Source organism: Roseitalea sp. MMSF_3546 (assembly GCF_030732865.1).
Taxonomy (GTDB): domain Bacteria; phylum Pseudomonadota; class Alphaproteobacteria; order Rhizobiales; family Rhizobiaceae; genus Roseitalea.
The window spans coordinates 280,754-336,719 of sequence record NZ_JASHKB010000002.1 but is presented as its reverse complement, the minus strand read 5'-3'; the positions used below and the strand labels follow the sequence as shown (position 1 = coordinate 336,719).

The 55,966-nt window shown below is 67.5% G+C and carries 52 protein-coding genes, 1 tRNA gene and 1 other RNA gene (2 of these 54 cut by a window edge); 21 read left to right on the top strand and 33 right to left on the bottom strand.

Going from position 1 to position 55,966, the window contains the following annotated elements; genetic code table 11:
- Nucleotides 1-461, top strand: partial view of a hypothetical protein gene (locus tag RBB34_RS03485; protein WP_306117796.1) — the 3' end only. 1,261 nt of this gene lie to the left of the window's left edge; only the last 461 of its 1,722 coding nucleotides appear in the window; its start codon lies off the left edge, out of view; its stop codon occupies nucleotides 459-461.
- Here RBB34_RS03485 and RBB34_RS03480 read toward each other — a convergent pair.
- The 8 genes from RBB34_RS03480 to RBB34_RS03445 form a co-directional block, all read right to left on the bottom strand.
- Nucleotides 448-1,638, bottom strand: a complete 1,191-nt coding sequence (locus RBB34_RS03480) for a hypothetical protein (protein WP_306117795.1) — start codon at nucleotides 1,636-1,638, stop codon at nucleotides 448-450. The two genes, RBB34_RS03485 and RBB34_RS03480, sit on opposite strands and share 14 nt — an antisense overlap.
- 5 nt (nucleotides 1,639-1,643) lie before the next feature.
- On the bottom strand, nucleotides 1,644-3,089 hold the full coding sequence (locus tag RBB34_RS03475) for an aspartate aminotransferase family protein (protein WP_306117817.1): 1,446 nt from the start codon (nucleotides 3,087-3,089) through the stop codon (nucleotides 1,644-1,646).
- Nucleotides 3,090-3,148: 59 nt separating this feature from the next.
- Nucleotides 3,149-4,162, bottom strand: a complete 1,014-nt coding sequence (locus RBB34_RS03470; RefSeq protein WP_306117794.1) for an NAD(P)-dependent oxidoreductase — start codon at nucleotides 4,160-4,162, stop codon at nucleotides 3,149-3,151.
- Complete coding sequence (locus RBB34_RS03465) at nucleotides 4,159-4,599, bottom strand: transporter (protein WP_306117793.1); 441 nt, start codon at nucleotides 4,597-4,599, stop codon at nucleotides 4,159-4,161. The genes RBB34_RS03470 and RBB34_RS03465 overlap by 4 nt, the downstream gene beginning before the upstream one ends.
- A gap of 31 nt (nucleotides 4,600-4,630) precedes the next feature.
- Entirely contained in the window at nucleotides 4,631-5,998 is a 1,368-nt protein-coding gene (locus tag RBB34_RS03460; RefSeq protein ID WP_306117792.1) for an FAD-binding oxidoreductase, read from the bottom strand.
- The gene (locus RBB34_RS03455) at nucleotides 5,976-7,436 is read right to left on the bottom strand and encodes a UbiA family prenyltransferase (protein WP_306117791.1); all 1,461 of its coding nucleotides are present in this window, start codon (nucleotides 7,434-7,436) and stop codon (nucleotides 5,976-5,978) included. Before RBB34_RS03455 ends, RBB34_RS03460 begins: the two co-directional genes overlap by 23 nt.
- A gap of 158 nt (nucleotides 7,437-7,594) precedes the next feature.
- Nucleotides 7,595-7,882 carry a hypothetical protein gene (locus RBB34_RS03450; RefSeq protein WP_306117790.1) on the bottom strand — a complete coding sequence of 96 codons (288 nt, stop codon included), beginning with the start codon at nucleotides 7,880-7,882 and terminating at the stop codon, nucleotides 7,595-7,597.
- Nucleotides 7,883-7,967: 85 nt separating this feature from the next.
- Nucleotides 7,968-10,382, bottom strand: coding sequence for a mechanosensitive ion channel domain-containing protein (locus tag RBB34_RS03445; protein WP_306117789.1), 2,415 nt, complete (start codon nucleotides 10,380-10,382; stop codon nucleotides 7,968-7,970).
- Nucleotides 10,383-10,542: 160 nt separating this feature from the next.
- Between RBB34_RS03445 and RBB34_RS03440 the strand changes: the two genes are divergently transcribed.
- The 4 genes from RBB34_RS03440 (at nucleotide 10,543) to RBB34_RS03425 (ending at nucleotide 15,721) form a co-directional block, all read left to right on the top strand.
- Nucleotides 10,543-11,802, top strand: coding sequence for a sarcosine oxidase subunit beta family protein (locus tag RBB34_RS03440; RefSeq protein WP_306117788.1), 1,260 nt, complete (start codon nucleotides 10,543-10,545; stop codon nucleotides 11,800-11,802).
- A gap of 127 nt (nucleotides 11,803-11,929) precedes the next feature.
- Entirely contained in the window at nucleotides 11,930-12,202 is a 273-nt protein-coding gene (locus RBB34_RS03435; protein ID WP_306117787.1) for a sarcosine oxidase subunit delta, read from the top strand.
- A complete protein-coding gene (locus tag RBB34_RS03430; RefSeq protein ID WP_306117786.1) occupies nucleotides 12,199-15,090 on the top strand; it encodes a 2Fe-2S iron-sulfur cluster-binding protein in 2,892 nt (963 codons plus the stop codon). Before RBB34_RS03435 ends, RBB34_RS03430 begins: the two co-directional genes overlap by 4 nt.
- Nucleotides 15,083-15,721: a sarcosine oxidase subunit gamma family protein gene (locus tag RBB34_RS03425; protein ID WP_306117785.1), complete on the top strand. Its 639-nt coding sequence runs from the start codon at nucleotides 15,083-15,085 to the stop codon at nucleotides 15,719-15,721. The genes RBB34_RS03430 and RBB34_RS03425 overlap by 8 nt, the downstream gene beginning before the upstream one ends.
- Here the strand turns inward: RBB34_RS03425 and guaD are convergent.
- The gene (guaD, locus tag RBB34_RS03420; RefSeq protein WP_306117784.1) at nucleotides 15,679-16,989 is read right to left on the bottom strand and encodes a guanine deaminase; all 1,311 of its coding nucleotides are present in this window, start codon (nucleotides 16,987-16,989) and stop codon (nucleotides 15,679-15,681) included. The two genes, RBB34_RS03425 and guaD, sit on opposite strands and share 43 nt — an antisense overlap.
- 397 nt (nucleotides 16,990-17,386) lie before the next feature.
- Between guaD and RBB34_RS03415 the strand changes: the two genes are divergently transcribed.
- Nucleotides 17,387-18,223, top strand: coding sequence for a polyphosphate kinase (locus RBB34_RS03415; RefSeq protein ID WP_306117783.1), 837 nt, complete (start codon nucleotides 17,387-17,389; stop codon nucleotides 18,221-18,223).
- A gap of 125 nt (nucleotides 18,224-18,348) precedes the next feature.
- Here the strand turns inward: RBB34_RS03415 and RBB34_RS03410 are convergent.
- From RBB34_RS03410 to RBB34_RS03395, 4 genes are all read right to left on the bottom strand, one after another.
- Nucleotides 18,349-18,424, bottom strand: a tRNA-Lys gene (locus tag RBB34_RS03410).
- A 117-nt stretch (nucleotides 18,425-18,541) separates the two neighbouring features.
- Entirely contained in the window at nucleotides 18,542-19,108 is a 567-nt protein-coding gene (locus RBB34_RS03405; protein ID WP_306117782.1) for a type 1 glutamine amidotransferase domain-containing protein, read from the bottom strand.
- A 58-nt stretch (nucleotides 19,109-19,166) separates the two neighbouring features.
- Complete coding sequence (locus RBB34_RS03400) at nucleotides 19,167-20,069, bottom strand: PhzF family phenazine biosynthesis protein (protein ID WP_306117781.1); 903 nt, start codon at nucleotides 20,067-20,069, stop codon at nucleotides 19,167-19,169.
- A gap of 121 nt (nucleotides 20,070-20,190) precedes the next feature.
- Nucleotides 20,191-20,985: an NUDIX hydrolase gene (locus RBB34_RS03395; protein WP_306117780.1), complete on the bottom strand. Its 795-nt coding sequence runs from the start codon at nucleotides 20,983-20,985 to the stop codon at nucleotides 20,191-20,193.
- 129 nt (nucleotides 20,986-21,114) lie between these two features.
- On the opposite strand from RBB34_RS03395, the gene RBB34_RS03390 reads away from it, so the two are divergent.
- The 3 genes from RBB34_RS03390 (at nucleotide 21,115) to RBB34_RS03380 (ending at nucleotide 23,104) form a co-directional block, all read left to right on the top strand.
- The gene (locus tag RBB34_RS03390; RefSeq protein WP_306117779.1) at nucleotides 21,115-22,332 is read left to right on the top strand and encodes a hypothetical protein; all 1,218 of its coding nucleotides are present in this window, start codon (nucleotides 21,115-21,117) and stop codon (nucleotides 22,330-22,332) included.
- 113 nt (nucleotides 22,333-22,445) lie between these two features.
- Complete coding sequence (locus tag RBB34_RS03385; RefSeq protein WP_306117778.1) at nucleotides 22,446-22,886, top strand: putative toxin-antitoxin system toxin component, PIN family; 441 nt, start codon at nucleotides 22,446-22,448, stop codon at nucleotides 22,884-22,886.
- Complete coding sequence (locus RBB34_RS03380; RefSeq protein ID WP_306117777.1) at nucleotides 22,874-23,104, top strand: ribbon-helix-helix protein, CopG family; 231 nt, start codon at nucleotides 22,874-22,876, stop codon at nucleotides 23,102-23,104. The genes RBB34_RS03385 and RBB34_RS03380 overlap by 13 nt, the downstream gene beginning before the upstream one ends.
- Here RBB34_RS03380 and RBB34_RS03375 read toward each other — a convergent pair.
- Nucleotides 23,083-25,008 carry a cation:proton antiporter gene (locus RBB34_RS03375; protein WP_306117776.1) on the bottom strand — a complete coding sequence of 642 codons (1,926 nt, stop codon included), beginning with the start codon at nucleotides 25,006-25,008 and terminating at the stop codon, nucleotides 23,083-23,085. The two genes, RBB34_RS03380 and RBB34_RS03375, sit on opposite strands and share 22 nt — an antisense overlap.
- Nucleotides 25,009-25,190: 182 nt before the next feature.
- Here RBB34_RS03375 and RBB34_RS03370 point away from each other — a divergent pair, with 182 nt between their 5' ends.
- A complete protein-coding gene (locus RBB34_RS03370; RefSeq protein ID WP_306117775.1) occupies nucleotides 25,191-26,876 on the top strand; it encodes an alpha/beta-hydrolase family protein in 1,686 nt (561 codons plus the stop codon).
- 64 nt (nucleotides 26,877-26,940) lie between these two features.
- On the opposite strand, the gene ilvC is transcribed toward RBB34_RS03370, so the two are convergent.
- From ilvC to RBB34_RS03355, 3 genes are all read right to left on the bottom strand, one after another.
- Complete coding sequence (ilvC, locus tag RBB34_RS03365) at nucleotides 26,941-27,960, bottom strand: ketol-acid reductoisomerase (protein ID WP_306117774.1); 1,020 nt, start codon at nucleotides 27,958-27,960, stop codon at nucleotides 26,941-26,943.
- Nucleotides 27,961-27,984: 24 nt separating this feature from the next.
- Nucleotides 27,985-28,656, bottom strand: coding sequence for a TetR/AcrR family transcriptional regulator C-terminal domain-containing protein (locus tag RBB34_RS03360; protein WP_306117773.1), 672 nt, complete (start codon nucleotides 28,654-28,656; stop codon nucleotides 27,985-27,987).
- 86 nt (nucleotides 28,657-28,742) lie between these two features.
- Complete coding sequence (locus tag RBB34_RS03355) at nucleotides 28,743-29,486, bottom strand: pyridoxine 5'-phosphate synthase (protein WP_306117772.1); 744 nt, start codon at nucleotides 29,484-29,486, stop codon at nucleotides 28,743-28,745.
- Nucleotides 29,487-29,602: 116 nt separating this feature from the next.
- On the opposite strand from RBB34_RS03355, the gene RBB34_RS03350 reads away from it, so the two are divergent.
- A complete protein-coding gene (locus RBB34_RS03350; RefSeq protein ID WP_306117771.1) occupies nucleotides 29,603-30,376 on the top strand; it encodes an STAS/SEC14 domain-containing protein in 774 nt (257 codons plus the stop codon).
- A gap of 42 nt (nucleotides 30,377-30,418) precedes the next feature.
- On the top strand, nucleotides 30,419-31,294 hold the full coding sequence (locus tag RBB34_RS03345; protein ID WP_306117770.1) for a hypothetical protein: 876 nt from the start codon (nucleotides 30,419-30,421) through the stop codon (nucleotides 31,292-31,294).
- 13 nt (nucleotides 31,295-31,307) lie between these two features.
- Here RBB34_RS03345 and RBB34_RS03340 read toward each other — a convergent pair whose 3' ends face one another.
- Genes RBB34_RS03340 through ilvN form a run of 3 tightly spaced genes read right to left on the bottom strand, consistent with a single transcriptional unit; the run spans nucleotide 31,308 to nucleotide 33,791 of the window.
- Nucleotides 31,308-32,435 carry an ATP-dependent RecD-like DNA helicase gene (locus RBB34_RS03340; protein WP_306117769.1) on the bottom strand — a complete coding sequence of 376 codons (1,128 nt, stop codon included), beginning with the start codon at nucleotides 32,433-32,435 and terminating at the stop codon, nucleotides 31,308-31,310.
- A 51-nt stretch (nucleotides 32,436-32,486) separates the two neighbouring features.
- Nucleotides 32,487-33,200 (bottom strand): tyrosine-protein phosphatase, encoded by a 714-nt coding sequence (locus RBB34_RS03335; RefSeq protein ID WP_306117768.1) that lies wholly within the window; start codon nucleotides 33,198-33,200, stop codon nucleotides 32,487-32,489.
- An 18-nt stretch (nucleotides 33,201-33,218) separates the two neighbouring features.
- On the bottom strand, nucleotides 33,219-33,791 hold the full coding sequence (ilvN, locus tag RBB34_RS03330) for an acetolactate synthase small subunit (RefSeq protein ID WP_306117767.1): 573 nt from the start codon (nucleotides 33,789-33,791) through the stop codon (nucleotides 33,219-33,221).
- Between the two features lie 181 nt (nucleotides 33,792-33,972).
- Between ilvN and RBB34_RS03325 the strand changes: the two genes are divergently transcribed.
- Together RBB34_RS03325 and RBB34_RS03320 are read left to right on the top strand one after the other, a co-directional pair.
- The gene (locus tag RBB34_RS03325; protein WP_306117766.1) at nucleotides 33,973-34,677 is read left to right on the top strand and encodes a hypothetical protein; all 705 of its coding nucleotides are present in this window, start codon (nucleotides 33,973-33,975) and stop codon (nucleotides 34,675-34,677) included.
- Nucleotides 34,678-34,866: 189 nt separating this feature from the next.
- Nucleotides 34,867-35,328 carry a hypothetical protein gene (locus RBB34_RS03320; RefSeq protein ID WP_306117765.1) on the top strand — a complete coding sequence of 154 codons (462 nt, stop codon included), beginning with the start codon at nucleotides 34,867-34,869 and terminating at the stop codon, nucleotides 35,326-35,328.
- Nucleotides 35,329-35,379: 51 nt separating this feature from the next.
- Here the strand turns inward: RBB34_RS03320 and RBB34_RS03315 are convergent, their stop codons facing one another.
- On the bottom strand, nucleotides 35,380-36,300 hold the full coding sequence (locus RBB34_RS03315) for a DMT family transporter (protein WP_306117764.1): 921 nt from the start codon (nucleotides 36,298-36,300) through the stop codon (nucleotides 35,380-35,382).
- Between the two features lie 21 nt (nucleotides 36,301-36,321).
- Nucleotides 36,322-38,121, bottom strand: a complete 1,800-nt coding sequence (locus RBB34_RS03310) for an acetolactate synthase 3 large subunit (RefSeq protein WP_306117763.1) — start codon at nucleotides 38,119-38,121, stop codon at nucleotides 36,322-36,324.
- Nucleotides 38,122-38,418: 297 nt separating this feature from the next.
- On the opposite strand from RBB34_RS03310, the gene RBB34_RS03305 reads away from it, so the two are divergent.
- Complete coding sequence (locus RBB34_RS03305) at nucleotides 38,419-40,359, top strand: DUF87 domain-containing protein (protein ID WP_306117762.1); 1,941 nt, start codon at nucleotides 38,419-38,421, stop codon at nucleotides 40,357-40,359.
- Here RBB34_RS03305 and RBB34_RS03300 read toward each other — a convergent pair.
- Together RBB34_RS03300 and miaA are read right to left on the bottom strand one after the other, a co-directional pair.
- Complete coding sequence (locus RBB34_RS03300; RefSeq protein WP_306117761.1) at nucleotides 40,283-41,080, bottom strand: GGDEF domain-containing protein; 798 nt, start codon at nucleotides 41,078-41,080, stop codon at nucleotides 40,283-40,285. The two genes, RBB34_RS03305 and RBB34_RS03300, sit on opposite strands and share 77 nt — an antisense overlap.
- A 213-nt stretch (nucleotides 41,081-41,293) precedes the next feature.
- Complete coding sequence (miaA, locus tag RBB34_RS03295; RefSeq protein ID WP_306117760.1) at nucleotides 41,294-42,208, bottom strand: tRNA (adenosine(37)-N6)-dimethylallyltransferase MiaA; 915 nt, start codon at nucleotides 42,206-42,208, stop codon at nucleotides 41,294-41,296.
- A 57-nt stretch (nucleotides 42,209-42,265) separates the two neighbouring features.
- Between miaA and serB the strand changes: the two genes are divergently transcribed.
- Nucleotides 42,266-43,150, top strand: coding sequence for a phosphoserine phosphatase SerB (gene serB, locus RBB34_RS03290; RefSeq protein WP_306117759.1), 885 nt, complete (start codon nucleotides 42,266-42,268; stop codon nucleotides 43,148-43,150).
- Between the two features lie 78 nt (nucleotides 43,151-43,228).
- Here the strand turns inward: serB and RBB34_RS03285 are convergent, their stop codons facing one another.
- The 7 genes from RBB34_RS03285 to RBB34_RS03255 all read right to left on the bottom strand — a co-directional run bounded on the left by RBB34_RS03285 (nucleotide 43,229) and on the right by RBB34_RS03255 (nucleotide 49,323).
- On the bottom strand, nucleotides 43,229-44,737 hold the full coding sequence (locus RBB34_RS03285; RefSeq protein ID WP_306117758.1) for a Do family serine endopeptidase: 1,509 nt from the start codon (nucleotides 44,735-44,737) through the stop codon (nucleotides 43,229-43,231).
- 156 nt (nucleotides 44,738-44,893) lie between these two features.
- Nucleotides 44,894-45,085 carry a DUF2065 domain-containing protein gene (locus RBB34_RS03280; RefSeq protein ID WP_306117757.1) on the bottom strand — a complete coding sequence of 64 codons (192 nt, stop codon included), beginning with the start codon at nucleotides 45,083-45,085 and terminating at the stop codon, nucleotides 44,894-44,896.
- A gap of 14 nt (nucleotides 45,086-45,099) precedes the next feature.
- The gene (locus tag RBB34_RS03275) at nucleotides 45,100-46,032 is read right to left on the bottom strand and encodes a protease modulator HflC (protein ID WP_306117756.1); all 933 of its coding nucleotides are present in this window, start codon (nucleotides 46,030-46,032) and stop codon (nucleotides 45,100-45,102) included.
- Nucleotides 46,032-47,186, bottom strand: coding sequence for an FtsH protease activity modulator HflK (gene hflK / locus RBB34_RS03270; protein WP_306117755.1), 1,155 nt, complete (start codon nucleotides 47,184-47,186; stop codon nucleotides 46,032-46,034). Before hflK ends, RBB34_RS03275 begins: the two co-directional genes overlap by 1 nt.
- A 329-nt stretch (nucleotides 47,187-47,515) precedes the next feature.
- Nucleotides 47,516-48,100, bottom strand: a complete 585-nt coding sequence (locus tag RBB34_RS03265; RefSeq protein WP_306117754.1) for a dihydrofolate reductase — start codon at nucleotides 48,098-48,100, stop codon at nucleotides 47,516-47,518.
- The gene (locus tag RBB34_RS03260; protein ID WP_306117753.1) at nucleotides 48,097-48,891 is read right to left on the bottom strand and encodes a thymidylate synthase; all 795 of its coding nucleotides are present in this window, start codon (nucleotides 48,889-48,891) and stop codon (nucleotides 48,097-48,099) included. Before RBB34_RS03260 ends, RBB34_RS03265 begins: the two co-directional genes overlap by 4 nt.
- Before the next feature lie 120 nt (nucleotides 48,892-49,011).
- Nucleotides 49,012-49,323, bottom strand: a complete 312-nt coding sequence (locus tag RBB34_RS03255; protein ID WP_306117752.1) for a DUF2853 family protein — start codon at nucleotides 49,321-49,323, stop codon at nucleotides 49,012-49,014.
- A 158-nt stretch (nucleotides 49,324-49,481) separates the two neighbouring features.
- On the opposite strand from RBB34_RS03255, the gene ssrA reads away from it, so the two are divergent.
- From ssrA to RBB34_RS03240, 3 genes are all read left to right on the top strand, one after another.
- Nucleotides 49,482-49,849: a transfer-messenger RNA gene (gene ssrA / locus RBB34_RS03250) on the top strand.
- Nucleotides 49,850-49,988: 139 nt separating this feature from the next.
- Nucleotides 49,989-50,525: an SspB family protein gene (locus tag RBB34_RS03245; protein WP_306117751.1), complete on the top strand. Its 537-nt coding sequence runs from the start codon at nucleotides 49,989-49,991 to the stop codon at nucleotides 50,523-50,525.
- A 10-nt stretch (nucleotides 50,526-50,535) separates the two neighbouring features.
- Nucleotides 50,536-50,802, top strand: coding sequence for a ribbon-helix-helix domain-containing protein (locus RBB34_RS03240; protein ID WP_306117750.1), 267 nt, complete (start codon nucleotides 50,536-50,538; stop codon nucleotides 50,800-50,802).
- A 2-nt stretch (nucleotides 50,803-50,804) separates the two neighbouring features.
- Here RBB34_RS03240 and RBB34_RS03235 read toward each other — a convergent pair whose 3' ends face one another.
- The gene (locus RBB34_RS03235) at nucleotides 50,805-54,572 is read right to left on the bottom strand and encodes an AsmA family protein (RefSeq protein WP_306117749.1); all 3,768 of its coding nucleotides are present in this window, start codon (nucleotides 54,570-54,572) and stop codon (nucleotides 50,805-50,807) included.
- 185 nt (nucleotides 54,573-54,757) lie between these two features.
- On the bottom strand, nucleotides 54,758-55,177 hold the full coding sequence (locus RBB34_RS03230) for a DUF2267 domain-containing protein (RefSeq protein WP_306117748.1): 420 nt from the start codon (nucleotides 55,175-55,177) through the stop codon (nucleotides 54,758-54,760).
- 141 nt (nucleotides 55,178-55,318) lie between these two features.
- Between RBB34_RS03230 and RBB34_RS03225 the strand changes: the two genes are divergently transcribed.
- Nucleotides 55,319-55,828 carry a thioesterase family protein gene (locus RBB34_RS03225; RefSeq protein WP_306117747.1) on the top strand — a complete coding sequence of 170 codons (510 nt, stop codon included), beginning with the start codon at nucleotides 55,319-55,321 and terminating at the stop codon, nucleotides 55,826-55,828.
- Nucleotides 55,825-55,966: the start of a chloride channel protein gene (locus tag RBB34_RS03220; protein ID WP_306117746.1), read on the top strand. It continues 1,496 nt past the right edge of the window; the window shows 142 of its 1,638 coding nt (coding positions 1-142); its start codon is at nucleotides 55,825-55,827; its stop codon lies beyond the right edge, outside the window. The genes RBB34_RS03225 and RBB34_RS03220 overlap by 4 nt, the downstream gene beginning before the upstream one ends.

The window sequence follows — 55,966 nt, the reverse complement described above, 5'->3', positions numbered from 1 at the left end:
ATCTCGAATATCCCCAGGTGTTCCGGGCGCTCGCCGACCGCCGCGAACTGCCGGCCTATGTCCTCTATTCGGAGCATGACTTCCAGTTCGGGCTTCTGCGGAACGCCGACGAATTGGTCGGCCGGCTCAAGGAGTTGGAGGCCGGCGGTCTCGACTACCAGACCGTCATGACGCTCGACTTCGCCAATCCCTTCCCCTGGCTGCTCGACAAGCAGGCCCCGCGCCACATCGCCATCGGCGCCGACCCGTACCGTGCCGTCCCCGAGCCCGATGCCCAGGTGCTGGGCGCGATCGGGGAAACCGACATCGTGCTCGAGCCGCAATGCCCCTATCGCGACAATTCTCGCGAACTGCGTGTCCTTTATGCCGAGGCGCTGACCGGGCACGTCAAGGTCGAGCTCACGCCCTGCTATCGGGCCTATGTGCAACCCCGGATCGCCGCCTGGCTCAGCGAGCGATAGCCGCCGGCACGAAACGCAGATCGCGCAGCGCCCCGATCAGCACCAGACCGAAGACGACCAGATACGCGAAGTGGAACCGCGTGTCGTAAAGCGGGAAAACCACCGTCTTGGCGCCGATCGCCAGCATCGTCGTCGCCAGGACCGCCGTCTGCCGGCGCGAAAAGGCAATGCCGCGCAGCGCCATCTGCCACCACGCGAACCCGCCCACGATCAGCACGGCCAGCCAGCTCTGCTCGACCAGCGAGCGCACCAGCACCCGCACCTGCGCATCCAGATAGACGGCGATCGAGAACTCCGGATCGAAGCCGACCAGCGTCGGCACGTATTCGACATTGGTGAACCAGTAATGCACCCACCAGCCCGGATGGTCGGCGCCCATCGTCATCGGCCCATAGGCGATCAGCCCGGCAAGGAAGGCGGCGGTGACGCCCCACGAGAACGACCGGGCGAACAGCGCGACGACCATCAGCACGCCCAGATAGGCCAGATGATCGGGCCGGGCGAGAAAGGCCAGCAACAGCAGCCCCGCCGTCAGCGCCTCGCGCCGGGCAAGGAAGGCCAGCATGCCACCGATAAGGAACATCGCCGACAGTGCGTCGGGCGTCGTCTGCCGGGCAACCTCGCCGAACTGGGCGGCCATGGCGAGCGCCAGCGCCAGCGGGGCAAGGTGCAGCGCCCGCTCGCGCGCCAGCCACAGCGTCATCGCAATGCCGATCGCAAAGGCCGGCACGACAGCGAGCAGCCGCAGCGCCGTATAGGGATCGACCAGGCCGGAAAGCCAGCGCGTGGCTTCCACATACAGGACCTTGACCCGGTAGAAGCCGAGCATGGAATGAAACGCAGCCGGGTCGGCTTGTTGGGCGATGCGATAGTCGCGATCCTGCGTCAGAACGAGGAAGTCGCCGGCCGGCACGTTCTGGCGTACCGTGTCGTAGGCATGGGCATGCAGCGCCTCGACGGAAACGCCCGGCGCCTCATGCGCGGCGGCCAGATAGGCCAGCATGTCCCAATTGTGCACCGGGAACACCCAGGCCACGACGGCCACCGTCGCGGTAAAGGCCAGCATGATCGCAAGGCCGAGCGGCGCCGAGAACGCGCCGGCCCGCCGCGTCAGCCATTCGGCGGTGGCGAGCAGCCGGACCGTGATGTCCTCGACGATCCGCCCGGCCCCGACCATGCGCGTCAGTTGACCTGGCTCTTGATGAAGTCGCGCACGATGGCGACGATCCCCCGTTCGAGCAGCGCGTCGAAGCCGGCGATGAACCGTTCGACATCGGCGCGCTGGCAGATCAGCGCCGGCTCGAGCCGGATGACGTTGCGGTTGTACTCGGTGAAGGCAACGAGGATGTCGTGGTCGCGCAGCAGGAGCGCGCCAACGAAGCCCGACAGCGAGCCCTTGAGCTTGTCGTCGAGCACGGCGACCGCCGGGCGCAGCACGGCGGGGAGCGTCTGCGAGAAGTCGTGAAACTCCACCCCCACCATGAAGCCCTGGCCGCGCACATCCTTGATGATCTTCGGATATTTGGCCTGAAGGCGCCTCAGTTCGGCGATCAGATAGGCGCCGGTCTCGGCGGCATTGTCGATCAGGCCTTCCTCGTAGAGCGTGTTGATCGTCTCGATGGCGGTCACCGAGGCTTCGCCGATCCCGCCGAAGGTGGCCTGGGCATGGATCATCGCGGTCTTGGGCGTGCCATAGGCCTTCATGTAGATGTCGCGGCGGGCGATCATGGCGGCCATCGCGCATTTGCCGCCGCCCAGCGACTTGGCGAGCGCGGTGACGTCCGGCACCACGCCATGGTGCTCGAAGGCGTAGAAGCGGCCGGTGCGGCCCAGCCCGCACTGCACCTCGTCGGCGACCCAGATCACGTCATGTTCGTCGCACAGCGCCCGCAGCTTGCGCCAGTATTCGGTCGGCGCCTCGATGATGCCGCCGCCGCCCTGGATGGTCTCGAGACAGATCACGCCGATTTCCTGATGCGCCTTGAAGGCCGCTTCCACCGCCTCGATGTCGCCGAAGGGCACTTTCACATTGTCGCCGAGCAGCTTGAACTCGCCGCGATAGAGCGGCCCGTCGGTAATCGACAGCACGCCCTTGGTCTTGCCGTGAAACGAGTTATGCGCATACACGACCATCGGTCGCTTCGGCCCGGCGGCGCGCTCGGCGACCTTCAGCGCCGCTTCCATGGCCTCCGAGCCGGACGAGCCCAGGAACACCATGTCGAGGTCGCCGGGCGAACAGGCGGCGATGTTGTGCGCCAGGGCCGAGGCGTATTGCGACATGAACGCCATGGCGATCTCGTGGCGCTTTTCGTCCTGAAAGGCCTTGCGGGCCTGAAGAATGCGCGGATGGTTGTGACCGAGCGCCAGCGAACCGAATCCGCCGAAGAAATCGAGGATACGCCGCCCGTCCTGGTCGACATATTCCATGCCCTCGGCGCTTTCGATCTTGATCTTGTGAAAGCCCAGCAGCTTCATGAAATGGAGCTGGCCGGGATTGAGATGCGCCTTGAAGAGCTCCGTCATCTGGTCGACGTCCATCGCCTTGGCCTCGGCGACGGTGAGCAGGTCGGGCTTTTCGACCGGACCGCGGGCGGGCTGCGCCATGGCGTCGGGCATGGGCGTGGCCATGTCGGGCGCCTCGACGACCGGCTTCTTCTTGGTCAGGAAATCAAGCATCGAACGGGTCCTTATTCTGCGGCCACGACGGTGGAATTGCCCACGACAAGGCCGCTTTGCCTTGCCTTGCGATATTCGGCATAGGCGGCCTGCAACATGTCCTCGTCGCGGTATTTCGGGGTCCAGCCGAAGTCGCGCTTGGCGGCGGTGGTGTCGCGCACGCAAAATTCGTCGGCGATCAGGTACTGCTCGGGATCCATCAGCGGCATGTTCAGCCGGTCGAGCGCCGAAAGCGTCCATTTGACCGCAAAGGCCGGCGTCGGCACCAGGATCGATTTGGAGCCGGCCGACCGGATCAGGTCGCCGAGCAGCTTCCGCACCGGCGGCGGGTCGTCCGAGCCCAGATTGTAGGCCCCGTTCGGCACGCCCTTCTCCCAGGCGAGCCGGGCCACTTCGGCGCAGTCATAGACCGAAATGAACTGGTAGGGATTGCTGCCCGCCCCGATCATCGGCACCGGCAGGTTCATGTCGATCAGCCTGAACAGCTTGCCCAGGATTCCCAGCCGCCCCGGCCCGATGATCAGGCGCGGGCGGATGATGGTGATGTCCATGCCGCGCGCGCGCCAGCCCTCGGCCATGCGCTCGGTCTCGGCCTTCGAGCCGCCATAATGGCCCAGCGGCGAAATCGGATGGCTTTCGTCCTGCGGGGTCTTCACGGTTTTGCCGTAGACCATGTCGGTCGTGTACTGGACCATCTTCGAGGCGCCCGAGGCGGCCGTGTGCGCCATGATGTTGGCCGCGCCGAACGTGTTGACCGGATAGAAGAACGGGTAGCGGTCGATGCGCTTCTGGATCGGCGAGAGCATCATCGCGCTCAGATTGTAGACCATGTCGTCGGGGCCGATCGGCACGGCGGCGACCGAGGCCGAATTGGTCACGTCGCAGGCGATGTGCGCGACCTTGCCGTAATGCGGCAGGTCGGACTTGGCGATGTCGGCGACGAGCACGTCTTCGCCGCGCTCGGCGAGATCCTTTGCAAGATAGCGGCCGACGAAGCCGTCGCCGCCGAAGATGACATGTTTCATGATTGCGCCTTGTCGGATACGGGTTGGATCAGCTTGGAACTGACGGACGGCGCGCGCTCGGAAAGCGGCGAGCCGGACTGGGCGATCAGCACCGTACCGATGCAGATGAAGGCGATGCCGGCGATCTTGTAGGCGCCCAGCTCCTCGCCGAAGAGCTGCCAGGCCATCACCGCGACCGCGACATAGGCGAGCGACAGGAACGGATAGGCAAAGCTCAGATCGACCCGCGACAGCACGAACATGTGCGAGGCCATCGAGATCACGAACGTTGCCAGCCCGAAGAACACCCAGGGCTGGAACACGATCAGGATCGCCTTGAGCGCCATGTTGGGCTGCGCCATCACCGCCGGCGACAGCGTCATCATGCCCTGCTTGAGCATGAGCTGCGCCGCCGCATTGGTCAGCACCGTGAACAGGATGAATACGATGTACTTCATCAAACCCCCATCGTCCGCCACCGCGACCTTGTTACCGAACTTCCGTTAGATTTGCCTTGAGCGGCTCGTTCGAATTTGAACGGTCGCCGCCATTGGTCAGCTTCAGCGCCGTGCGCCGCCAGAAATCCGAGCAGATCGCCGGATCGCGCAGCGCTTCGAGGGCGGCCCAGTGCGGGAACGAGGCCGCGAAGGTCTCAGCGCTCATGCGCGCATCCTTGTAGGGGTTCACCCGGCCGCCGGCGCGAACCGTGATCGCGTCGAGCGTTTCGAGCAGCTCGCGGGTCGCCCGGCCGCGATTGGGAAAATCGAGCGTGAGCGTATAGCCGGGCACGGGAAAGCTCATCAGCCCCGGCGAGGGCAACGCGCCGAAGCGCTTGAGCACGGTCAGGAACGAGACCTGCCCGGCCCGGCGCGAGGCGTCGAGCATGGCTCCGATCGCCTCGGGCGCGGCGCCCAGGGGTATGGCGCTCTGGTGCTGGTAGAGCCCGCCCGGCCCGTAGAGCCGGTTCCACCGGCCGACGGCGTCGAGCGGGTAGAAGTAGCTCTGATAGCCGGTGACACGCTCGGCGCCCGCCTTGCGCCTCTTGGCGGCGTGAAAGACGGTGTTGAAGGCGGCCAGCGTGAACCGGTTGAGCGCCGGGACCGGCAGGTCGAACGGAACGCTCAGCCGCGGCCTGTGCGTGCCGGTCTCGAAGACGCCGTCCCGGGCATGGTTGGCGGTCATCAGCACGCCGCGTTCGCCGGCGAGCTGATCGAGCCAGGCGACCGCGTATTCATTGTCCGCATCGGCCTGTTCGGCCATGGCGAAATACTCGCCAAGCGTGTCGAACGGCGTCAGCCGCTCGATCACGTTGAGCGAGCCCACGCGCATCATCTGAAGTCGCACATGGGTGATCAGGCCGGTCAGGCCGAGCCCGCCGATGGTCGCGGCGAACAGCGGCTCGCCGCCTTCCCGCGACAGGTGATGCACCCCGTCCGAGCGCACCAGCGTGAGCGCCTCGACATGGCAGCCGAAGGTGCCGCGCGCGTGGTGGTTCTTGCCGTGCACGTCATTGGCGACCGCCCCGCCGATCGTCACGAAGCGCGTGCCCGGCGTCACCGGCAGGAACCAGCCATGGGGCGCGCAGTGGTCGATGATCTGGTGCAGCATCACGCCGGGCTCGGCCTCCAGAACGCCGGTCTGCGCATCGAAGCCGGTGATCCGGTTCAGCGCCCGCGCATCGGCCAGCGCACCGGCATTGTTGTGGCAGCTGTCGCCATAGGAGCGGCCATTGCCGAAGGCGAGCAGCGCGCCCGGCGGGGCGCCGGCAAGGGCACCGAGCGCGGCGTCGAATCCGGTCGCCGCGCGCCGGGTCCGGCGCACCCGGCCGAAACTGTCAAACCGGCAGGGTGGCGCCATCGAACAGCCCCGCAAACAGCATCAGGCTCGCCCCGAAGGCGATCATGATCTGGCTGCGCCAGTCGGTGGCGATGAAGACCACCGGGTCGTCGTTGAACTCGCGCCGCTTGGCGAGGATCCACACCCGCATGATCAGGTACAGCACCAGCGGACAGATCGGCCAGATCAGCCAGGGATGGGCATAGAGCTGGTAGACGGCGTCGCTATCGAGATACAGCGCCAGCACGACGATCGCCGCAAAGCCCGAGGCCATGCCGGCCTGGGCGATGACGTCCTTGTCCTCTGGCCGGTAGCCGCGTCCCGAAAGCCGCTCCTTTTCGGAGATCTTGGCGTGGTCGAGCTCGACATAGCGTTTGACCAGCGCCAGCGACAGGAAGAAGAAGACCGAAAAGGCCAGAAGCCAGTAGGACGGCGCGGCGGCGACGGCGGCCATGCCGGCGACGATCCGGATCGTGTAAAGGCTCGCCAGCGTCAGCACGTCGAGCAGCAGCCAGCGCTTGACCTTGAGCGAATAGGCCGTGGTGATGACGAAATAGAGCGCGAGCACGACGCCGAACGCGATCGGCAGCACCGCTGCGATCAGCACCGAGACGGCGATCAGCCCGCAGGCGACCTTCACCCCCGTCGCCGGATCGATGCGCCCTGCCGCCAGCGGCCGGTTGCGCTTGGTCGGATGGCGCCGGTCCATTGCGAGGTCGAACAGGTCGTTGAAGATGTAGACCGCCGAGGCCAGGAACGAGAAGGCGAAGAACGCGCCGGCGACGACCAGGATCACCGACGGATCGACGATGCGGTGGTCGAGGATCGCCGGCACCGCGATCAGCGAGTTCTTGGCCCATTGGTGTACGCGCAACATGCGGGCGACATCGTTGAGCGAGATCTTGCCCGGATCGGCCAGAACGATGCCGTCATGCTCGGCGACAAAGTCGCGCGCCGCCCGGTCCGGGGCGACCGCATGGGCGGTGCGCGCCACCTCGAAGATGGCGACATCGTCGCGGCTGTTGCCCAGATAGTCGAAGCCCGCATCGCCGTAATCGGCGAGGAGCCGGTCGCGCTTGGCATGGGCCTTCAGGTTGATCTCGGCGTTCGAGCCGATCACCCGGTCGAACAGGTCCAGGTGCTCGGCGATCTGCTGCGCCTTTTGCGCGTCGCTGGCCGTTGCCAGCACGATGGTCCGCCCGCGCGCCTTCTCGGCCTGAAGGAAGGCGATCACCTCGGGCCGGTAGACGAGGCAGGCCGGATCGATCGTCACCCGCGAGAAGATTTCATGCTTGAATCGCGCCTTGCCCCGGGCAAGCCAGACCGGCAGCCACAGCGCGTACAGCGGGTTGGCGCGCAGCAGCGAGAACAGGCATTCCCAGAGCAGGTCCCCCGAGATCAGCGTGCCGTCGAGATCGACGGCCAGTGCAATCGACTTGTCGTCAACGCGTACGTCCATCGCCCCTGCCCTGCTTCATGCATCCTGAGATGCGCGCACGATAAGGCAAGCGCAGGCCAAATGCGGTGAATGCGCGCGGTTAACGGCGCGTTTCCGGCCGCCCTTCGGTCAGGAGCGTTAGCAAAGCGTCAATCGCGCCGTCGCGATTTGACGAAAATTCAGTTGATCACCGCATCGCCGCCCACGATCTGCAGCCTTTCGGTGCCGATCAGCGCGGCCCGGTCGCCATTGGGCAGGGTGATGAAGCAGCCCGAGGTGCAAAAGGACCGCGTCTCGCCCGCCCCGATCACCAGTTCGGACTGCACGCCGTTCTCGGTGACGATGAGCGTGCGCGGCTCGCCGTCATTGTTGACGATGCTGGCGCCATGGGCGGGGGCGGCAAGGGCGGCGAGCATGGCAAGGCTCGCCGCGAGTGCTGTGCGAAACTGGGTCATGGCATCGAACATCGGGCAAACGGCTCTCCTGCCGATGTGTGGGGATCGACGGCGCCGTCCGCAACCCCCTGTTCGAGCGGGATTGCCGCAGCGCGTGTCAGTCCTCGTCGGCATTCTTGTCGCGGCCGGCGCCATAAAACGAAAAAGGCTCCTGCCCGGCGACCGGCGCCTGCGGCACGTCGCGTTCGGGCATGGTGCGCAGATGGATGTCCTGTTGCGGGAACGGAATCTGGATGCCCTCGGCGGCGAACCGCTCGACGATGCGCATGCGCAATTCGGTGCGCACGCCCAATCCCAGCCCGATATCGGCCAGATAGGCGTAAAGGACGAAATCGAGCGAGGACGCGCCGAAATTGTCGAAGGAGACGAACGGTTCGGGAAACGACAGGATGTCGTCGTGCTCGGCGGCGATCTCCAGCAGCAGATCGTGCACGCGCCGTGCATCGGAGCCATAGGCGACCCCGATCGGGATCGCCACGCGGCCCAGCGTGTTGCGGTGCATCCAGTTGGAGACCGGCTGGTTGATCAGTTCGGAATTGGGCAGGATCAGCGTCTTGCGGTCGAACAGCTGGATCTCGGTTGCGCGCACATTGACATTGCTGACCACGCCCACGAAGCCGCCCGCCTCGATGATGTCGCCGGACTTGAACGGGCGCTCGGCCAGCAGGATCAGGCCGGAGACGAAATTGTTGACGATGTTCTGCAGGCCAAAGCCGATGCCCAGCGACAGCGCGCCGGCGACCAGCGCCAGCTGACTGAGATTGAACCCGGCCGCCGAAAGACCGATCAGCGCGGCGATCGCGATGCCCGTATAGCCCATCGCCTTGCGGATCGAGGTGCGCGCGCCCGGCTCGACGCGGCTGCGTTCGAGCACGCTCGCATCGAGCCAGCTCTGAAAGCGTCGGGTCAGCCAGTAGCCGGCGATGAACAGCGCGATGCCGACGGCGATCGAGGTGATCGAGATCGAGATCGAACCGACCGGAATATCGGTGAAGATGCGATAGATGACCGCGCGCACGTCCGACCAGCGATAGCCCCACATCAGCGCCAGCACCGGCAGGCCGATCGCCAGCACGATGACGCGCAGCCCGATGCCGGCGGCAAGGCCGAGCTGGTCGATGGTCGTCTCGGTGGCGCCGTGGCGCTCGGCCAGCCGGCGGCCCAGACCGGTTTCGGCCAGCGCGCTCGGCTTGGCGATCGCCGCCGCGGCCAGATGGCCCAGATAGAGCGTCGTCAGCACCGCGCCGGTGACGACGATCTGCTCGGCGGCGAAGCGGGCAAAGCCGATATAGCCGGCCAGCGCCATCACGATCAGAGCGCCGCCCACGGCAAGAAGCGGCCATTTGACATAGCCCGGCCAGGGCGCGGGGCGCGCGTCGCCCTCGGCCGCGAACGGGCGCAGGAAGGCGATCAGCACCAGCAGCAGGCCTGTTAGGACGCTGGCGAGCAGGCTCCGCGCGATGGTGATCGGCAGCGAAGCGCCAAGGAGCTCGTTCACGCGCTCGACGATCAGTTCGGTGACGGTCACCGCCGCCATCACCACGAAGAAGCCCTTCAGCAGCCGCGCGGCGCGGTCGGTGACGGGGATCAGGCGCCAATGCGGCACCGAGGGCGCGAACACCGCCTCCGCAAGACGCCAGATCAGGAACACGACGCCGATCCCCAGCGCCAGTTGCGTGGCGATCGCCAGTATGTCGGGCCGCAGCAGACTGAGCCGGTCGAGCATGACGAGCGCGGCGGCGAGATAGGCCCACAGCACCGCCGTCGGCAGGACCGTGTACCAGAAGGCGTTGGTCAGGCGCACGAAATCGCTGGGCGGCTCGTCCGATCGCCTGCGCGCGACCCAGATCCCGATCGTGCGCCGGAACACCATCACCGCGGCCAGCGACAGCGCCATCACCCCCAGCGCGCCGATGAGCACGCGCGACTGCTTGGTGCGCCACGTGAACGCCGCCCACGACTGGATGCGCCGCTGCAGGGCCTGGGTGCGGTCGGCGATGTCGGCGACCAGTTGCGAGCCGAAGGCGGTGGTGATGTCGTAACGTCGCGCCAGGGTCTGGGTGAACAGCGCCCGGCGGCGCTCGACGATCCGGTCAGACAATCGCCGCGCCGCGATCGACTGTTCCTCAAGCGCGCCGATGAGCTGATTGATTCGCGCCCTTTGCGCGGACAGATCCGCCCGCTGCTCGGTCGCGGCGGTCGGCTCGGCGGCCTCCGAATCGGCCGGCGGCGGCCCGATCTGATTGAGCCGCGCCTTGACCTCGCCGAGTTCGGCGGTCAGTTCGACGCCGGCGGCCAGCAACTCGTCCTGGAGCGAAGCGAGCATGTCGCCCAGTTCGGCCAGTCGCGCATCGCTGTCGCCGGCTTCGGCCAGTTCGGCGGCCACCGCATCGACGCTGCGCTGCAGGCTCTCGACACGCTGGGCGCCGTCGCCCTCGCCGGTCTGCGCCAATGCGCCCAGCGTCGTCGAAGCGATGAGGAAAAGGGCCAGAACGAAGCGGTGTAACGGCATCGGCGAGCCATATCACATTTGGTGAACCGGAAAAGCCGGGCAGAGCTTGCGGCGCGGGCGCGCCGCGTCGTAGCAATGATGGGAAAGCAGGCGATGCATCGCCCAAGACTTCGTCGCCGGTCAACCGGTTCCGGCCCGAAACGCCCAGGGGACATAGGCCATGGCAGAGTATTCTGCCCTGCAAGTCATTCGAAACGCGCTCGGCGGCAATGAGCACTGGAAGCCGCTATGGCGCAAGCCCGACCCCAAGCCCGCCTACAATGTCATCATCGTCGGCGGCGGCGGCCACGGCCTGGCGACGGCCTATTATCTCGCCAGCGAGCACGGCATCGCCAATGTCGCGGTGCTTGAGAAGGGCTGGCTCGGCTCGGGCAATATCGGGCGCAACACGACCATCGTGCGCTCGAACTACCTTCTGCCCGAGAACGCGGCCTTCTACGAGCATTCCATGAAGATGTGGGAGACGCTCAGCCACGAGCTCAACTACAATGTCATGTTCTCCCAGCGCGGCATCATCAACCTGTTCCACACGCCGGCCCAGGAGGACGAGGCGGCCCGGCGCGGCAACGCCATGCTGCTCAACGGCGTCGATGCGCGCTTCGTGCGGCCCGAAGAGCTCGGCAAGCGCATGCCGGCGCTCGACCTGGCCGGCTCGTCGCGGCTGCCGGTCCTGGGCGGGCTCGAACAGCCGCGCGCCGGCACGGCCCGGCACGATGCCGTCGCCTGGGGCTATGCCCGCGCCGCCGACCGGCGCGGCGTCGACATCATCGAGAACTGCGAGGTCACCGGCTTCATCCGCGACGGCACCCGCGTGACCGGCGTCAACACCACGCGCGGCGACATCTATGCGCGCAAGATCGGCGTCGCCGTCGCCGGTTCGACCAGCCGCGTGCTCGCCATGGCCGGCATCGACGCGCTGCCCATCGAAAGCCACGTGCTGCAGGCCTTCGTCACCGAAAGCGTCAAGCCGTGCCTGGACTGCGTGGTCACCTATGGCGGCGGTCACCTATACATCTCGCAGTCCGACAAGGGCGGGCTGGTCTTCGGCGGCGATATCGACGGCTACAATTCCTATGCCCAGCGCGGCAATCTGCCCATCGTCGAGGACGTGATGAGCGAGGTGGTCGAGCTGTTTCCGGCCTTTGCCAAGCTGCGGCTGCTGCGCTCCTGGGGCGGTGTGATGGACATGTCGATGGACGGCTCGCCGATCATCACCGCCGGTCCGCTGCCGGGCATGTATCTCAATGCCGGCTGGTGCTATGGAGGCTTCAAGGCGACGCCCGCCTCCGGTTTCTGCTTCGCCCACACCATCGCCACCGACGAGCCGCACCCGCTCAACGCCGCCTTTTCGCTGGACAGGTTCTACCGAGGCTACGTGCTCGACGAGAAGGGCCAGGGAGCGACGCCTTGGAAGCATTGATCGAGCCCGTCATCTCGCACCCTCGCCCTTCGTCGCTCGCATCGCGTCCCCTCATCCTGAGGTGCGAGCGCAGCGAGCCTCGAAGGGCGAGCGATGGGATGCTCGCACCTCGGGGAGAGGGTGAAAGATGATCATCCCCTGCCCTTTCTGCGGCCCGCGCGATCTGGCCGAATTCACCTATCACGGCGATGCCGCCAGGGCCGCCGCCCGACCCGCGCACGGCTCCACCGACCAGGAAGCCTGGGACCGCCATGTCTATGACCGGCGCAATCCGGCCGGCAGCCATGCCGAGATCTGGCAGCATGCGGGCGGCTGCCGCAGCCATCTGCGCGTGGTCCGCGACACCCGCACGCACGAGATCACCGAGACAACGCTGTACGCCCCGGAGGTGAGCCAGTGAGCGGCTATCGGCGCCCCAGCGGCGGCAAGGTGATCGAGCGCGGCAAGTCGATCACCTTCACATTCGACGGCAAGCAGTATTTCGGTCTTGCCGGCGACACGCTCGCCTCCGCGCTGATCGCCGGCGGCGTGTCGGTGGTCGGCCGGTCGTTCAAGTATCACCGTCCGAGGGGCATCGTCGCCGCCGGTGTCGACGAGCCCAATGCGCTGGTCACCGTGCTCGGCGACGGCGCCCGCGAACCCAATATCCGCGCCACCGAGATCGAGATCCATGACGGGCTTGTCTGCGAGAGCCAGAACCGGTTTCCCTCGCTCGATTTCGACATGCGAGCGCTCAACCAGCTCGGTGGCGATGCGCTGGCGGCGGGGTTTTACTACAAGACCTTCATGGGCCCGGCCCGCTGGCCGTTCGGCGGCACGCGCACCTGGATGGCCTTCGAGCGTCAGATTCGCCGCGCCGCCGGCCTCGGCAGGGCCGGCACCGAGTCTGACACCAGCCGCTACGATCGCGTCAACGCCCATTGCGATACGCTGGTCGTCGGCGGCGGCAAGCCCGGCATCGTCCAGGCGCTCGAGGCCGCCCGCAAGCGCCGTCGCGTGATCGTCTGCGAGATCGATCCCACCCTTGGCGGCTATGCGAGCTGGTCGGGCGATCCCGACATCAGCGCCATGATCACCCAGCTTCAGGCGATGGACAATGTGCAGATCCTGACCCGCACCACCGCCTGGGGCATCTATGACGGCAACGCCGTCGCCGCACTCGAACGCGTATCGGACCATCGCCGCGACCGCGCGCCGGGCGAAGCCCGCCAGCGCATGTGGATCATCCGCGCCGGCCATGTGGCGCTGGCCACCGGCGCCTTCGAGCGCCCGCTGGTGTTTCCCGGCAACGACCGGCCGGGCGTCATGCTCGCTTCGGCCGCCCAGCGCTATGCGGCCATGTATGGCGTGCTGCCGGGCAAGCGCATCGCCATCGTGACCAACAATGACAGCGCCTATACCAGCGCCATCGCGCTCAAGGCGCGCGATGCCAATGTCATCACGATCATCGATCTGCGCTCGGAGGTTTCCGGCGGCGCCCGGTCGATCGCCTCTGTCGCCGGCGCCAGGCTGCGCACCGGCCAGGCGGTGGTCGCGACCGCCGGTACGGGCGGGCTCGATTCCATCCAGGTCGCCCCGTTCGACCATCGAACCCGGCGGCCCACCGGCCGCTCCGAGGGCATCTCCTGCGATTGCCTGCTGATGTCCGGCGGCTGGTCGCCGGCCATCCACCTGGCGAGCCATGCCGGCGGCGCGCCGCGCTGGGACGACACGCTCAAGGCCTTTCTGGCGCCCGAAGACGGTCGCGATCTGAGCCTGCACGGCGCCGCCGCCGGCGATTTCGTGTTCGGTGCCGGGCTGTCGCCGGCTCCGGCCCCGGTCTACGAGGTGCGCGCGCCGGGCAAGGCCTTCGTCGACTTTCAGCACGATGTCACCGCCGACGATGTGCGCCTGGCCCATCGCGAGGGGTTCCATTCGGTCGAGCACGTCAAGCGCTACACCACGCTCGGCATGGCGACCGATCAGGGCAAGACGTCCAGCTTGCCCGGCCAGGCGATCCTGGCCGATGCGCTGGGCCGGCCGCTCGAGCAGGTCGGCACCACGCGCTTTCGTCCCCCCTTCACGCCGGTCTCGCTGGGTTCGATCGCCGCCGAACGTTTCGGCGATCTGCATCCCGAGCGCATCACGCCCATCCATGACTGGCACGTCAAGAACGGTGCCCGCATGGTGGCGGCCGGCCACTGGCAGCGGCCCGAATGCTACAATCGCTGGAAGGAAAGCGTCGAGCAGGCCTATATCCGCGAAGCCAAGACGGTGCGGCGCGGCGTCGGCATCGTCGATGTGTCAACGCTCGGCAAGATCGACATTCAGGGCCCGGACGCCGCCGCATTCCTCGATCGCGTCTACACCAACGGCTTTGCCCGGCTGCCCGTCGGCAAGTCGCGCTACGGACTGATGCTGCGCGAGGACGGCTTCGTCTTCGACGACGGCACGACGTGGCGGCTGGCCCCGGACCGCTATCTGATGACCACCACGACGGCCAATGCCGGCCCGGTGATGCAGCATCTGGAATACTATCTCAACGTCATCTGGCCCGATATCCGCGTCCACCTGACCTCCGTCACCGACCAGTGGGCGGCGATGGCGGTCGCGGGCCCGCATTCGCGCGACGTTCTCGCCGCGATCGTCATCGACACCGATGTCGACAACCTCACCTTGCCGCCCATGGGCATCGTCCACGGCCGCATCGCCGAGGTGCCGGTGATGATCTGCCGGCTCTCCTTTTCCGGCGAGCGCGCCTATGAGGTCTATTGCGGCGCCCATCATGGCGCCCATGTGTGGAACGCGCTGATCGCGGCGGGCGAGCCCTGGGGCATTCTGCCCTACGGCCTCGAGGCGCTGGGCGCGCTGCGCATCGAAAAGGGCCATGTCACCGGCGCCGAGATCGACGGGCGCACCACCGCGCGCGATCTCAACCTGGACTGGATGCTGTCGACGAAGAAACCGTTCATCGGCTCGGCGATGATGGACCGGCTGGGCCTGGTGCCGATCACGCGGCAGGCGCTTGTCGGCGTGGTCTCGATCAATGGCGAGAAGTTCCATGGCGGCAGCCACATCGTCGAAAGCGCCAATCCGAAAAAGCCCGGCCCCAGCCTCGGCCATGTCACCGCGATGTGCTATTCGCCGGTCCATGACCGCTATATCGGCCTGGCGCTGGTCAGTTCGGGACGCGCGCGCCTTGGCGCCCGGCTCTATGCGACCGACCCGGTGCGCAGCGCCAGCCATGTGCCCGTCGAGATCGTCCGCCACGTCATGGTCGACCCGTCCGGAGACCGCATGCATGGCTGAGCCCTTCATATCGACCCCGGTCATGGCCGCGACCGCCCAGTCGCCCATCGCCGACGCGCTGCTGCCGGGCGAATACGGCAATCTGGCCATCGGCGCGCAGGTCGCGCTGAGCGAGCGCTTCGGCCTTGCCATCTGCGACGTGTGCGCCTGGCCGGGCCTTGAGACCAAGACGGCGAACGCCATCAAGCGCGCCACCGGCCTTGCCGTGACCAAGCGCCGCGATGCGGTCGGCGAGGCCGCGCAGGGCTTTCAGCACGCCCCGGGCCGCTGGACCGTGATCGCCGAGGACCCGAGCCTCGCCGAAAGGCTGACGCGCGCGGTGAGCGCCAACGCCACCGTGGTCGACCTCGCCCATGGCCGCACCTGCCTGCGCATCGCCGGCGAGGCGGGCACGTCGGTGCTTGCCAAGCTGTTCGCCATCGATTTCGCCGAAAAGGCGTTTCCGGTCGCCAAGGGCCTTGCGACCAGCCATCACGCGGTTCTCGCGCAGATCCAGCGCGTCGACGCGCAGACGTTCGACCTGCTGGTTTTCCGCTCCTATGCGCGCACCTTCTTCCACGCGCTGACGCGGGCGAGCGAGGAGTTCGGCTACCGGATCGTTCCGCCCCGGGCCGGCGAGCCGGAAACGTAGCACGCCGCCACGGCGCGGTCGTCGCCCAGCGTCTGCAACACGAACAGTTCCTCGGCGAGCGTTTCGACGGTCTGCATGCGCAGCGCCATCGCCGGCGTGGCGGCGGCATCGAGCACGATGACATCGGCTTCGCTGCCCGCGGCCAGCGTGCCGATCCTGCCCGCCATGCCGATCGCCTGCGCATTGCCGAGCGTTGCCTGATGAAACGAACGCAGCGGGTGATAGCGCTGGTGCTGCATGTTGAGCACCTTGTAGCCCTCGTCCAGCGTCCGCAGCATCGACCAGGACGTGCCGCCGCCGATATCGGTGGCGACGGCGTGGCGCATGCCGGCCGCCTTCGCCGCGGCAAGATCGAAATGCCCGCTGCCAAGGAACAGGTTCGAGGTGGGGCAGAACACGGCGACCGACCGCGTCTCGGCCAGCCGGGCCCGTTCGCGCCCGCCAAGATGGATGCAGTGGCCCAACAGGCTGCGCGGGGACAGAAGCCCGAACCGGTCATAGACATCGGTGTAGTCGCGCGCCCAGGGGAACAGGCCCGCCACGGTCTCGATCTCGGCGGTGTTCTCGCTCAGATGGGTCTGCATCAGGCAGTCGGGATGCGCGGCGAGCAGCGCGCCGGCCGCCTCCAGTTGCGCCTCGGTCGAGGTCAGCGCAAAGCGCGGCGTGATCGCGACACCGAGCCGCCCGCGCCCGTGCCAGCGCGCGATCAGCGCGTTCGTGTCGTCATAGCCGCTCTGGGCGGTATCGGTGAGCGCCTCGGGCGCGTTGCGGTCCATCATCACCTTGCCGGCGACGATCCGCATGGACCGGCGCTCGGCCTCGGCGAAAAGCGCCTCCGCCGCAGCCCTGTGCACCGAGCCGAAGGCGACCGCGCTCGTCGTGCCATGGGCGAGGAGCATGTCGCAGAACGCCGTCGCCATCGCCGCCGCATGGGCCGGATCGGCGTATTTCTGCTCCTCGACGAATGTGTAACCGTTCAGCCATTCAAGCAGCGAGCCGGCATAGGAGGCGACCACCTGCCCCTGCGGGAAATGGATGTGCGGATCGATGAAGCCCGGCATGATCAGATGCGGCCGGTGGTCGGCATGATCGGTTCCGCGCCAGGCGAGGGGCAGGTCGGACCAGTCTCCGGCCCAGGCGATGAGCCCGTCCGCGAAGACAAGCCCGCCATCTTCGACATAGCGATAGGCGGCCGCATCGTCGGCGCCCTCGGGCTCGCGGGCGAACCACAACAGCCGCCCGCGCAGAACCGTCACCGCCTCAGCCATGGAGGACCAAACTCATGCGAAACAGGGACTTGCCGCCTATCGTTGAATCAACCTGCAAGCCGCCCATGGCGGCCGCGATCCCTGGACTATGGGCCAAGTCGGCGGCGATGAAAAGCGCCGGACGCGGGCACCGGTGGCCGCATATGCGCAAGCGTTTCGGTGACGGCGGGAAGCAAGGCCCGGAGCCGCACCGTGGCCGCGACCGCCTGCTCCGCCGCCTGCCGCATGGCGTGAGGGCGGCCGCCGGCACACCGTGACGTCATGCGTTTGCCGGAGAGAAACGAGGGGGGCTGTCCTGCTGGCGGGCGAGCCAATCACCTTTGCCGGTTGCCGCCGACGCCGATGAGGGAGTAGTCATGCATGCAACCAGCCGGATGGCCTGTCGCGAGGGTTGACGTTGAACACGACCAGATCGGGCGCGCGCCCGCGTCTTGACGATGCGGATCTGTCGTTGGCTCTTGGGAGCCGGAAGTATGACAAGAGGCTTGCCGCCCTTCAGCACAAACTTGCCCAGATCCAGCAGGCCTACCTCTTCCAAGGGCGATCGGCGGTCATCGTCTTCGAAGGATGGGATGCCGCCGGCAAGGGCGGCGCGATACGCCGGATATCGGCGGCGCTCGATCCGCGCAGCTTCAAGGTCTGGCCGATAGGAGCGCCGCGGGACTACTACATGCAAAGGCATTTCCTGCTGCGCTTCATGGAACGGTTGCCGCCCCGAGGGGCCATCACCGCGTTCGATCGATCATGGTATGGACGGGTACTGGTCGAGCGCGTGGAGGGTTATGCACCCGAACCGCGCTGGCGCGCGGCGTATCGGGAGATCAACGAGTTCGAACGCATGATTTCCGATGATGGCGTACGCCTCGTCAAGCTCTTCTTCCACATCACGCCGGAAGAGCAGCTGTCCCGGTTCGAGGAGCGCTTGCGCAACCCGATGAAACGATGGAAGCTTTCCTTCGAGGACTTCAGGAACCGCAGGCGGTGGGATGACTACGCATTGGCGATCAATGAGATGTTCGAGCGAACGTCGACCAAAGGGGCGCCCTGGACGCTGATCCCGGCCAATGACAAGAAGTACGCGCGCATTGCGGCCATGAAGACGATCGCCAAACGCCTGTCGCGCGGGGTCGATCTGTCCCCGCCGTCACTGGACGACAGCGTCATCGTTGAAGCGAGCGAGCACCTCAAGATGCGCCAATCGCTGGTCGAGAGCCTGGCCGGCCGGACCGAGTGACCGTGCGGGCCGGGGAGCCGCACAGCGCGACCTTGGGCCGGCGGGGACATGGCCGAAACCGATGGCCGGGCCGCGACAAGCCTGGACGGCGGCGGGGTCCGACACGGCCAAGTGCCTGGAATCCTTGGTGGGTGAGCAGGGACTCGAACCCTGGACCCGCTGATTAAGAGTCAGCTGCTCTACCATCTGAGCTACACACCCGGCCCATGCTTATCTAGGCCGGGCATCGGGCCGTGTAAAGGCGGACGATGAGGCCCTTGCAGCGATCGCGACGGCCCTGCGGCGACCGTCCTTAACCGGCGACCCGGTGCGCGATTGTCAGGCCGCGCGTGTGCGTTCGGCGTGCCATTCCTCCTCGATCGCCCGCACGATCGTTGCGACAAAGGCGTCGAGGTCGCCCGGATTGCGCGAGGTTATGATCGCGTCGTCGACGACGACGGGTTCATCCCGCCAGTCGGCGCCGGCATTGACCATGTCGGTCCGGATCGAATGGTAAGATGTCAGCCCGCGCCCGCGCACGGCGCCGGCTTCGGCCAGCAGCCAGGGCGCATGACAGATCGCCGCGACCGGCTTGCCCGAGCCGATGAAGGCGCCGACCAGGCGCATCACCGCCGCGTCCACGCGCAGCAGGTCGGGATTGATCTGCCCGCCGGGCAGGACCAGCGCGTCATAGGCGTCGGTGTCGATCTGCTCGGTCGTCTTGTCGACAGCGACGGTTTCGCCCCAGTCGTCCTTGTCCCAACTGCGGATCGCTCCGCTCTGCGGCGAGGCGACATCCACGGTCGCGCCTTTCTCGCGCAGCGTCCGAAGCGGCACGAACAGCTCGGATTTCTCGAAGCCGTGTGTGGCGACGATGACGATCTTTGCATCGGTGATGGAAGCCATGCCGGGTCCTCCGGGTTGCCTTTGCGGGCAACGGCGGCGGGCGGCATGGGTTCCACGCTCACATCAGCAAGCGCCCCTCGGCGACCTTGACCGCATGGCCGCCAATGCGCGCCGCATCCATCGTCCCGTTGCGGCCGGTCGCCTCGAGCCTGATCCTGGACGGCCGCCCCATGTCGATGCCCTGCTCGATCCACCAGGCGTTCGGCCCCTCGGCCAGCCCGTCAAAGCGCTCGATGGCGCCGGCAAAGGCGGCGGCGGCCGAACCCGTCGCCGGGTCTTCGGCAATGCCGTGATGGGGTCCGAACATGCGCACGCTGAACGCACTGTCGTGGCCCACGCTCTGCCGGCAGTAGAGGTAGGGGCACAGCACGTCGAGCGGGTCGAACCCGTCAAAATGCGCCAGCCACGCCGCTTCGTCGAAGCGCGCCCTGGCGATCGCCTCGCGATTGGCCACCGGCACGCACAGATACGGCACGCCGGCATCCCATTGGCTGATCACGTGGTTCTCGAAACCGATCTCGCTTGGCGCAAGGCCGAGCGCTGCCGCCACGGCGCCGGTGTCGAGCACCGGCGTTTGCGCTTCCGGCAGGCGCGGCAGGTCGAATTCGGCATAGGGCACGGCACCGCCATGCAGCGCCACGCGCACCGGACCGATCGCCTCCTCGATCACCATCAGCCGGTCCATCGGCCCGCCATCGCGTTCGCTCAGCGCGATCGCCCCGCCCACCGTCGGGTGGCCGGCAAACGGCAATTCACCGGCCGGCATGAAGATGCGCGCGGCACAGCTGTGCGCGGGATTTGCCGGCGGCATCAGGAAGATCGTCTCGGACAGGTTGAATTCGCGCGCGATCCGTCCCATCGCCGCATCGTCCAGCCCTTCGGCGTCGAAGACGACCGCCAGCGGATTGCCGGCAAAAGCCGTCTGGGTGAAAACGTCGTAGATCGCATAGGCATGGGACATGGCCGACGCTTATGCGCCAGCCGCCCCCGACGGCACAAGCCCCCAATGCAGACGCATCGCACCCGCGGCGGGCACATGGGGCCGGCACGCCGTGCCACGGTATTGCCGGCGCAAGACCGTTTCAAGCGCGCCCTGGCGGTCCCGCGCCCATCGCGCGCGCGCCCGCATTGTCCGAGAAGTGCCACAGCGCCAGCGCGCGCGCATGCGGCTTGAGCGCGTCCGCCTCCGACCTCGTGCGGATGGCGACGGTGCCGGCGATCTCGTCGTCGCCGGTCTTGGCCTGGTGCGCGCGCACCCGCCTCTCGCATTCGTCGAATGTGAGCGAAAGCCGGCAGCGCCGGGCGAGAAACCACACCGTATCGGTCCGCACCGCCCGATAGTCCGCGTCGAACGCCTCGATCGGCGGGGCAAGGCCGGTCTCCTCCTCGAGTTCGCGCCGGATATTGCCCGTCACGTCGACCCGCCCGTCGGCGGCGACGTCGTTCAGGTCCAGCGAGCCCGAGGGGAAATAGAGCTGACCGGCATTGGCCGTGTGTCCGGCCATGCGCACCGCGAGCAGCGCGCCGTCGGCGGTCACCGGCAGCGAGGTCCCGGTGATGTGGACGACACCCGAGCCGGCCTGGTTGGCGCGCCAGTAAAGGAACGTGGCGAAATCGGTGCGATGGCCCCGCGCCCGCAGCACGCCATCCTCGCACGCAACCTCGGCAAAGAGGAATTGCGGCCCGTTCCAAAGACGCGGCTTTTCGGCGCTGGCGCGCGCCCAATGCGCCGTGATCGCATCGCGATGGGCCGCCTGGAAGGCGAGCCGACCGTCGTCGATCCTCAGATCGGTCGAATCAAGGCGCAGCACCATGGCCCGCCCATACCATTGCTGGGCCGCTGCTCCGACCGCAATTCTCGCCCCTGACGCAGCCATGCCCGCGCCCGGCAATGCCGGTGGCCGGCGCGGCGGCGCCCGTTCGGCAACGCGTTTGACATGGATCAATTACATAAGCAATCATGAATATAAACGATATTTCATATACCAACGGAGGTCACCGATCCCATGTCACACCCAACCTCGCAACCGGCCCCGGCCTGGCAGCCGCTCTACTTCCTGGCGGCGCTCGGCGCGGGCGGTCTTGCCGTTTCGTTCTTCATGTATCTGATGTGGATGACGCCCCATGCCGGCCAGCCCATCCCCTCCTTCACCACGCTCGCCGCCGCCTTCGCCGAAGGCACGCTCGCCATGAACGCGCTGATCGCCATCGCCGTGGCCGGCATCGCCGTCTTCACGGTGCTGCATGTGCGGCTCGTGATCTGGAACGTTATCCGCCTGCGCGACTGGCACCCGACCGAGGCGGCGATCACCATGCGCCGCACCAACACCGGCTCGGCGATCATGGCCGTGCCGCTGACCTACGCGATGGTCATCAATGTCGGCTTCATCGTCGGCGCGGTCTTCGTGCCGGGCCTGTGGGAACGCGCCGAATGGCTGTTTCCCTTCGCGCTCGCCGGCTTCGCCGCGATCGGCGTCTACGCGCTGCGCCTGTTTTCGGGCTTCATGACGCAGATGATCGTCGAGGGCGGCTTCGACTGCGCCAAGAACAATTCGCTGTCGCAGATGCTGTCGGTCTTCGCCTTCGCCATGGTCGGCGTCGGCTTTTCGGCCGCAGCCGCGATGAGCCACAATCCCGTCGTCTCGGTGATCGGCTTTTCGGGCGCTGCCTTCTTCGTCTCGGCGGCCGTCCTGTTCGGCCTGATGTTCCTGTTCATGGGCTTCCGCTCGATGCTGGAGAACAAAGCCAACCCCGAGACCGTGCCGACCCTGTGGATCATCATCCCCTTCATCACCGTCATCGGCATCGCCCTCTACCGGATGAACATGGCGCTCGATCACAATTTCGGCGTCGCATGGCTGGCCGGCGAGAAGTTCGCCTTCCTGATCACCCTGTTCGCGGTGCAGCTCCTGTTCGGCGTGCTGGGCTATGCCGTGATGAAGCGCACGCGCTACTTCGAGACCTATGTCTCCGGACCCGAGAAATCGCCCGGCTCGTTCGCGCTGATCTGCCCCGGCGTCGCCCTGTTCGTTTTCGCCAACTTCGTCATCAACCCCGGCCTGGTCGGCCTGGGCGTGATGGAGCCGTTCTCAGTGGCCTGGTACCTGGCCTATGTGCCGCTGGTCGCGATCCAGCTTCTGACCATCCGCACCTTCTTCCGGCTGTCGGGCAAGCTGATCACCTCGGACCGGCCGGCCCCCACCGCGATGGTCCCGGCCGAATAGGGCCCCGAACATCGTCAATGATCAAGCGGGCGCTCCGGCGCCCGCATTCTATCGGGCCGATCTCAAGCTGCCAAATGTTGACCGGTGCAGTTGACAGCATATATGCTGTCAAAATGCGTGTGGTGGTCGACACCAACATCTTCGTTTCCGCCATCATGAATGCGGCAGGATCGCCACGGCAATTGCTGCGATTGTGCCTTGAAGGCCAGATGGTTCCGCTGATGGGCAATGCTCTTTACAACGAATACGAGGCGGTGCTCGCGCGACCTGCGCTGTTCGAAAACAGCCCCGTTTCGATGAAGGAGATCGAAACGCTGTTCGATGCATTTATGTCCGTCTGTGTCTGGACGCCGGTTTACTTCTTGCTCAGACCGAACCTGCCCGACGAAGCTGATAACCACCTGCTGGAATTGGCAGTGGCGGGAAATGCGCGGGCAATCGCGACAGCCAACAAGCGCGATCTCTTGGGTGGACAACTGCACTTCCCCGACATCGCCGTGGGCACCGCAAGCGAGGTATTGGAGCTCAAGGAGATGGACGAATGGCAACGCTGACAATCCGCCTTCCTGCAAGCCAGCATGAACGCCTGAAGAACCTCGCTGCCCGCCGCGGCGTGAGCCTGAACAAGATGTTCGAGGAATTCGCCGCGCGGGCGATCGCCGAGAGCGATGCGGAAACGCGTTTCCTTCTGCGGGCCGACCGGGCGGATGTGGGCGAAGGCCTCAAGGTTCTTGACCGGCTGGACGGGCACTACGGCTCATTGGAACCCTGACCGGGTGACGGTTCGCGATCCGCCGAACCCGCATCTCCCGCGCCGCGTACCGGTTCGGGCATGATCGCGGCGACCGCCGCCTTGCGGTCGGCCGCGCCGGCCACCGCCTCGCGCTGGCGTTCGAGCCGCTTGCGGTCGCGCTCGCGCACCGTGGCGATCACCGCCTTGCGCTCCGCCTCGTCGACACCGAGCAGCGCCAGCGCCCGGCCGCCCATCTCGACGCCCGCCGCCGCCGTCTCGCGCACCGCATCGTCGGCTCCCGCCTGGGCGAGCTGGATGGCGTGGATGCGGTCATAGGCGCGCGCGACCACCCGTGCCTGCGGGAACTCGCGCCGCACCATGGCGACGATCGCGTCGGTCGTCTGCGGCCGGTCGGTGCACACCGCGATCAGCCTGGCATCGGCGGCGCCGGCCGCCTGCAGCACGTCGCGGCTGGCGCCGTCGCCGAAATAGACGCGCCGGCCGAAGCGCCCCGCCTCGCGCACGCGGTCGGCATCGGCGTCCAGCAGCGTCACCGGTACGCCGTGCACCAGAAGCGGCTGCGCCACCATCTGGCCGAACCGGCCAAATCCGATGATCAGCGCCGTCCCGCCCGCGTCGGCGAAGTCCTCCTCCATGGTTTCGGGCGCCGGCTGCGACAGGAACCGCCGCAACAGGCGCTCGTTCTGCGACGACAGCGCCATCGACACGGTGACGATGGCGACCAGCACCGCCGCCGTCCGCGGGTCGATGATGCCGGACGCGGCCGCCGCCGCGAACAGCACGAAGCCGAACTCGCCATGCTGGGCGAGCGCGAAACCCAGCCGCAGCGCCTTGTCGCGGGCGGTGCCGAAGGCCCGGTTGACCAGATAGACCGCCGCCCCCTTGACGGTGACCAGCACGGGCACGGCAATCAGGATCATCAGCCAGTTGTCGGCAACCGCGCCAAGGTCGAGCGAGATGCCCACCGCAAGGAAGAACAGGCCCAGGAACAGGCCGCGAAACGGCTCGATATCGGCCTGCACCTGGTGCCGGTAGGAGGATTCGGCGAGCATGACGCCGGCGATGAAGGCGCCCATCGCATAGGACAGGCCGGCAAGCGCCATCACCAGAGAGGCGAAGATGACGACGCCGAGCGCCGCCGCCGCCATCACCTCGGGCGCCCGCGAACGGGCGAGGATGGCGAACATCGGATCGAGCGCGTAGCGCGCGACCGCGATCAGAAGCGCGATCGCCACGATGCCCGTCGCGACGGCCGCCGCATTGGCGGCCAGCGAGGCTTCGGCCCCGCCGCCCGGCGCCAGCAGCGCCACCATCAGCAGCAGCGGCACGATCGACAGGTCCTCGACCAGCAGCATGACGATGGTCGTCTGCCCGAACGGCGAGGACCGTTCGCCCGCCTCGTCCAGCGCCTTGGCGACGAGCGCGGTCGAGGACATGGCAAGCCCTGTGCCGACGACCAGCGCGGCCTGCCATTGAAGCCCGAAGGCCAGCGCGGTCGCGGTCAGCGCCGAACTGGTCGCCACAAGCTGCACGAGCCCGCGCCCGAAGATCGTCCCGCGCATCTCCCACAGCCGGGCGGGGCGAAATTCGAGCCCGATCACGAACAGGAACAGCACGATCCCGAACTGCGCGAAATTGAGCAGCGCCTCGGGGCTTTCGGTCAGCGGTGTCGCCAGCGCGATGCCGGCCACCAGGCCCGCCACCAGATAGCCGATCACCGGGCCAAGACCGAGCCAGCGCGACAGCGGCACGAAAATGCAGGCCAGCACGATCAGCGCCAGCGCCTCGGTGAAGCGCCATTCGGCCGCCGACAGCCCGAAGGGCGGGTCCGCCTGCGCGGCCACCGGCGCAACCATGGCGGCAAGCGCCACCGGCGCGGCACCGCCCACGCGCGCGATGGGCCGCCCGCCTCTCATGACCATCCAACCATCCCCGCTTTCCCCAGACCCCGGCGCGCGGCCACGCAAGTGTTCGTTCAGGTGTTCGTTTGCCGTTATCGAAGATAGCTTCGGGCCGCACGGTTGCCAGAGCAAAACACGCCGGCCGCCATCTTCGCCGCCGATGCCTTGATCGCGAGCGCCTGCCGGGCGATGGAACGGACACGATGACGCCCGACGCCGACACAGACCGACACGCCGCCCGCCCCGGCCCGGCATCCCGAGGCCTGTCGCTGTCCTGGTTCTCGCTGCTGATCGGCGTGATCTTCTTTGCCGCTTCGCTCACCCCGTCGCTGATCCCGCGCGACTTCGTCCTGCAGGGCGTTCTGGGAGGCGTCGTCGCCGCGCTCGGCTACGGGCTGGGGCAGTTCCTGATGTTCGTGTGGCGCTACATGGAACTGCCGGTGGCACAGGGCCTGACCGCGCGCGTTCTGCATGCCGGCTTCGGCGTCATGTCCGTTGGCATCGCGATCTATTTCCTGCAGCGCGCGGCGGAGTGGCAGAACTCGATTCGCGAGCGCGTCGGCATGCTGCCGGTGGACGAGGCGCATCCGCTCTACACCGCCCTGATCGCTATCGCCGTGTTCATTCCGCTTCTGGTTGCGGGCTGGGGCGTCCAGCTTCTGATGGACACCGCGCGGCGGCAATTGCAGCGCTTCATTCCGCGACGCGTTGCCAATGTCGCCGGTATTGCGCTTGTCGCCTATGGAAGCTGGGCGCTGGTCGACGGCTTCGTCATCCAGCGCTTTCTGGCCTTTGCCGACGACGTCTATGGCGAGGCGTCCGCCATGTTCGTACCCGGTGTCGCACGCCCCGACGCACCGACCCGCAGCGGCAGCGCCGCCTCGCTGGTCGCGTGGACCGATATGGGTCGCTGGGGGCGGGCCTTCGTGGCAAGCGGCCCGAGTGCCGCCGAGATCGCCGAGTTCACCGGCCGCCCGGCCGAAGCACCGATCCGCATCTATGTCGGCCGCAATTCGGCGCCCACGCCCGCCGAGCGCACCGAGCTCGCCTTCGCCGAGATGCTGCGCACGGGCGCCTTCGACCGCCAGGTGCTAGTGATCGCCATGCCCGTCGGCTCGGGCTGGCTGGATGCGGGCTCCCATGACCCGCTCGAATTCATGCATGGCGGCGATATCGCCACGGTCGCGGTGCAGTACTCCTATCTGGTGAGCTGGATCTCGCTGGTCTTCGAGACCGATGCGGGCCTTGAACAGGCCGCGACCCTGTTCGACCGCGTCTATGACCACTGGAAGGACCTGCCCGAGGACGCGCGGCCCGAACTCTACCTGCACGGCATCAGCCAGGGCGCGCTGGTCTCCATGGCCTCAGTCGATGTGCTGCAGATGCTCGGCGCTCCCATCGACGGGGCGCTATGGGCGGGCCCGCCCTTTGCCAGCGACCTCTGGCGCCAGGCAACGCTCAGCCGCAACCATGCCAGCCCGTTCCACCTGCCGGTCGTCGGCGACAGTTCGGTGGTCCGCTTTGCCAATCAGCGCGGCATCGCGGCGGCCGACGACACGCAATGGGGGCCGGTGCGCGTCCTGTTCCTGCAATACGGCAGCGACCCGATTGTCTTCTTCAATCCCCTTGCGGCGCTGCGCGAGCCCGAATGGATGACCGAGCCGCCTGCCTTCGACGTCTCGCCGCAGCTTCGGTGGGTCCCCTTCGTCACGCTGTTCCAGCTCGCCCTCGACATGGCGATCTCGCAGAACATCCGCCGCGGATATGGCCACCGCTACATCGCCGAGGACTACATACCCGCCTGGCTGGCCGTCACCCGCCCCTTGAACTGGACCGAGGCGGACACGCGGCGGCTGATGGAGCGGTTTGCGGGGTTCGATCCTGGATAAGGCAGTCGGTCGTCGGTCGATGTCCTTTCGACCGTCGTCCCACGACCCACGAACGACCCGCCCGTCAGTTCTTCTCCTTGTCGACCAGCCGGCCCTCGCCGATCCACGGCATCATGCCGCGCAGCTTCTCGCCGACCTGCTCGATCTGGTGGGCGTCATTGACCCGGCGGATGCCCTTGAAACGGGCCGCGCCGGACTTGTACTCCTGCATCCATTCGGAGGTGAACTTGCCGGTCTGGATGTCGTTGAGGACGCGCTTCATCTCCGCGCGCGTCTCATCGGTGATGATGCGCGGGCCGGAGACGTATTCGCCCCATTCGGCCGTGTTGGAGATCGAATAGTTCATGTTGGCGATGCCGCCCTCATAGATCAGGTCGACGATCAGCTTGACCTCGTGCAGGCACTCGAAATAGGCCATCTCCGGCGCATAGCCGGCCTCGACCAGCGTCTCGAACCCGGCGCGGATCAGTTCGACCAGCCCGCCGCACAGCACCACCTGCTCGCCGAACAGATCGGTCTCGCATTCCTCGCGGAAATTGGTCTCGATGACGCCCGACCGGCCGCCGCCGACCGCGCATGCATAGGACAGCGCCATGTCGTGCGCGTTGCCCGACGCATCGCGATGGATCGCGATCAGGCAGGGCACGCCCCCGCCCTTGACATATTCGCCGCGCACGGTGTGGCCCGGCCCCTTGGGCGCGATCATCAGCACGTCGACGCTGTCCTTGGGCTCGATCAGCCCGAAATGCACGTTCAGCCCATGCGCGAAGGCGATCGCCGCCCCGTCGCGAATGTGCGGGGCGATCTGCTCGCGATAGATGTCGGCCTGCAGTTCATCCGGCGTCGCCATCATCATCAGGTCCGCCCAGGCGGCGCCGTCGGGCACGTTCATGACGGTGAAGCCGTCCGCTTCGGCCTTGAGCGCGGTGGTCGAGCCCTCGCGCAACGCGATCCGCACGTTCTGGGCGCCCGAATCCTTGAGGTTGAGCGCATGGGCGCGGCCCTGGCTGCCATAGCCGATGATCAGGACCTTCTTGCCCTTGATCAGGTTCAGGTCCGCGTCGCGGTCGTAGTAAACGCGCATGTAAAGCTCCGTTCGCGTGTCAGGTCAAAGGGTCTGCTCGGTGCCGTAAAGGCGGAAGAACTGGTCGACGGCCACGCCGACATGGCCGGCAATGGCTGCATCGCCGGTGGTCGCGGGCACGCTCTCGCCGAGCATCAGACGCACATGCATGTCGCGCACCACGAGCCCGTACAACGTGTCGAAGGCCGCCTGGGTGTCGTCAAAGCGCAGATGTCCGGCGCGCCGGCCCGCCTCGAGCAACGCCTTGGCGCGCGCGGCCACCGCATGGCGCCCGCGCGCCACCAGAAGATCGCCCAGCCGCGAGCCCTCGCGGCTCGCCTGCCCGATCGCCAGCCGGTTGAGCGCCAGCGATGTCGGCCCGGACAGCACGGTCAGCAGATCGACGCCAAAGGCGACCAGATCGGCCCGGAAGCTCTCGGCCGGCCGCTGCGCGCCGCTGCCGGCGGGCGCAACGCGCACCTTGGAGGCCTGATAGGAGATCATCGCCGCCAGGACGCCCTCGCGATCGCCGAACCATTTGTAAAGGCTCTCCTTGGAGCAGTTGGCCGCCCGCGCCAGCCCGGCCGTGGTGATCGCCTTTTCGCCGCCCTCGACCAGAAGGCCGAGCGCCGCTTCCAGCACCTCCTGCTGGCGCGGCGTGTACTGCTCCTCGGCCATGGGGCCATCGCCGCCAAGGCATTCTGATTCGTCTGACATGCGGATGTGTCGGCTCATGGATCTTCCCCTGTCACCTCTTAGTACCGTACGGTACGGTACTGTGTCAAGCGGCGCTTGCGCCCGCTTCAGCCAAGAACCGTCAGGAAACGCCTGACGGCGCCCGCCATGCCGAATTCGAGCGCATCGGCCGTCAGCCCGTGCCCGATCGACACCTCGGCGAGATCGGGCACACGCCCGACCAGCCCCGGAAGGTTGTCGACGGTCAGGTCGTGACCGGCATTGACGCCGAGCCCGGCGGCCCGTGCCGCATCGGCGGTCTCGCCCAGGAGCGCGAGCTGCCGCGCCGCCCCGGTCGCATCGTCATAGCATGCGCCATAGGGGCCGGTATAGAGCTCGATCCGGTCGGCGCCGGTGGCCCTTGCGGCGGCGACGCCCGCCTGCCCCGCATCGGGATCGCAGAACAGCGACACGCGCATGCCGCCGCGCTTGAGCCGCGCCACCGTCCGGGTCAGGAAATCGGCATGGGCGGCAAAGTCCCAGCCATGGTCCGATGTCGCCTGCGCCGGATCGTCGGGAACCAGGGTCACCTGTTCGGGTTGGTGTTGCTCGACCAGCGCGAGAAACTCCTCGGACGGATAGCCCTCCACATTGAACTCGGCATCGGAAAACCCATCGTCGAGCAGCGCGCGCAAGGCCGGCAGGTCCGCAAAGCGCACATGGCGCTGGTCGGGGCGCGGATGCACGGTCAGCCCGTGTGCGCCGGCCTCCAGCGCGATCCGGCCCAGACGGGTCACCGACGGCCAGGGCAGATCGCGCCGGTTGCGCAACAGCGCGACGGCATTGAGGTTGACGGAAAGTCGTGTGGCCATGGTCAGCCGATCCCCGCAAAGGCTTTTTCCGGTTGATATAGCGCAATGCCGCCCCGCGCCAGCCATAGGATTTTTCGCTCAATTGATTGCCGTGAAATGCGTTCCTGGAGACATTCATGATCGTTGTTGAGGAGCTGTCGCCCGGCGTGATTTCGCTGGATGTGACCGGACGGCTCGAAAAGACCGATATCGAGCACGCCATCACCGAACTCGAAGCGGCGCGCGAGGCTCATGAAAAGATCAGCCTCGTGGTCGATCTGACCGGCTTTGCCGGCATGACGGCCGAGGCGCTGATCGCCGATCTGCGCTACGGCTTCTCCCAGATCAACGAACTGGACCATTACCAGCGCATCGCCGTTCTTACCGGCCATGAATGGATCGAGACGCTGATCTGGCTCGAGGGCAAGGTGTTCCGCTCGCTCGACATTCGCTGCTTCAAGCCAGACGAGCGCCAGCGCGCCCGCGCCTTCGCCAATGGCATGCAGGTGCCGCCCGCCGCGCGCAAGCCGGCGATCGTGCGCGTGCCGACCGACCGCGCCGACATGCTGGCCTTCAGGATCACCGACAAGGTGCGCACCGCCGACGCCAAGGCGGTCATGGGCTTCCTGTCCGATGCCTACCAGCGTCACGAGCGCATCGACCTTATGGTCATCGTCGACGAATTCGAGGGCTTCGAGCCGAAAATGCTGTTCGAGGGCGCAACCTGGAGCACCAAGGGATCGAGCCTGTCGCATGTGCGCCGCTATGCGATCGTGGGCGGCCCCGCGGCGCTGCGGTCGACGGCGAGCTTCATGGGCGCGTTCATGCCCGTCGAGATCAAGGCCTTCGAGCGCGATGAGGAGGACGCGGCCTGGAAGTGGCTCAATGCCGGCCCGCTGCTCGCCGCTTGAACGCGCCGCACGCCCGTCATAGGGCTGATGCGCCAACGCTCCATGACCCGACTGACCGTCACCGATTCGCTGTGTCTGCCCGGCGACCCTGCCCGTCCCAATGAGGATCGCGTGGGCCACACCGGCACGTGCGCCTTTGTCATCGACGGCGCCACCGGCCTTGGCGGGTCGGTCGCCGGCAGCGCCGAGGGCACCGACGCGGCCTGGCTCGCCGCCTTCGCCGCCGCGCACCTGAAGGCCGGCCTCGCCGCCGATCCGGACGCCGATATCGGCGCGCTTGTCGCCCGCACAAACGCTGCCGCGCGCGCCCATCTGACAGACCGCACCGATCTTGGCGCGCTCGAACGCTGGGCCTGGCCCGTCGCCGGTTTCCTGCTGGCGCGGATGGAGGGCCCTTCGCTCGCCGCCCACGGCCTGGGCGATTGCGTGCTGTTCCTCGCCGGCGCCGATGGCCCGGCCCGGCGCCACTGCCCGCTCGGCGACAACCACGCCCGCGAGGCCGAAGACGCCCGCGCGGCGATCGCCCGGCGCGGCGGCCTCCGGGGCGGCCATGCCGCCGAGGGCGACGCGATCGAGCAGCAGCGTCAGCGCGCGCTGCGCGCCCGCTACAACACGCCCGGCGGCCCGCTCTACACGCTCGGACTGGTGCCCGAGGCCGGCGCCCATGTCGTCCGCGCCGCATGGCCGGTCGCCGCGCCGGCGCGCGGCATCGTGTGCACCGACGGCTTTGCCGCCCTCGTCGACCGCTATCGCCGCTATACGCCAGGCAGCCTGATCGACGCGGCCAGCGACGTCGGCCTTGCCGCCCTCGGCAAGGAACTGCGCGCCATCGAGCGCGTCGAGGATCCCGAAGGGCACATCTATCCGCGCATGAAGGTGTCCGACGACGCCGGCGCCGTCCTGTTCACCCTCACTTGACGCCTGTTCACCCTCACTTGACGATCGTGAGCCGCTCGGCCGCCCGCGTGATCGCCGTATAGAGCCAGCGCTCGCGCATGTCGCGAAAGGCGAAGCTCTCGTCGAAGACCATCACATCGTCCCATTGCGAGCCCTGCGCCTTGTGCACGGTCAGCGCGTAGCCGAAGTCGAAATCGTCGAACCGGCGCTTGAGCTGCCAGGCGATATCGGCATCGGGGTCCTCGAAGGCCGCCTTGAGCAGCCGGATCTTGGCGACACCGCGATCGGTGTCGCCGTCATCGGGCGCCACCAGCAGGTTTATGCCGGGCTTGGACGTCTGCTTGGACGCGGTCATCACCTTCCACAGCGAGCCGTTCAGCAGCCCCTTGGCAGGATCGTTGCGCAGGCAGACCAGCTTGTCGCCGGCCTGCGGATAGGGTCCCTCGAAACCTGCCAGCTCGCGCAGGCGCTGATTGTAGCGCCGCCGCGTGCGGTTGATGCCCACGAGCACCTGGTCGGCCCGGGTGACCATCTCGGTTTCGAGCTCCGACTTGCCGATGATGCGCGCCGTGCCGTAGTCGCCATGCATCAGCTCCCGCCCCTCGCGCACGTCCATCGCCATGCGCACGATCGGGTTTTCCGCAGCCTGGCGGTGGATCTCGGTCAGAAGGAAGTCGGGTTCGGCGTCGGTGAAGAAGCCGCCGCCGGAGATCGGCGGCAATTGCCCCGGATCGCCCAGCACCAGCACCGGCGTGCCGAAGCTGAGAAGATCGCGCGCCAGTTCCTCGCCGACCATCGAGCATTCGTCGACAATGACCAGGCTGGCACGCGCAATGTCCGAACGCCGGTTGAGCGCGAAGGTCGGCGCGAAGCCCTTCTTGCCGGTGATCTCGTCCTCGACCTCCTCCTCGCCGCGCGGCCTGTAGATCAGCGAGTGGATCGTCTTGGCGTTCGCGGCACCCTTGGCGCGCATCACCTGCGCCGCCTTGCCGGTGAAGGCGGCGAACTGCACCTCGCCATCGACCCCTTCGGCGAAATGCCGCGCCAGCGTGGTCTTGCCCGTGCCGGCATAGCCGAACAGGCGGAACAGCGGGCTGTCGCCGCGCTTGAGCCAGTCGGCCACGGCCACCAGGGCTTCGTCCTGCTGCGCAGAAAGCTGCATGGGCAGGGTCTACGGGATTCGAGCGCTGCGCGCCATAGATTGCGGCCGCCGCTATTCGCGGTTGAGCACCCGCTCGACGACGAAATTGCCCAGCCGGCTGGCATCGAACTCTTCCATGATCCGGCCCTTGTCGTATTCGGTGTGCAACCAGTCGCGAAAGCCGATGCCCCGCGCCGCATGCGCGCGCCCAAAGGCGGCGATGAAGGCGTCGAGCACGCCCGTCTTGGCCCGCCGGATGTGCAGATAGCGCAGCGAGAGCTGCCGCGCGGCCTCATCGGGTGGCCGCCCCTCCCACAGAAGATAGAGAGCGGCGCCCAGCCCGGCCCGGTCGGCACCCGACTTGCAGTGCATCACGAGCGGCCGCTCGGCCGTCTCGAACACCTCGAACAGCGCCTCCACCTCCTCGGGCGTCGGCGGCATGCGCGAATAAAGGCGCGCATCGACGAGCCGCATGCCCAGTTCGGCGCAGATCTCCTTTTCGAGTACGTACGAGCCCCACAAGGACGGTCCGCGCAGATTGACCACGGTGCGGATGCCGCGCCTTTGAAGGTCCCTGAACTGGACCGGCGAAGGCTGGTTCGACCGCCACACGCCCGGCGCGAACTCGTGCAGATTGCGCCAGCCGAGCCGCAGCACGCCATGATCGAACATCATCATGTCGAAATGCGCACTGAAGCGATTGGCCGGCAGCGAAAGGTCGCGCATCCAGCCCTCGCGCCAGCGGTCCTGGCGCTGGCGAAAGGCGTCCTTGAAGGCTTCGATCACGGCATCACGCGCGGCGCCCTACATCGCCTCGGGTCCGCGCCGCATGGCGGCCACGCCCGTCCGGCACACCTCGACGATGCCGAGCGGCGCCATGATGGCGATGAACTGCTCGACCTTGTTGGTCCGCCCGGTCAACTCGAAGACGAAATGGTCGACATTGGCGTCGATCACATTGGCCTTGAAGGCGTCGGCCAGCCGCAGCGCCTCGAGCCGGTTCTCGCCCGTGCCGCGCACCTTGACCATGGCCAGTTCGCGCTCGAGCGGTTTCTCGTAGCCCTCGTGATGGGCGATCACGGTCAGGTCCGTCACCCGGTGCACGGGCACCATGCGTTCGAGCTGGTTGCGGATCTGTTCGAGCACCTGCGCCGTGCCGCTGGTGACGATGGTGATGCGCGAAAGGTGCTTTTCGTGCTCGGTCTCCGAGACGGTCAGGCTCTCGATATTGTAGCCGCGCCCCGAAAACAGCCCGATCACCCGCGCCAGCACGCCCGGCTCGTTGTCGACCAGCACCGACAGGGTGTGCCGTTCGGGAGCCTGGGTGTCGCGGGTGATGAAATAGGCCGAGGCCGGCGCTGTCTGCGAATTTGCCATTGCTGCGGTCCGATGCGTCAAAGCCGTTCATTGGCAGGGATTGGCCGGGCGTTCAAGTCGGCCCGGTCAACTGGCGCTGAACCTTTGCCCGTTTCGCGAATTACCCGCCAAGAGGGGCAGGAACGCGCCCCTTGGAAAGCCGGAGCCAGGCTCCGCCAGCAGGAATTCATCGGAGGAGACGATGCGCAAGGCACTCAGGACGACCGCCAGCGTCATGGCGCTGACCCTCGTGGCCCGAACCGCCACCGCCCAGCAGACCGACACCGGTCAGATGGTGCGCGACGCATGTCGCGACATCATGGACCGCGGCGGCGCGCAGGTCGAAACCGGCCAGATGCAGAACGGATCGAACACCGCGACCATCATCAATGTCTGCCGGGACATCCTGGCCGAGGCGGGCGATGGCAACGGGCAGCAGACCTCGCTGCGCGAGGATGCCGGCGTCCAGCCGGGCGAGACGATCCCCCAGGACGTGCCGGACTACAATGCCGAGACGGACGCGACTGTGTCGGCCGACGCGATGATGGACGAGTTCGAACCGCTCGACGCAATGGACGATCCCACCGAGCAGGTCCGCGAGGCGACCGAGCAGGGTGAGATCGACCAGGCCGACACGCAGCAGGCCGCCGCGGCCGAAGGCACCAATCGCGACATCGACATGCAGGCTTCCGAAGGCACGGTGGCAAGCCGCTACCAGCCCCTCGATGGCGGCGCCGAGGATCCCGACGCGGTGATGACGGCGCCGGGCGCCGGTGACACCGAAGTCGCCGAAGGCACCATCGCCGAACGTTACGAGCCCATCTACGACGAGCAGGAGGAGCGCGAGAGGGCCGACCGGGCCGATGGCGAAACCGACATGAGCGAAGGCGCCATTGCCGAGACCTAAGACGATTTCGACGAGACGATCGATCCCGCCGACGCCGCCAAGGCCGAGGGCGACCGACAGCTCGAGGACCCCGGGAACGGCCAGCAGACCGCCGCCAAGGACCCGGCAAGGGCCGAACCGGATGACGAGCCCATTCCAGCCGAGCGAAGCCAGACCGGACTGGCGCCCGACGATGCCGGCGAGGACGCCATGGCCGCCGATAACGGTGAGCAGACGGCCGATGCGCAGCAGGGCGAGGACGCGCAGGCCGATCAGCGCCAGCAGGCGCGCCGGGCCTTCGCGCTCGCCCAGGCCGTCATGCCCTATGTGCGCTTTACCGGGTGGCGGCGCACGCAGGAAGCCGACAGCGCCTTTGTCTTTGCCGGCCGCAACCGGTTCACCAACTGGCCGACCGCCGTCTACATGACCGCCGACGGTTCGATCACCGAGATCAGGGAGCGCATTCCGCTGCGCGCCGTCCCGCGCGACCTGCGCCGCGATATCGGCGAGGAGATCAGCGGCCTGCGGGTGTCGTCGGTCGAGCGCAGCCTGCGCGAGGACTTCGATGTCTACTACGAGTTCGACGCCGTCCTGCGCTCGGGCCGGCCGGTCGAGGTCGAAATCCGTGCCGATGGTGAGGACTTCACGCTCAGTTCGGCCGTCAACAACTGACGGCGTTCAGCCGTGATCGCAAGCGCCCGGCGGCATGGCTGCCGGGCGTTTTCATTGCTGCGGTGCGACCGGCACCCGGCCCGCGCGCCCCGCGCCGATGCGCGCGACGACAAGGCCCGCCACGATGCAGCCAAGCGCCAAGACGGCGCCGAACCCCGGCCGCTCGCCCGCGAGCCCCACGCCGATGATAAAGCCCGCCACCGGCACCAGCAGGTTGATCTGCCCGAAGAACGATGCACCCTGGCGCTCGATGAGCGCGAACATCAGGAAGGCCCCGCCGGCCGTGGGCATGACGCCCAGCGCGGCCAGCGCGGCAAGCGAATCGCGCGATGGCGAAGCGGAGAACGGCGCCTCGACGATGAAGGCAAGCACCGCCGAAAACAGCACCGACCAGCATGTGAGCATGACGAAGAAGGCGATCGGCGGCCGATGCACCAACCGCTTGACCAAAAGCGCGTTGACGCCATAGCTGGTCGCCGCGCCCAGAAGCGCCAGTTGCCGCCAGACATCGCGGCCCAGCCCGTCGCGCAGCGCCGGCCAGAACAGGATTGCAAGACCCACAAGGCCAAGCAGCACACCGAAAACCTTCGGTCCGCTGAGCTTCTCGTCGGGCGTCGCGAAATGCGCCAGCACGATGACCACAAGCGGCATAAGACCCATCAGGATCGCCGCCAGCCCGCTGTCGACCACGGCAACGCCCCAGTTGATCGCGGTGAACGGGACCACCGTACCGGTCAACGCGCAGGCGGCGATCAGGACATGCTCGCCCATGCTGGGACGGAACCATCGCGTGCCGATGACGAAAGCGACCGCAACAAAGCACCCGAACGCGATCGCCTGGCGCAGCGCGGTCAGCGTAAGCGGGTCGAAATCGGCGACCGCGATCTTCGATAACAGGAACGCACTGCCCCAGATCAGCGACAGCGTGCCCAGAAGTGCATAGTCGGCCGGCCCCGGCGCCGGCCGGTTCATGGCTCGTGCCGAAAGGCGGGATCAGACAAGGGCCTTGCCTTCCGCGCCGATCGCATTGGCGACGGCCTCGTCTGTGGCCTCGTCCGGCAGCAGCATCTCGTTATGCGCCTTGCCCGACGGGATCATCGGAAAGCAGTTCGTCAGCGCCGAGACCACGCAATCGAAGATGACCGGCTTGTCGATCTCCACCATCTCGGCGATCGCCTCGTCGAGATCGCCCGGCTTCTGGCAGCGTATGCCGTGCGCCCCGTAGGCCTCGGCCAGCTTGACGAAATCGGGCATGGCCTCGGTGTAGGAGTGCGAGCGCCGGTTGCCGTGCAGCAATTGCTGCCACTGGCGCACCATGCCCATGTACTGGTTGTTGAGGATGAAGATCTTGATCGGCGTCATGTACTGGATCGCCGTCGACATCTCCTGGATGTTCATCTGGATCGAGGCATCGCCCGCAATGTCGATGACGAGCGCGTCCGGGTGGGCGATCTGCACACCCAGCGCCGCCGGCAGGCCGTATCCCATCGTGCCCAGCCCGCCCGACGTCATCCAGCGATTGGGCTTTTCGAAACCGAAGTACTGCGCCGCCCACATCTGGTGCTGGCCGACCTCGGTGGTGATGAAGGTATCCCGGCCCGATGCGCGCGTCGCCTCGTAGAGTCGCTGGATGGCGTATTGCGGCATGATCACCGCATCCGAATTGGTATAGGCCAGGCAGTTGCGCGCCTTCCACTTGCCGATCTGCTCCCACCAGGGCGCATGCGCCTTGCGGTCCGGCCCGTGCCCGCCATCGCGCCAGGCTTCGAGCAGGGCCTCGAGCACATGGGCGACATCGCCGACGATGCCGACATCGGTATGCACGACCTTGTTGATCGAGGACGGGTCGATGTCGATATGGATCCTGCGCGAGCCCGGCGAGAACTTGTCGACGCGGCCGGTGATGCGATCGTCGAAGCGCGCCCCGATATTGATCATCAGGTCGCAGTCGTGCATGGCCATGTTGGCTTCATAGGTGCCGTGCATGCCCAGCATGCCGATCCAGTTCTCGCCCGAGGCCGGATAGGCGCCAAGGCCCATCAGCGTCGAGGTGATCGGAAATCCGGTTGCCGCGACCAGCTCGCGCAGCAGCGCGCTCGCCCTGTCGCCCGAATTGATGACGCCGCCGCCCGAATAGATGACCGGCCTTTTTGCCTGCGCCATCAGCGAGACGGCCTGCGCGATCGCGTTCGGATCGGCGTCGAGCCTTGGCTGGTAGCTGATCCGTTCATGGGCGATGTCCGGGCCGCGATACGTGCCGGTGGCGAACTGCACGTCCTTGGGGATGTCGACGACCACCGGACCCGGCCGGCCGGTCTGGGCGACACGGAACGCCTCGTGCAGGATGCGTGCGAGATCGTCGACGTTCTTGACCAGCCAGTTGTACTTGGTGCACGGCCGGGTGATGCCGACCGTGTCGCACTCCTGAAAGGCGTCCGAGCCGATCAGCGTCGTCGGCACCTGGCCGGTGATGCAAACCAGCGGCACCGAATCCATCAGCGCATCCTGCAGCGCGGTCACGGTATTGGTCGCGCCCGGCCCCGATGTCGCCAGAACCACGCCCACCCTGCCGGTCGAGCGCGCATAGCCCTCGGCCGCATGCCCGGCGCCCTGCTCGTGCCGCACCAGAACGTGCTCGACGTCCTCCTGCTGGAAGATCTCGTCATAGATGGGCAGGACGGCGCCGCCGGGATAGCCGAAGATGTGCTTGACGCCATTGTCCCTGAGCGCCTCGATCACCATCTCCGCGCCCGTCATCTGCCTGTCCGCTTGTGTCTGGGGTCTGGCGTCCATGTCACTGTTCCCGTCTCGGCTGGGCGTCCCTTGGGGACGTTGTCATACAATCGATCGTGATTAAGGCAACAAAAAAGGCCCCCTGGGGAGCCTTGGTCGAACGCGCATGGGTGGTCTCGCCCGGTGGCTACGCCACCTTGCCCATGCGCGGTCCTACGATAAGCGACATCGAGATCATGAGCCGTATTTAGCATGTCGCCGCGCCCGGTCAACCGTCCTGCGCCGGTAACCGTATCGCGTAGCCATTCCTTAACCGCGTGCGGGTAGCCTCACCCGGCTAAAAAGGGATCGGCTCTCATGTACCGCGACACCAGCCCCGGTCCGGCCCAGACGAGCGGAACGGAGGGAACCGATCCGCGGACGCTGCGTCGCAACCGGACCCAGGGCCACGTCATCGAGTGCGACGGCACCCGCGCGGTGATCAGCGCCGTCATGCCGCCGGACGATTCGCTGAGCGCCGACTACTGGGCGGTCGGCACGCTGATCACCATCCGTTCGCAGTCGCTGCGCACGGTGGGCATGCTCTACAGGATCGACACGCCCGACGGCGACTGGTCCAACGACGGGCCCAACCGCCTGCACGTGCATGTCGAACTTGTCGGCGAGATCCGCGATGATGCGGCCGGCAAGCCTGTCTTTCTTGGCGGGCTGTCGGCCTATCCGCATCTTGGCGCGATCGCCCACCGCATCCGCAGCGACGATCTCAAGGCCATCTTCGCCAATACCGACAAGACCGCCGTCAGCCTTGGCGAACTGTCGCAGAACCGCGACGTGCCGGCCATGCTGTCGATCGACCAGCTCATCTCACGCCACTTCGCCGTGGTCGGCACGACCGGCGTCGGCAAGTCGACGGCGGTGTGCCTTCTGGTGCGCAAGATCGTCAGGACGCGCCCGGATCTGGGCATATTGCTTCTCGATCCGCACAACGAGTTCGCCTCCGCCTTCCCCGACATTTCCGAGACGATCAGCGACACCTCCCTGGACCTGCCATTCTGGATCTTCCGGCTCGAGGAATTCGTGGAGGTGCTCTTCCGCGGCCGCCGGCCCGATCCCGAAGAGGTCGATATCCTGCGCGACATGATCCCGCTGGCCAAGCAGCGCTTCCGCGGTGACGCCTCGACCACCCTGCGCAAGCCCCGGCGCGGGCAGTCGCTGACCGCCGACACGCCGATCCCCTATCGCATCGCCGATCTTCTGGCGCTGATCGACGAGCGCGCCGGCCAACTCGACCAGCGCGACGCGCGCGCCCATCTCAAGGCCCTTTCGGCCCGCATCAACTCGATCGTGCACGACCCGCGCTACCACTTCATGTTCGCCAACCGCGCGATCGTGGACAACTTCGCCGACGTGCTTGCCCACATCTATCGCGTGCCCGCCAATGGTCGCCCGGTGACCATCTTCCAGCTCAACGGGCTGCCTTCGGAAGTCGTCAACGCGGTCGTCAGCGTGCTGTGCCGGCTGGCCTTCGACCTGTCGGTCTGGTCGAACGCGCGGGTGAAGACGCTGGTCCTGTGCGAGGAGGCGCACCGCTACATTCCCGCCGATCCCGATGCCGGCTTCGGGCCGACGCGGGCCGCCATTGCCCGCATCGCCAAGGAGGGGCGCAAATACGGCGTCAGCCTGGGCATCGTCACCCAGCGTCCCAGCGAGGTCGATGCGACCATCCTGTCGCAATGCTCGACCATGCTCTCCATGCGGCTGAGCAACGATGCAGACCAGGAAATCATGCGCAAGGCGATCTCGGGCGCCTCGCGCTCCTATATCGGCTTTCTGCCCTCGCTCGCCAACCGCGAGGCCATCAGCTTCGGCCAGGCGGTCACGACGCCGATGCGCATGATGTTCGAAGCGGTGCGCGAGGCCGAACTGCCCGGCAATCACCTGTCGACCGACACCGGCGGCGCCGACGAGCCGGTCGACCTTAATGCCATTCTCAAGGTGATGCGCGATCCGGGCGCCAACGAGGCGGCCGACACGGCCTATGAATTGGAGGAAGCCTGCGCACCAATCGACGACCAGCGGCCCTCCCTGCCCGCGGACGGCCCTGCTCCCGCTCGGCCGGCGGCCGAGGCGGGTGGGCGCGAGGCCCTTTTCACCTATGAGGGTCCCTTGCGTCGACAGTCCGATCAGCCCGAGGCCCGCAACGTGCGCTCGGGCCGGCGCTTCACCGACCCGCCTGCGCCCGACCGGACCGGGCCGTCCGGTTCGAGCCGGGAGTTGATAAGCCGGTTCCGAAAATAGGCTGGGCCGGCGCGGCGGGCCTGGCCGTTTCGCTGGCCTGGCCGGTGGATGCGACCCGGTTGCGGCCGCCGCTCTTTGCCGCATACAGGTTCTCGTCGGCGCGCTTGATCAGCGCCTGGGCGTTCTCACCGCCGTCCCAGACGGCGATGCCGAAGCTGGCCGTGATCGGCACCCGGGTCTCCTTGAGCACGACCGGCAGATCGGCGATCGCCGCCCGGATCCGCTCGGCGATGCGTTGCAGGGCCGGCGCATCGGTGTTGGGCAGGATGACGGCGAACTCCTCACCGCCGATCCGCGCAAGCACGTCGTGATAGCGCGTGTGCTGCAGGAGGCAAAGCGAGACCGCGCGCAACACCATATCGCCGCCATCGTGCCCGTAGGTATCGTTGACCTGCTTGAAATGGTCGATATCGAGGATCAGCATCGCCAGCGGCCGGTCGATGGATCCGAACTCGCGCATGAACTCGCCCAGCGCGTCGTCGAAGTAGCGCCGGTTCTGCAGACCGGTCAGCGGGTCGGTCAGCGCGGCCTCCATGTACGACCGGCTCTCGCGCGCCAGCCGACCCCGCTCATGGGCGTCGCGCCTGATGACCGGGTAGAGCCAGGCCAGGCCGAACAACACCGCCGCGATCAACACGATCGTGACAAAGCGTGACAGGATGACCGGCAGCCCCGCCGGATCGGTCCAGGCGCCGGGCCCGCCGGGCCAGGGTCCGCTCACGATGTCCGCGACGAACCATGAAGCGACCGCGGCCACACCAAGGGCCGTAACATAGGCCAGAATCCCCAATTCCGCACGACTGAGACGCATCATGCCCTTCACTGCAACCACTGCATCACGGACTACAACCACCGCGTAAAGGAAGCGTGCACCGGCCGTTGAAATCGCACCGGGCCGGTCAACGATCGGGTAGCCATCCGCAGCGGTTTTCCTTCAGCCCGGACAGGGCGGCGAAGACGCCGTTGGCGGCTCGCCCGCCATCACCACCTGCCAGTCCGAGCCGCCCTGATTGCGCCACCAGCTCATCTGGCGCTTGGCATATTGACGCGTGGACGCCGTCAGCCGGGCGAGCGCTTCGGTCCTGTCGATGTGCCCGTCGGCCAGCGAGCCCAGTTCGCGCACCCCGATCGCCTTCATGGCCGGCAGGTTCGGGTCGAGCCGCATGGCGCGCAGCCGCTGCACCTCCTCGATCCCGCCCGATTCGATCATCGCCGCCGCGCGGGCGGCGATCCGCCGATGCAGTTCCGAGCGCTCCGGCAGCAGCAGATGACGCGTCGCGATCGCCGCGCGGTCGATCACAGCTGTCCCGGCCCGGCTTTGCCACTGCGCGATCGATCGACCGGTCGCCTCCAGCACCTCGAGCGCGCGCACGATCCGCTGCCCGTCGCCGGGCTCGAGCGTGGCCGCGACACCGGGGGCGCGGCTGGCCAGCAAGGCATGCAGCGCCGGCGCGCCGCGCTCGGCCAGGGTCGCCCGCCACCTCGCGCGCAGATCGGCCGGAACGTGGGGGATCGGCGACAGGCCCTCGGTCAGCGCCCGGAAATAGAGCCCCGTGCCGCCGACGAACACCAGCGGCAGGTCGGCCGGCAGATCGGCCAGCAGCGCGGCGACATCGCGCGCCCAGCGCCCGGTCGAATAGGCCACGGCAGGCGAGACATGCCCGTAAAGATGATGGGGCACGCGCGTCAGCGCCCTGCCATCGGGCCGCGCCGTGACGATGCGCAAAACGTCATAGACCTGCATGGCATCGGCATTGACGATATGGGCGCCCGAGCGCTCTGCGAGCGCCAGCGCATGGCGCGACTTGCCGCTCGCCGTCGGCCCCGCTATCAGGGTGATCGATCGCATCGTCCCTTCCGAGCGCCCCTGCCCGCCAGCGCGGCGCGCCTGCCAGTTTCTTCGCCCATGTCCCACATCGTCACCCTGATTGCCAATCCCGCGCGGCCGGTTCTCGACGCGGCGCTCGCTGCCCGCGCCGCCGACGCCATCGGCGCCCGCGCCATGGACTGGCTCGCACCGGGGATCGCCGTCGATCTGTCCGTCGATCGCCCGGCGGCCGGCATCGACGCGCTGACGGAGGCGCTGGGCGCGGCGCCCGTCGATCGCGTCGTCCAGCCGGCCGACGCTACCGGCCGCCGCAAGAAGATGCTGCTCGCCGACATGGATTCGACCATGATCGGCCAGGAGTGCATCGACGAACTGGCCGCCGAAGCGGGGATCAAGGACAAGATCGCGGCCATCACGGCGCGCGCCATGGCCGGCGAGATCGCCTTCGAGGGCGCCTTGCGCGAGCGCGTGGCGCTGCTCGAAGGTCTGCCGGCGACGGTCATCGACCATGTCATCGCATCGCGCATCGCGCTCGCCCCCGGCGCCAGGGAACTGGTCGCGACCATGCGCGCCAATGGCGCATGGTGTGCGCTGATCTCGGGCGGCTTCACCGATTTCACGGCCCGGATCGCCGAGCAGGTCGGCTTTGACGAGCACCGGGCCAACCGGCTGGTGCACAAGGACGGCCGGCTGTCGGGCACCGTCCACGAGCCGATCCTGGGCCGGCAGGCCAAGGCCGAGGCGTTGCTGGACATCGCGGCGCGACACGGGCTCACGCCGGCCGATGCCATCGCGGTGGGTGACGGCGCCAACGATCTGGGCATGCTGGAACTGGCCGGTTTCGGCGTTGCCATGCACGCCAAGCCGGCCGTCGCCGAACAGGCCGCCATGCGCGTCGATCATGGCGACCTGACGGCGCTCCTGTACATTCAGGGCTATCGGGCCGACGAGATCGTGGGCTGACGATGCGGCGCTGCGGTGGCCTCGCCCACGGCGCCGCCCCTCACCGTGACGCGGCAAGACCGGGAGGGCGACGCCCTCCTAATCGATGCGGATCGTCACGAAGCGCAGCGCGCCGTCCGAACCGGCCAGCATCAGCAGCGCATTGCGCCGGTCGCTCTCGCGCAGTTTCTCGATCGCTTCTTCGACCTCGGCCGGCGTGGACACCGCTTCCTGGGCGATCTCGACGATCACCTCGCCGGCGCTGACATCCTTGTTGTCGGCGGCCGAGCCGGGCTCGACTTCGGTGATGACGACGCCGCCGGTCACCTCGTCGCTGATCGAGAACTCTTCGCGGCGCGCCTCGTCGAGTTCGGCCAGCGTCATGCCGAACATCTCGATGGTCGCTTCCTCGTCCTGGCCCGTGGGCTCGGTGGCCAGCGCCAGCCGCTCGCCATCCTCGAGCCGGCCGAGCGTGACGTTGACGGTCTGCTCCTCGCCATCGCGCAGAACGACCACCTCGACTTCCTTGCCGACCGGCGATTCGGCCACCACGCGCGGCAGTTCGCGCATGGATTCGACTGGCTTGCCATCGAACTCGATGATGACATCGCCGGGCTCGATGGAGCCGTCATCGACCGGGCCGCCCTCGATGACGCCGGCGACCAGGGCACCTTGCGCCATCTCCATGCCCAGGCTCTCGGCGATGTCGTCGGTGACCTCCTGGATGCGCACGCCCAGCCAGCCGCGCCGGGTCTCGCCGAATTCGCGAAGCTGGTCGATGACATTCATGGCAAGGTCGGCGGGAATGGCAAAGCCGATGCCGATCGACCCGCCGGTGGGCGAGATGATCGCCGTGTTGATGCCGATCACCTCGCCATCCATGTTGAACAGCGGGCCGCCCGAATTGCCGCGATTGATCGCCGCATCGGTCTGGATGAAATCGTCATAGGGGCCCGAATTGATGTTGCGACCGAAGGCCGAAACGATGCCCGCGGTCACCGATCCGCCAAGGCCGAACGGATTGCCGATGGCCAGAACCCAGTCGCCCACGCGCATGGCGTCGGAATCGCCGAACGGAACCTCGTCCATGTCCGGATTGCCGGACGGATCGACCTTCAGCACCGCGATGTCGGTCTTGGGGTCGCGGCCGAGCACCTCGGCTTCCAGCGTGGTGCCGTCATTGAAGTTGACGGACACCTCGTCGGCCTCCGCGATCACGTGGTTGTTGGTGACGATGATGCCCTCGTCGGCATCGATCACGAAGCCCGAGCCCAGCGACTGCACGCGGCGCTGGCCGCCGCCCCTGTCATTGCCGTCGGGAAGGCTGTCGAAGAACTCGTCGAAGAACTCCTGGAACGGGGAGCCGTCGGGCAGTTGCGGCCGCGGCACGTTCCGCTCGCCGCCAGAGATGTTCTGCGCGGTCGAGATGTTGACGACCGAATCGATCAGCCGATCGGACAGGTCGGCAAGCGATTGCGGCCCCGATTGCGCCGCGGCCGTACCCTGCGACGTGAACGGAACGAAGCCGGGCTGAACCCCTACCAGTCCGGCCAGTGCAAGGGTGACTGCGACGGTGCCAAGGCGCGCCGCGACGCTTTTCGCTCGCATATGAAGAACCTCCACGCTACGCCCGGCGGGCGTTGTTTCGCTCATCTCGTCCATGGGCGGCAAATAAGGCCGCAATTGGCCATGGCGACCTGCCGCTCACGCCATTGTTACGCTGGCCGCCCCGATGCGAGGGACGCCGCCCCACCCCGCGCCGGGCTACATGACGGCGCGGGCGAACCAGACCACGCCCAGACCGATGGCCGCCGAGGCCAGCCCCGCAATGCGCAGCATGTCGTCGGGCGCGGTCCGCAGGAACTCGCCGATGCGGCGGCCCAGATGCGGGAACGCGCCGTAGACGATGCCCTCGATGACGAGCACCAGTCCCAGCGCGGTCACCAGATCGGCCATGTGCGCTTCGCGATCTACTGCGGCGATGCCTGCGTGGGCCGGGGAGCCGGCTCGCGGCCCTGCGCGTCCTGGAAGAACTGGAAGAACTCCGAATCCGGCGACAGGACCATGGTCGTGGCGCCGTCGTCCTGGGCGAGCGCGCGCTGATAGGCGATCATCGAGCGATAGAACTCGAAGAACTCCGGATCGCGCGTGAAGGCCTCGGCGAAGATGCGGTTGCGCTCGGCATCGCCCTCACCGCGAAGGATCTCGGATTCGCGGCGCGCCTCCGACAGGATCTCGATCACCTGGCGGTCGGCGACGGCACGGATGCGCTGGGCGTTCTCGCGGCCACGGGCGCGGATGCGCTCGGCCTCGGCCAGACGTTCGGCGGTCATCCGGTCGAAGGTCTGCTGGGAGACCTCGGCCGTCAGGTCGGTGCGCACGATACGCACGTCCTCGATGGTCAGGCCAAGCTGCTGGGCGTCCGGCCGCAGCAGATCGCGCACCTCGGCCATCATCTCGGCGCGCTCCTCCGACAGCGCCGCCTCGAAGCCGCGCAGGCCGTAGACCCGGCGCAGGGCCGCGTCGAAACGCGTGCGAAGACGCGCCGCCGCCGAGTTGAGATCACCGGAGACCTGTTCGCGGAAGCGCCGGGCATCGGTGATCTGAAAGGTCAGGAACGCGTCGACCTCGTAGAAGCGGCCGCCGGACACCTGCACCGGCGGGCTGTCGACCAGGTCGAGCCGCAACAGGCGATCCTCGATGATCTGCACCGTGTCGAAGCCGGCGAAGGCGAATGGCGCCTTGAAGTAAAGGCCCGGCTCGGTGCGCACGTCCTGAATCTCGCCGAAGCGCAGCACGATCGCCTGTTCGCGCTCATTGACCACGAACACCGATGCATAGATCAGCACCAGGATCAGGCCGAGTACGAATGCGATGATCGGAATGCGGTTACCCTTGAACATTATTGCGTTCCTCCGCCCTGGGCCGTCTGCCGGCGGTTCTGGATTTCGGGCAGCGGCAGATAGGGCACCACGCCCGTTCCCTGGCCGTCCTCGTCCATGATGACCTTGTTGGAATTGCCGAGCACGCCTTCCATCGTCTCCAGGAACAGGCGCTTGCGGGTGACGTCGGGCGCAAGGCGATACTGCTCGTAGATCGACACGAAGCGCTGCGCCTCACCTTCGGCCTCCTGCACGACCTGGGTCGCATAGGCGGCCGCTTCCTCGCGGATCTGCGCGGCCTCACCGCGAGCCTGACCCAGTTGCTGGTTGGAGTACTGATTGGCTTCCTCGCGGAAGCGGTCCTCGTCCTGTTCGGCGCGCTGGACTTCCTCGAACGCGTCGGCCACTTCGCGCGGCGGTGCCGCGTCCTCGATCGACACCGTGTTGATCTGGATGCCCGCGCCATAACTGTCCAGCGTGGACTGCATCGACGTCCGCACCTCGTCGGCGATCGCCGCACGGTTGTCGCGGAACACGTCCTGGGCCGGCCGCCGGCCGACGATCTCGCGCATGGCGCTCTCGGCGACCTGGCGGACCGCATCGTCCGGGCCGGCGACGTTGAACAGATAGGCTTGCGGATCGATCACCGAGTAGAGCACCGAGAACTGCACGTCGACGATGTTCTGGTCGCCCGACAGCATCAGGCCCTGCGACCCGCTGCGGCCGGTGCCGGCGCCAACCTGGATCTGCTTTTCGACGATCTGCACCTTCTCGACCGTCTCGATTGGCCAGAAATGGAAGTGCAGCCCCGGATTGGACAACTCCTGCTTCGGCTCGCCGAACAGCAATTCGACCGCACGCTCGTCGGTGTCGACCTGATAGAAGGCCTGCAGCCCGTAAAGGACGAGCGCACCTGCGATCAAAAGGCCGATGAGCAAACGTCCGCCACCGCCGCCACCGCCGGGCATCATGCGCTTGAGCCGGTCCTGGCCCTGGCGAATGATGTCCTCAAGGTCCGGCGGCTGACCGCCGCCGCCGGGGCGCTGGGGTCCGCGCGGGCCGCCGCCCTGTCCCCAGGGGCCGCCGCCACCGCCGCCGCCCCACGGACCGCCATTGTTGCCGCCGCCGCCGCCCCACGGGCCGCCGCCGCCGCCGTTTTGATTGCTCCAGGGCATTCATTACCTCTCGAACCGGAAGAACTGAGAGCGTCGACAATGTGTCTTGGCCCGACGCGTCTGGCCTCGTTATAGGAACCGGCCGACGGGCTTTCAACGCACTGCGCCGCGAATTCCGATTTGTCGCAGCCTGTGCCGGGGCGCGCCACAAGCGCCCGTGGCCCCTGACAGTGGCCCCTGACAAGTGCCATATATGCGGCCGCAGGCACGCGCGGCGATGACGGCCAAAGGGCAGCGGGCACGATTGCCCGGCCGGCGCAGGATGCGGCCGATCCGCCCGGCCTGCCCCATCGCGCACAAGCGCCCCCTTGGGCGCATGCCGGAACCACCTATTGACGAGGCGACGGGGGCGGATCCCTGTCCGTCTGGCTGCGCCTTTCATAGACCACGTAGCGCGTTGCGTGGCTGTCCTTTTCGCCCGCGGGCACGTCGTCGGCCCGGATCACCCGCCAGTCCTCGTAGGCGACCTTGGGGAAATGCGTGTCGCCGGCGACATCCGAATCCACATGGGTGATGTGCAGCACATCCGCCATGTCGATCGCCTGCGCGTAGATCTCGCCCCCGCCCGCGATGAAGATCGTGTCCGGCGCCTCGGCATCGGGGTCGTCCGGGTCGGGTTCGAAGCTCTCCAGATGCGCGCTGGCCAACTCGACCGCCGCGCCGAGCGAGCGCACCGCCATCGCGCCCTGGGCCTCCCAGTCGTGATCGCGCGTGACGACGATGTTCAGCCGGCCCGGCAGCGGCTTGCCGATCGATTCGAACGTCCTGCGCCCCATGATCACCGGGTGGCCCAGCGTCAGCGCCTTGAAGCGCTTCAGATCGGTCGGCAGATGCCAGGGCATGTCGCCATTACGGCCGATCACCGCGTTCTTCGCCACCGCGGCGACGATGGCAATTGTCGCCCCCGCGCTCACACCGCCACCGGTGCCTTGATGTGCGGGTGCGGATCGTAGCCGGCGATCTGGAAGTCCTCGAAACGAAACCCGGAGATGTCGCGCACCGGGCGCGTGATCGTCAGCCTCGGCAGCGGCCGCGGCTGGCGCGCAAGCTGGGTTTCGACCTGCTCGAAATGGTTCGCGTAGATGTGCGCGTCACCCAGCGTGTGCACGAAATCGCCGACCGCGAGATCGCAAACATGGGCGATCATGTGCGTCAGGAGCGCATAGGAAGCGATGTTGAACGGCACGCCCAGAAAGATGTCCGCCGAGCGCTGATAGAGCTGGCACGACAGCCGGCCCTCGGCGACGTGAAACTGGAACAGGCAATGGCACGGCGGCAGCGCCATGCTGTCGATCTGGGCCGGGTTCCATGCGCTGACGATGTGCCGGCGCGAGTTCGGGTCGGTGCGGATACCCTCCACGAGCCTTGCGATCTGGTCGATCGAACCGCCATCGGGCGTCGGCCAGGAACGCCATTGCGCGCCGTAGACGGGGCCGAGCTCGCCGTTCTCGTCGGCCCATTCGTCCCAGATCGACACGCCGTTGTGCTTCAGAAAGGCGATGTTGGTCTCGCCGCGCAGGAACCATAACAGCTCGAAGACGATAGAGCGAAGATGCAGCTTCTTGGTGGTGACGAGCGGGAAGCCGGCGCCAAGGTCAAAGCGCATCTGGTGACCGAAAATGCCGCGCGTGCCGGTGCCGGTCCGGTCGGGCCGGTCGACGCCGGTCTCCATCACCAGCCGCATCAGATCATGGTATTGCTGCATGGCCGCACATTCGCCGATTCCGGCCCGCCCGTCCATCGGCGCTCGCAGAGCCTGGCAGTTATGCCCCGAAACGGCCCCGCCCGGTGGCGAGGCCTTCCAGCATGGCCGCCTGGCGGCCGATCACAGGTCGCTGAGCTTGCCGAAATGCTTGGCGACCAGGTAATAGAAGGTCACGCGCGATTTGGAGCGGTCGTCCTTCATCTCCTGGCAGACGCGGCCGATCACTTCGTCGGCGGCCGTGTCGTCATTGACGCCGAGCTTCTTGGCGCACCATTTCTCGCGCACGCGCGCCAGCTCGGACGGATCCGAACACGAAACCAGCGACGCATCGCGCGAGCGCAGCGCGATGCCCAGATGCCTGACGATCTTGTCGACGACGGCGCCATCTGCCCCTGCATCATAGCGTTTAACGTCTGCCAGGTAATCACTCATGGGATTTGTCCCCTCACCGTCTATTGCGTTGGCGGCAGGCTGCTTGGACCAGTATGGCCGACACCCCCAAGCGGAATCGGCCGTTTGCCTGTTGCGCCTCCCGCAATGACTGTTCCGGAGCAGCCCATTGTTGTCAACTGCGATCCGATCGCGCCAACACCTTTGAAATCACGCACGGATGGGCCTATATTCGGCGTGCCGGTTGATCCGGCTATGGCAATAAACGGACGATACAATAAGCCTATCGGACCCGGGGGCGGTACCCGGCGCCTCCACCATCAGCACTGGCGCATCGCCGCGCGGCAGTTCTGATGATGGGGGCGAAACAGGATCGACGAGGGTGTAAAAATCGGCTTTTTGCCCGGCATGATACCACCGTTATCGGGTCACAATGATAGTTGCAAACGACAACTACGCAGAGGCACGTCTCGCTGCCTAAGGGCGGTGCGACAGTCTCACCGAAACTCCTAGTCGGTATGCTCGGCTAGGCGGGGTCCGGAGGCACCTGGCAACAGAAGCCTCCACCCATTCACACATGCGCCATGAAACGCACGCCCCATGAATCGGTGGCCCCATCTTCGCCGCCGGTGGGGACGCCGCACTTGACCTTGGCGTGGCGACGGCGCACATCTTAGTCGATTTGAACCGGACGGGGCTCTCCGCCTATGAGCGAAGACATAATCCGCTACGACATTCTGGTGCAGAATGCCCTGCGCGGGGTGATCCGCAAGGTCCTGTCGGAGGTCGAAAAGACCGGTCTTCCCGGCAATCACCATTTCTTCATCACCTTCGTGACGAGCGCGCCGGGCGTGCGCATCTCCAACCGCATTCGCGAGCAGTATCCCGATCAGATGACCATCGTGCTGCAGCATCAGTTCTGGGATCTGGAGGTCGGCGAGACGGGCTTCGGCATCGGCCTGTCCTTTTCCGACGTACCCGAAAAGCTGTATGTGCCCTATGCCGCCGTCCGCGGCTTTTACGATCCATCGGTCAATTTCGAACTCGAATTCGATGTCGAGACCGAACTGGCCGAAGAGGAAGCCGGCGAAGCGCCCCCGCCCGTATCGGGCCGGCCCGAAGGCGACGGCAAGCCGGCCAAGGCGCCGGCGGCGGCCGACGGCGCTGCCGCCGCGAACGCGGCCGACGAGGACGCCGAAACCGCCGACGTCGTCTCGCTGGACGCGTTCCGTAACAAGAAGTGAGCGCCCGCCAATGGCGGTGCGCAAGCGCTCGGTGGCCATTGCCGGCCACCGCACGTCGTTTTCGGTGGAAGAGCCCTTCTATCGGGCGCTCAAGCGGCTCGCCGAAGCCCGGCAAATCTCGCTTGCCGCGCTGATCGCTCGGATCGACGCCGAGCGCCCCCGCGATGCCAATCTGTCCTCGGCGATCCGCATCCATGTGCTGAACGCGGCGCTGGCCGGTGAACTCGGCGGAAGGCCCGGCGTGCACCCGGCCGTCACCGCGCGCCGCCGGACGTGACCCTATCGCGGACGCTCGGTTTCCAGCGCCTCGATCAGCCGCTGGATCGTCTCGGGCGCGAACAGGTCCTGGGGCTGCGGCGTTGCGTCCGCCGGCGCCGGCGGCTGCCCCGCCGGCGGTTCGGCATCGGCCGCTGCATCCGCCCCCTGCCCGGCCGGAGCCGTCCGTTCGCCGGCGTCACTGCCCTGCCGGCCCGGCGGCACCGCCGATATCGGCTCTGGGGAAGGCGGTCCGGCATCGTCCTCGGCCGCCCGTGCCGCCCGCTCGCGTTCTTGCAGATAGCGCGCGTAGCGCACCTGGCGCCGCATGCGCTCGCGCTCGATCAGCCGCGCCTGCATGCGCTCGACGCGCAACCGCTCGCTCTCCAGCGCCCGCTGACTGATGAACGCGCTCAGCCGGCTGTAGTCGATGTCGGGCCCCGCCCGTTCACCGCCAAAGGCGATGGCGACTTCGGCCGCCATGCCGGCCAGGGCCTGTGCACCGGGATCGAGCGCGACGAGGACATCGCCGGCCGCCTGTCGCGATGCAAGGTCGTAGCGCACGGTACCGGTCAGTTCCATACGGCCATCGGGCGTTTGCAGCGCCAGGTTCGCCGCCCGCAGCACCCCGCCCGCCACCGTCACCGGCAATTGCGCGTCGACAAGTCGCGCCGCCTCGTCGAAAAGCGCCGTGCGGGCGATCTGCCGGATCTGTTCGGCCGTGATGTCGATACCCAGCGCATCGGCAGCCGGCAACAGCGTCGACAGCGCATCCGGATCCAGGTTCGGCACGACGACGCCATCGAGCGCGACCACCCCAGTACCGCTCAGCGAATCGGTGAGCGCCTCGATCGAGGCGCCCGAACCGGTGAGCGCCAGCGTCAGATCCAGCGCCCCCTCGGGCGCCGCCGCGCCGGCATCGGCCAGCAAGGCGCGCACCGGAACCGCCTGGGCATCGACGCGCCCGGCCAGGCTCAACGTGCCTGCGGCGTTCTGCAGCCGCGCATTGGCGCCCACTCGTCCGCCGCGTCGATTGCTGGCCGCAAAGTCGTCGAGCGTCAGCAGGCCGCCGCGCATGGCGAGCGTGCCGGTCGCATCGCTCAGCCGCACCGGACCGGCGAACAGCCGGTCGGCGGCGAATTCGAGATCGAGATCGAGGTCGGGGTAAAGCGGCGCGCCGAATTCGGTGCGTGCGGACAGGGGGGTGACATGTCCGGTCACGAGCCCGGTGACAAGCGCGGTATCGAGCGCGCCGAAGACCAGGTCTGCGGACACTGACGGCCCACCGACCCCGTCATCGAGGCGCAGCGCTCCGCCCACGGAACTGCCGGCGATGTCGGCAGCGATCTGCGACAGCGACCAGCCGTCCGCGCCGCGCGCCAGTTGGGCGCTGCCGGCCACCGGCGTGCCCAGCCCCGTGCCCGGCAGCACATGGCCGAGCGCCAGCAGCCAGGGTTCGGCGTCGCCGAGCGTCAGGTCGATGCGGCCCGACAGATCCCCGTCTGCGGCGAAGGGATTGTCGCCGTCGAAGGTGATGCTGTCGCCGCCGGTCGAATAGGCGATGCGGCCGCGCCCGCCGATGCTCGCCTCCGAGCGCAGCATGGTCACGGTCAACTGGCCCGGGGAAACCAGCCCGATCTCGGCGCCCCCGGTCACCGCCAGATCGAGCCCGCTCAATGACAGCAGGCGCAGCGGATCCTGATGGGTCAGCGCACCATCGACCCGGAACGTTTCGGGATCGGGCGAGCCGTCGCGATTGGCAAGGCTGGTCTGCACGAACAGTTCCGCTCCGCCCAGGCGGCCCGAAACGCTGGCCGACGCCTCCAGCTCGGCGTCGGGTGCGCCCAGGCGCGCCGAGCCCACCACGGTCAGTTGCATGTCGCTGAACGCGGTACGGTCGCGCCGCGCCACCTCGGCCAGATGGTCGAGCAGCGCGATGTCGCCGGCGCGCTCGCCGAGCGCCCGGGCGAAACGCGCGCCGTTGGCCCCGATCAGGCTGGCATCGAACCGGACCATGCGTTCGGCCTGGCGACCGTCGGGCAGGTCCGTGCCCTCGGACGCCTCCCCGGCACGGTCTATCGAGCCGGTGGCGGTCAGCGAGGCGTCGTAGAGGCCGTTGATGACCAGCCGGTCGATCTCGGTGCGGGGGCCGCGCGCGCGAATCGCCGCCTCCACCCGGTCGACGGCGATGTCCCGATAGCGCGCCCCGTCCAGATCCAGGGCGAGGTCGAGATCGTGGTCGTCGAGCACCGGCCCGTCCTGGTCGAAGCCGACCAGCCCGCCAATGGCCTGCACGGTGGACACGTCGAGATCGTTGCCGGTGAAATCGACCGACAGATAGGGCCGCGCCTGCCCGCTGGCGCGCCGTTCGACCCGCCCGGTCAGCCGCGCGTCGCCGGCGACGATCTGCGCGTTGTCGGCGACCTGGCGCTCGCCCGAAAGCATCACCTGGGCGCTGAAGGCGGCCCGCTGCATCGCCCGCACGGTCTCGCCCGTCTCGGTGCCCAGCCAGCGCGCGAGCCCGGTCGGCTGGCTCGAGGCGACCGAGACGCGACCCTCGAACATCGATGCGCCGATGCCGCGGCCCAGATCGGGCAGTGCGAGCACGCCGTCGGCTTCGAAGCTGGTACGGCCCGGCAATTCGGCCTGCGCGCGCGCCAGCCGCCAGCGCCGCGCCTGGCCCGAGCCGTCCGGCCGCGCCTCGACCCGCACATCGCGGATCGCCGTGCCGCCGGCGATCACCGCGGGCAGGTCGACGCTCACCGTGCCCGCAAAGGGCGGCAGGGGCAGGCCGGCGAGCATGTCGCCGAAGGATGCCAGGCGGCCGCGCAGGTCGACCGGCTCCTGTGCCCGGGCGGCGCGCGGGCCGGCCGCGCCGATGTCGATCTGGTTGCCGGTGACGGCCAGCCGGTAGCCCGGGTCGGCACCGCCATCGACCGAAAGGCTGCCATTGACCACATAGGGATCGGCCGGATCGCCGAAGGCGGCGCGGAACGTCTCGACCTCGAGCGCGCGCGCGGTGGCCGCGAAATCGCCCTCGATGCGGTATTGCCGGCCCGCATGCATGGGCACCAGCGTGATCGTTCCGTCATAGCCGATCTGGCCGTCCAGGCCGCCATCGGGCGCGATCCGCCCGTCGGTGACGATGCGCAGAAGGTGATTGGGCAGGTCGGTCGTCACGCGCAAGGGGAACCCTTGGCGCGACAACGAGCCCGTGGAGACGATGAACTCGGCCGGCGCGGCGTTGAACCGGCCCGCCCCTTCCGCCCGCCACGGCCCGAAGAAGCTGTCCGCCGACACCGTCGCATCGAGGTTGTCGATCGTCCAGGCGCGATCCTCGGACGGATCGACGACGGTGAGCGAGCCATTGGTGATGCGCGCGTTCTCGAGCGTGACCTGCGCGGGGTCGATCAGCCGCGTGTCGGGCAGCGGCCAGATCGGCGTGCCCGTGGCATCGAGCGCAAGCGTGACCTCGGGATTGTCCACCCGCATGTCGAAGATCAGGATCTGGCCCGACAGGAACGGCGCCAGTTCCACATCCATGGAGAACCGGTCGGCGCGCACCATGGGCGCCTCGGGCGGGCCGACCTCGACATCGGTGAACGACAGCGAGGGAAACGGCAGCAGCCGCGCGGAGGCTTCGCCCGAAACCCGCACCGGCTGGCCGAGAAGGCGCGCCGCCTCCTGCTCGAAACGGGCGCGATAGTCGCCCCAGTCGATGAACATGGGTGCGAGCAGCGCCGCCAGCAGCACCAGAACGATCAGGCCGCCGAAAATGACAAAAAGGCGCAAGGTGCCGGACGCTCCTTCATCGTGCGGGCCCGCCGCCGGCCACGGAATCGGCCCCGTCGGCGCGGCGTGTGCGACCGGTGGCGATTGTCGGCGTTCGTCGCGTCAAGATCAAGGCGGACGCACATGACATCGCGTTGAACGCGACAGGCCGGCCGGTGGTTCACCCGGCCGGGCGGCGAGACGCCTCACGCGTCCCAGTAGCGCCGGGCCCGTTCGGGCAGCGCGGCGAGCGCGGCCGCCAGCCGGTCGGCGTCGGCGTGCCGGCGCAGCACGCCGGCGATGATCCGGATCGAGCCCTCGGGCGCGAAATTGTGATGGCGGCGCAGGTCCCGCACCTCCGCCTCCAGCGCCGTGCGCGATCCGAAACCGGCCCGGTGCTCCCCTTCATGCCAGCCGGCGACGAAGATGGCTCGCGTAAGGGCCGGCAGCGCGTCGGCGAAGATCAGGATCTGCGCCGGCGTGAGCCGGCGCCGGAACACGGTCAGCACCGCTTGAAGGACGGTGTAGGACTGATTGCGCGTGGCAAGCCCCAGCCGGTCGCGCGCATCGGCGATCAGCGCGTCGAAGGCCTGCTGGGCGATCTGGTAATCCTGCGGCATGGGCATGCGGTGTTTCCTCGTCATCCTGCATCGGTTTCCGCCAGATTCGCGTCACCGGACTCTTGCCGCAGGAAATCGGCCACGTAATGTGCGATCAAGGGGTCGGCTTGGGCCACCCTTTCGGCAAGAGGATCGACAACACGCCCAATGGCGGGACCCACACCAAACGACGCGCCCTTCATCACGCCCGCCATGGCCATCGCGCCGGACTGGATCGATTACAATGGCCACTTGAACATGGCCTATTATCTGGTTGTGTTCGATCGCGCCTCCGACATCGTCTTCGCCGCGCTCGGCATGGGACCGGACTATGCCGCCGCGCGGGCCATGACCACCTACACCGCCGAAGCCCACATCGCCTATCTGCGCGAGGTCCATGCCGATGCGCAGCTGGTTTGCGACTATCAGATCCTCGATCACGACGAAAAGCGCATCCACGGCTTTCAGCGCATGCGCCATGCCACCCAGGGCTGGCTCGCCGCGACCTGCGAGACGCTGACCCTGCATGTCGACCGCAGCGGGCCGCGTGTCGCGCCATTTCCCGCCGACATCGCCGCCAATGTCGCCCAGATGGCCGAACGCCATGCCCTCCTGCCACGCCCGGACGGTGCCGGCCGCGCGATCGCCATGCGCCGCAGACCGACCGCGCCGACATGAGGGCCGCCGACCGCCTGCGCTTCTGGACCCAGCTTCTGGTGCGCTGGGTCAGGCCGAATATCCGCGCCTTTCGCGAATCGGGCACACCGAAGCTGTGGCTGCTGTCGCTGATCATCGGCGCCATGGTGGCCATCGCCG

Bases quoted from the DNA above. Each gene is read 5' to 3' on its own strand.
- hflK (WP_306117755.1), bottom strand. From the start codon at position 47,186: ATGCCCTGGAGCAATCAAAACGGCGGCGGCGGCGGCCCGTGGGGCGGC.
- RBB34_RS03470 (WP_306117794.1), bottom strand. From the start codon at position 4,162: ATGAAACATGTCATCTTCGGCGGCGACGGCTTCGTCGGCCGCTATCTT.
- serB (WP_306117759.1), top strand. From the start codon at position 42,266: ATGTCCCACATCGTCACCCTGATTGCCAATCCCGCGCGGCCGGTTCTC.
- RBB34_RS03425 (WP_306117785.1), top strand. From the start codon at position 15,083: ATGGCTGAGCCCTTCATATCGACCCCGGTCATGGCCGCGACCGCCCAG.
- RBB34_RS03285 (WP_306117758.1), bottom strand. From the start codon at position 44,737: ATGCGAGCGAAAAGCGTCGCGGCGCGCCTTGGCACCGTCGCAGTCACC.
- RBB34_RS03460 (WP_306117792.1), bottom strand. From the start codon at position 5,998: ATGGCGCCACCCTGCCGGTTTGACAGTTTCGGCCGGGTGCGCCGGACC.
- guaD (WP_306117784.1), bottom strand. From the start codon at position 16,989: ATGGCTGAGGCGGTGACGGTTCTGCGCGGGCGGCTGTTGTGGTTCGCC.
- RBB34_RS03400 (WP_306117781.1), bottom strand. From the start codon at position 20,069: ATGTCCCATGCCTATGCGATCTACGACGTTTTCACCCAGACGGCTTTT.
- RBB34_RS03395 (WP_306117780.1), bottom strand. From the start codon at position 20,985: ATGGCTGCGTCAGGGGCGAGAATTGCGGTCGGAGCAGCGGCCCAGCAA.
- ilvC (WP_306117774.1), bottom strand. From the start codon at position 27,960: ATGCGCGTTTACTACGACCGCGACGCGGACCTGAACCTGATCAAGGGC.
- RBB34_RS03345 (WP_306117770.1), top strand. From the start codon at position 30,419: ATGACCCGACTGACCGTCACCGATTCGCTGTGTCTGCCCGGCGACCCT.
- RBB34_RS03405 (WP_306117782.1), bottom strand. From the start codon at position 19,108: ATGGCTTCCATCACCGATGCAAAGATCGTCATCGTCGCCACACACGGC.
- RBB34_RS03340 (WP_306117769.1), bottom strand. From the start codon at position 32,435: ATGCAGCTTTCTGCGCAGCAGGACGAAGCCCTGGTGGCCGTGGCCGAC.
- RBB34_RS03370 (WP_306117775.1), top strand. From the start codon at position 25,191: ATGACGCCCGACGCCGACACAGACCGACACGCCGCCCGCCCCGGCCCG.
- RBB34_RS03255 (WP_306117752.1), bottom strand. From the start codon at position 49,323: ATGAGTGATTACCTGGCAGACGTTAAACGCTATGATGCAGGGGCAGAT.
- RBB34_RS03440 (WP_306117788.1), top strand. From the start codon at position 10,543: ATGGCAGAGTATTCTGCCCTGCAAGTCATTCGAAACGCGCTCGGCGGC.
- RBB34_RS03260 (WP_306117753.1), bottom strand. From the start codon at position 48,891: ATGCAGCAATACCATGATCTGATGCGGCTGGTGATGGAGACCGGCGTC.
- RBB34_RS03315 (WP_306117764.1), bottom strand. From the start codon at position 36,300: ATGAACCGGCCGGCGCCGGGGCCGGCCGACTATGCACTTCTGGGCACG.
- RBB34_RS03445 (WP_306117789.1), bottom strand. From the start codon at position 10,382: ATGCCGTTACACCGCTTCGTTCTGGCCCTTTTCCTCATCGCTTCGACG.
- RBB34_RS03360 (WP_306117773.1), bottom strand. From the start codon at position 28,656: ATGTCAGACGAATCAGAATGCCTTGGCGGCGATGGCCCCATGGCCGAG.
- RBB34_RS03305 (WP_306117762.1), top strand. From the start codon at position 38,419: ATGTACCGCGACACCAGCCCCGGTCCGGCCCAGACGAGCGGAACGGAG.
- RBB34_RS03350 (WP_306117771.1), top strand. From the start codon at position 29,603: ATGATCGTTGTTGAGGAGCTGTCGCCCGGCGTGATTTCGCTGGATGTG.
- RBB34_RS03465 (WP_306117793.1), bottom strand. From the start codon at position 4,599: ATGAAGTACATCGTATTCATCCTGTTCACGGTGCTGACCAATGCGGCG.
- RBB34_RS03310 (WP_306117763.1), bottom strand. From the start codon at position 38,121: ATGGACGCCAGACCCCAGACACAAGCGGACAGGCAGATGACGGGCGCG.
- RBB34_RS03385 (WP_306117778.1), top strand. From the start codon at position 22,446: ATGCGTGTGGTGGTCGACACCAACATCTTCGTTTCCGCCATCATGAAT.
- RBB34_RS03225 (WP_306117747.1), top strand. From the start codon at position 55,319: ATGGCGGGACCCACACCAAACGACGCGCCCTTCATCACGCCCGCCATG.
- RBB34_RS03480 (WP_306117795.1), bottom strand. From the start codon at position 1,638: ATGGTCGGGGCCGGGCGGATCGTCGAGGACATCACGGTCCGGCTGCTC.
- RBB34_RS03240 (WP_306117750.1), top strand. From the start codon at position 50,536: ATGGCGGTGCGCAAGCGCTCGGTGGCCATTGCCGGCCACCGCACGTCG.
- miaA (WP_306117760.1), bottom strand. From the start codon at position 42,208: ATGCGATCGATCACCCTGATAGCGGGGCCGACGGCGAGCGGCAAGTCG.
- RBB34_RS03435 (WP_306117787.1), top strand. From the start codon at position 11,930: ATGATCATCCCCTGCCCTTTCTGCGGCCCGCGCGATCTGGCCGAATTC.
- RBB34_RS03380 (WP_306117777.1), top strand. From the start codon at position 22,874: ATGGCAACGCTGACAATCCGCCTTCCTGCAAGCCAGCATGAACGCCTG.
- RBB34_RS03375 (WP_306117776.1), bottom strand. From the start codon at position 25,008: ATGGTCATGAGAGGCGGGCGGCCCATCGCGCGCGTGGGCGGTGCCGCG.
- RBB34_RS03450 (WP_306117790.1), bottom strand. From the start codon at position 7,882: ATGTTCGATGCCATGACCCAGTTTCGCACAGCACTCGCGGCGAGCCTT.
- ilvN (WP_306117767.1), bottom strand. From the start codon at position 33,791: ATGGCAAATTCGCAGACAGCGCCGGCCTCGGCCTATTTCATCACCCGC.
- RBB34_RS03320 (WP_306117765.1), top strand. From the start codon at position 34,867: ATGGCCGCCGATAACGGTGAGCAGACGGCCGATGCGCAGCAGGGCGAG.
- RBB34_RS03280 (WP_306117757.1), bottom strand. From the start codon at position 45,085: ATGGCCGATCTGGTGACCGCGCTGGGACTGGTGCTCGTCATCGAGGGC.
- RBB34_RS03475 (WP_306117817.1), bottom strand. From the start codon at position 3,089: ATGGCCACGCCCATGCCCGACGCCATGGCGCAGCCCGCCCGCGGTCCG.
- RBB34_RS03325 (WP_306117766.1), top strand. From the start codon at position 33,973: ATGCGCAAGGCACTCAGGACGACCGCCAGCGTCATGGCGCTGACCCTC.
- RBB34_RS03355 (WP_306117772.1), bottom strand. From the start codon at position 29,486: ATGGCCACACGACTTTCCGTCAACCTCAATGCCGTCGCGCTGTTGCGC.
- RBB34_RS03245 (WP_306117751.1), top strand. From the start codon at position 49,989: ATGAGCGAAGACATAATCCGCTACGACATTCTGGTGCAGAATGCCCTG.
- RBB34_RS03275 (WP_306117756.1), bottom strand. From the start codon at position 46,032: ATGTTCAAGGGTAACCGCATTCCGATCATCGCATTCGTACTCGGCCTG.
- RBB34_RS03390 (WP_306117779.1), top strand. From the start codon at position 21,115: ATGTCACACCCAACCTCGCAACCGGCCCCGGCCTGGCAGCCGCTCTAC.
- RBB34_RS03455 (WP_306117791.1), bottom strand. From the start codon at position 7,436: ATGGACGTACGCGTTGACGACAAGTCGATTGCACTGGCCGTCGATCTC.
- RBB34_RS03230 (WP_306117748.1), bottom strand. From the start codon at position 55,177: ATGCCCATGCCGCAGGATTACCAGATCGCCCAGCAGGCCTTCGACGCG.